General features: G+C 74.1%; 33 protein-coding genes, 1 other RNA gene and 1 pseudogene. 22 read left to right on the forward strand and 13 right to left on the reverse strand.

The annotated features are described in order from the left end of the window. Nucleotides 1-79 precede the first annotated feature (79 nt). The gene (locus tag ACFWW8_RS29625; protein ID WP_386533494.1) at nucleotides 80-889 is read right to left on the reverse strand and encodes an ABC transporter ATP-binding protein; all 810 of its coding nucleotides are present in this window, start codon (nucleotides 887-889) and stop codon (nucleotides 80-82) included. 58 nt (nucleotides 890-947) lie between these two features. Then, nucleotides 948-1,871, reverse strand: coding sequence for an ABC transporter permease (locus ACFWW8_RS29630; RefSeq protein ID WP_386533419.1), 924 nt, complete (start codon nucleotides 1,869-1,871; stop codon nucleotides 948-950). 135 nt (nucleotides 1,872-2,006) lie between these two features. Between ACFWW8_RS29630 and ACFWW8_RS29635 the strand changes: the two genes are divergently transcribed. Continuing rightward, entirely contained in the window at nucleotides 2,007-2,621 is a 615-nt protein-coding gene (locus ACFWW8_RS29635) for a TetR/AcrR family transcriptional regulator (RefSeq protein WP_386533422.1), read from the forward strand. Between the two features lie 136 nt (nucleotides 2,622-2,757). Here ACFWW8_RS29635 and ACFWW8_RS29640 read toward each other — a convergent pair whose 3' ends face one another. The 5 genes from ACFWW8_RS29640 to ACFWW8_RS29660 form a co-directional block, all read right to left on the reverse strand. After that, nucleotides 2,758-5,028 (reverse strand): CDP-glycerol glycerophosphotransferase family protein, encoded by a 2,271-nt coding sequence (locus ACFWW8_RS29640; RefSeq protein ID WP_386533424.1) that lies wholly within the window; start codon nucleotides 5,026-5,028, stop codon nucleotides 2,758-2,760. Between the two features lie 160 nt (nucleotides 5,029-5,188). After that, a complete protein-coding gene (locus tag ACFWW8_RS29645) occupies nucleotides 5,189-6,205 on the reverse strand; it encodes a carbohydrate ABC transporter permease (protein WP_386533427.1) in 1,017 nt (338 codons plus the stop codon). Beyond that, nucleotides 6,202-7,503, reverse strand: a complete 1,302-nt coding sequence (locus ACFWW8_RS29650; protein WP_386533497.1) for a carbohydrate ABC transporter permease — start codon at nucleotides 7,501-7,503, stop codon at nucleotides 6,202-6,204. Before ACFWW8_RS29650 ends, ACFWW8_RS29645 begins: the two co-directional genes overlap by 4 nt. Before the next feature lie 37 nt (nucleotides 7,504-7,540). Beyond that, entirely contained in the window at nucleotides 7,541-8,902 is a 1,362-nt protein-coding gene (locus ACFWW8_RS29655; RefSeq protein ID WP_386533429.1) for an ABC transporter substrate-binding protein, read from the reverse strand. A 97-nt stretch (nucleotides 8,903-8,999) separates the two neighbouring features. Then, a complete protein-coding gene (locus ACFWW8_RS29660; RefSeq protein ID WP_386533432.1) occupies nucleotides 9,000-12,131 on the reverse strand; it encodes an FHA domain-containing protein in 3,132 nt (1,043 codons plus the stop codon). Between the two features lie 444 nt (nucleotides 12,132-12,575). Here ACFWW8_RS29660 and ACFWW8_RS29665 point away from each other — a divergent pair, with 444 nt between their 5' ends. Both ACFWW8_RS29665 and ACFWW8_RS29670 read left to right on the forward strand, forming a co-directional pair. Continuing rightward, nucleotides 12,576-14,339 (forward strand): serine/threonine-protein kinase, encoded by a 1,764-nt coding sequence (locus ACFWW8_RS29665; protein WP_386533435.1) that lies wholly within the window; start codon nucleotides 12,576-12,578, stop codon nucleotides 14,337-14,339. 160 nt (nucleotides 14,340-14,499) lie between these two features. Next, nucleotides 14,500-15,747, forward strand: coding sequence for a serine/threonine-protein kinase (locus tag ACFWW8_RS29670; RefSeq protein WP_386533437.1), 1,248 nt, complete (start codon nucleotides 14,500-14,502; stop codon nucleotides 15,745-15,747). Between the two features lie 48 nt (nucleotides 15,748-15,795). Here ACFWW8_RS29670 and ACFWW8_RS29675 read toward each other — a convergent pair whose 3' ends face one another. Next, the gene (locus tag ACFWW8_RS29675; protein WP_386533440.1) at nucleotides 15,796-16,797 is read right to left on the reverse strand and encodes an isopenicillin N synthase family dioxygenase; all 1,002 of its coding nucleotides are present in this window, start codon (nucleotides 16,795-16,797) and stop codon (nucleotides 15,796-15,798) included. Nucleotides 16,798-17,123: 326 nt separating this feature from the next. On the opposite strand from ACFWW8_RS29675, the gene prfB reads away from it, so the two are divergent. Then, nucleotides 17,124-18,233, forward strand: a complete 1,110-nt coding sequence (gene prfB / locus ACFWW8_RS29680) for a peptide chain release factor 2 (RefSeq protein ID WP_386533443.1) — start codon at nucleotides 17,124-17,126, stop codon at nucleotides 18,231-18,233. Between the two features lie 126 nt (nucleotides 18,234-18,359). Here prfB and ACFWW8_RS29685 read toward each other — a convergent pair whose 3' ends face one another. Further along, nucleotides 18,360-18,557 (reverse strand): hypothetical protein, encoded by a 198-nt coding sequence (locus ACFWW8_RS29685; protein ID WP_383927616.1) that lies wholly within the window; start codon nucleotides 18,555-18,557, stop codon nucleotides 18,360-18,362. A 231-nt stretch (nucleotides 18,558-18,788) separates the two neighbouring features. Between ACFWW8_RS29685 and ftsE the strand changes: the two genes are divergently transcribed. The 5 genes from ftsE (at nucleotide 18,789) to ssrA (ending at nucleotide 22,690) form a co-directional block, all read left to right on the forward strand. Then, nucleotides 18,789-19,478, forward strand: a complete 690-nt coding sequence (gene ftsE, locus ACFWW8_RS29690; RefSeq protein WP_267726349.1) for a cell division ATP-binding protein FtsE — start codon at nucleotides 18,789-18,791, stop codon at nucleotides 19,476-19,478. Nucleotides 19,479-19,487: 9 nt separating this feature from the next. Beyond that, entirely contained in the window at nucleotides 19,488-20,456 is a 969-nt protein-coding gene (gene ftsX / locus ACFWW8_RS29695) for a permease-like cell division protein FtsX (protein WP_386533448.1), read from the forward strand. Between the two features lie 67 nt (nucleotides 20,457-20,523). Further along, nucleotides 20,524-21,714, forward strand: coding sequence for a S41 family peptidase (locus tag ACFWW8_RS29700; RefSeq protein WP_386533451.1), 1,191 nt, complete (start codon nucleotides 20,524-20,526; stop codon nucleotides 21,712-21,714). Between the two features lie 18 nt (nucleotides 21,715-21,732). After that, the gene (smpB, locus tag ACFWW8_RS29705) at nucleotides 21,733-22,218 is read left to right on the forward strand and encodes an SsrA-binding protein SmpB (RefSeq protein WP_386533453.1); all 486 of its coding nucleotides are present in this window, start codon (nucleotides 21,733-21,735) and stop codon (nucleotides 22,216-22,218) included. Between the two features lie 83 nt (nucleotides 22,219-22,301). Further along, nucleotides 22,302-22,690, forward strand: a transfer-messenger RNA (tmRNA) gene (gene ssrA / locus ACFWW8_RS29710). Between the two features lie 97 nt (nucleotides 22,691-22,787). Here the strand turns inward: ssrA and ACFWW8_RS29715 are convergent. The 3 genes and pseudogenes from ACFWW8_RS29715 to ACFWW8_RS29725 all read right to left on the reverse strand — a co-directional run bounded on the left by ACFWW8_RS29715 (nucleotide 22,788) and on the right by ACFWW8_RS29725 (nucleotide 25,750). Next, nucleotides 22,788-23,029 (reverse strand): annotated as a pseudogene (locus ACFWW8_RS29715) (type II toxin-antitoxin system Phd/YefM family antitoxin). A gap of 145 nt (nucleotides 23,030-23,174) precedes the next feature. Then, nucleotides 23,175-24,389, reverse strand: a complete 1,215-nt coding sequence (locus ACFWW8_RS29720) for an SH3 domain-containing protein (RefSeq protein WP_386533456.1) — start codon at nucleotides 24,387-24,389, stop codon at nucleotides 23,175-23,177. A 47-nt stretch (nucleotides 24,390-24,436) separates the two neighbouring features. Beyond that, nucleotides 24,437-25,750 carry an MFS transporter gene (locus tag ACFWW8_RS29725; RefSeq protein WP_386533498.1) on the reverse strand — a complete coding sequence of 438 codons (1,314 nt, stop codon included), beginning with the start codon at nucleotides 25,748-25,750 and terminating at the stop codon, nucleotides 24,437-24,439. Between the two features lie 279 nt (nucleotides 25,751-26,029). Between ACFWW8_RS29725 and ACFWW8_RS29730 the strand changes: the two genes are divergently transcribed. From ACFWW8_RS29730 to ACFWW8_RS29765, 8 genes are all read left to right on the forward strand, one after another. After that, nucleotides 26,030-27,043 (forward strand): LysR family transcriptional regulator, encoded by a 1,014-nt coding sequence (locus ACFWW8_RS29730; protein WP_386533459.1) that lies wholly within the window; start codon nucleotides 26,030-26,032, stop codon nucleotides 27,041-27,043. Between the two features lie 54 nt (nucleotides 27,044-27,097). Then, a complete protein-coding gene (locus tag ACFWW8_RS29735) occupies nucleotides 27,098-28,468 on the forward strand; it encodes a nitrate/nitrite transporter (protein WP_386533462.1) in 1,371 nt (456 codons plus the stop codon). Nucleotides 28,469-28,603: 135 nt separating this feature from the next. Then, nucleotides 28,604-29,764 carry a uroporphyrinogen-III synthase gene (locus ACFWW8_RS29740; protein ID WP_386533465.1) on the forward strand — a complete coding sequence of 387 codons (1,161 nt, stop codon included), beginning with the start codon at nucleotides 28,604-28,606 and terminating at the stop codon, nucleotides 29,762-29,764. A 148-nt stretch (nucleotides 29,765-29,912) separates the two neighbouring features. After that, nucleotides 29,913-30,467 (forward strand): GNAT family N-acetyltransferase, encoded by a 555-nt coding sequence (locus ACFWW8_RS29745; RefSeq protein ID WP_386533468.1) that lies wholly within the window; start codon nucleotides 29,913-29,915, stop codon nucleotides 30,465-30,467. A gap of 115 nt (nucleotides 30,468-30,582) precedes the next feature. Then, a complete protein-coding gene (locus ACFWW8_RS29750; RefSeq protein ID WP_386533471.1) occupies nucleotides 30,583-31,200 on the forward strand; it encodes a CGNR zinc finger domain-containing protein in 618 nt (205 codons plus the stop codon). Nucleotides 31,201-31,303: 103 nt separating this feature from the next. Further along, nucleotides 31,304-33,610: a HelD family protein gene (locus tag ACFWW8_RS29755; protein WP_386533474.1), complete on the forward strand. Its 2,307-nt coding sequence runs from the start codon at nucleotides 31,304-31,306 to the stop codon at nucleotides 33,608-33,610. A gap of 465 nt (nucleotides 33,611-34,075) precedes the next feature. Next, the gene (locus tag ACFWW8_RS29760; RefSeq protein ID WP_386533476.1) at nucleotides 34,076-35,479 is read left to right on the forward strand and encodes an NAD-dependent malic enzyme; all 1,404 of its coding nucleotides are present in this window, start codon (nucleotides 34,076-34,078) and stop codon (nucleotides 35,477-35,479) included. 330 nt (nucleotides 35,480-35,809) lie between these two features. Further along, on the forward strand, nucleotides 35,810-36,091 hold the full coding sequence (locus ACFWW8_RS29765) for an HU family DNA-binding protein (RefSeq protein ID WP_007264399.1): 282 nt from the start codon (nucleotides 35,810-35,812) through the stop codon (nucleotides 36,089-36,091). Nucleotides 36,092-36,337: 246 nt separating this feature from the next. Here the strand turns inward: ACFWW8_RS29765 and murA are convergent, their stop codons facing one another. Then, nucleotides 36,338-37,681 (reverse strand): UDP-N-acetylglucosamine 1-carboxyvinyltransferase, encoded by a 1,344-nt coding sequence (murA, locus tag ACFWW8_RS29770; protein ID WP_386533479.1) that lies wholly within the window; start codon nucleotides 37,679-37,681, stop codon nucleotides 36,338-36,340. Nucleotides 37,682-37,943: 262 nt separating this feature from the next. Between murA and ACFWW8_RS29775 the strand changes: the two genes are divergently transcribed. The 5 genes from ACFWW8_RS29775 to ACFWW8_RS29795 all read left to right on the forward strand — a co-directional run. After that, a complete protein-coding gene (locus ACFWW8_RS29775; RefSeq protein ID WP_386533481.1) occupies nucleotides 37,944-38,504 on the forward strand; it encodes a YqgE/AlgH family protein in 561 nt (186 codons plus the stop codon). Between the two features lie 28 nt (nucleotides 38,505-38,532). Continuing rightward, on the forward strand, nucleotides 38,533-38,817 hold the full coding sequence (locus tag ACFWW8_RS29780) for a DUF3039 domain-containing protein (protein WP_030161320.1): 285 nt from the start codon (nucleotides 38,533-38,535) through the stop codon (nucleotides 38,815-38,817). Between the two features lie 164 nt (nucleotides 38,818-38,981). Next, a complete protein-coding gene (locus ACFWW8_RS29785; protein WP_386533484.1) occupies nucleotides 38,982-40,619 on the forward strand; it encodes a beta-N-acetylhexosaminidase in 1,638 nt (545 codons plus the stop codon). A gap of 237 nt (nucleotides 40,620-40,856) precedes the next feature. Beyond that, nucleotides 40,857-41,774, forward strand: coding sequence for an FAD binding domain-containing protein (locus ACFWW8_RS29790; RefSeq protein ID WP_386533487.1), 918 nt, complete (start codon nucleotides 40,857-40,859; stop codon nucleotides 41,772-41,774). 20 nt (nucleotides 41,775-41,794) lie between these two features. Beyond that, nucleotides 41,795-43,659: hypothetical protein (locus tag ACFWW8_RS29795; RefSeq protein WP_386533489.1), on the forward strand; the 1,865-nt coding region annotated here is incomplete at its 3' end.

Consider the following 43,659-nt stretch of genomic DNA (forward strand, 5'->3'; position numbering starts at 1 on the left):
GGCTCCGCCCCCGGACCCCCGCGCCTCAAACGCCGGCGGGGCTGGGGTGGTGCGCCTCAAACGCCGGCGGGGGTGGGGGTCAGGAGGGGGTGAAGCGTTCGTAGGCGGCGCAGACTTCGGAGGACGGGCCGTCCATGCGCAGGACGCCGGATTCCAGCCAGATCGCGCGGTCGCACGTCTCGCGGACCGTTTTGATGCCGTGGCTGACCAGGAAGACCGTGCCCGCGTGCTCGCGCAGCTCCTCGATGCGGGCCTGGCTGCGGCGCTGGAAGGCCGCGTCGCCGGTGGCCAGGGCCTCGTCGATCATCAGGACGTCGTGGTCCTTGGCGGCGGCGATGGAGAACCGCAGCCGGGCGCCCATGCCCGAGGAGTACGTCCGCATGGGCAGGGAGATGAAGTCGCCCTTCTCGTTGATGCCGGAGAAGTCCACGATCTCCTGGTAGCGCTCCTTGATCTGCTCGCGGGTCATGCCCATGGCGAGCCCGCCGAGGACCACGTTCCGCTCGCCCGTCAGGTCGTTCATCAGCGCGGCGTTCACGCCGAGCAGGGAGGGCTGGCCGTGGGAGTGGATCTCGCCCGCGGCGACCGGCTGGAGGCCGGCGATGGCGGCCAGCAGGGTGGACTTGCCCGAGCCGTTGGAACCGATGAGGCCGATGGCCTCGCCCTTGTACGCGGTGAAGCTGACGCCCCGGACCGCGTGGACCTCGCGCGCGGCGGGGGCCTGCTTGCGGGAGAAGACCCGGCTCAGCGCGGCGGCGGCGCCGCCCTTGCGGCCGCCGCTGCCCTGGACCCGGTAGACCACGTGCACGTCGTGGGCGATGACGGTGGGCACGCGGGTCCCCGGGGCCGCCGGTGCGGGGTCGGGCCGGGTGTGCGTCGAGGTGGCCACGGTCGTCGAGGTCGTCGGGGTCGTCGGGGTCGTCAAGGTCGTCGGGGTTTTCGAGGTGTCAGCCACGTCCGTACTCCTCCTCAGCCTTCCAGAAGTAGATGAATCCGCCGACGCCGGCGAGCAGCGCCCAGCCGATGGCCACCGGCCACACGTGGTGCGGCAGCGAGTGGGAGGAGAAGCTGTCGATGAGCGCGAAGCGCATCAGGTCGATGTAGACGGCCGCCGGGTTGAGCTTCAGTGCCGTCGACACCCAGTGCGGCAGCTGGTCGGTCTTGAGCACCTGGTCGATGGACCACATGACCCCCGAGGAGTACATCCAGGTGCGCAGGACGAACGGCATCAGCTGGCTGACGTCGGGGTTCTTGCTGCCGATGCGGGCCATGACCAGGGCGCAGCCGGCCGCGAAGAGCGCCATCAGCGCGAGGGTCGGGGCGACCAGGAACCAGGAGAGCGCGGGCGTCTGGCCGAAGGCCAGCAGCAGGATGACCAGGGCGCCCATGGTGACGAGCAACTGCTGGAAGAGCTGGACGACGGTGGAGAGGGGCAGGCTGGCGCGCGGGAAGTGCAGGGCGCGGACCAGGCCGCGGTTGCTGTGGACGGCCTTGGTGCCGGCGTTGACGGAGCTGCCGATGAAGTCCCACACGAAGACGCCCGTGATCAGGAACGGCACGTAGTCGGGCACGTGGTGGCTGGCGCGCATGACGACGCCGAAGATGAAGTAGTAGACCGCCGCGTTGAGCAGCGGGGTCACCAGATGCCAGACCTGGCCGAGCTTCGCGGTGCTGTACTGCGCCTGCATGCGGGCGGTCGCGTACGTGGTGACGAAGTGGCGGCGGCCCCACAGCTGCGCGAGGTACCGGGGGAGCGTGGGCCGGGCCCCGCTGAGGGTCAGGCCGTGCTCGGCCGCGAGCCGGGAGAGCTCCGGCGGGATCGGGCGGGCCGCGGCTGCTGCGGCGGTCGAGGGTGCGGTCGCGGTGGTCACAAGGGTCGCTTTCGCCGGGGTCGGGGCGTCGCGCACGATGGAACGGGTCCGTATCGTCGCTACGGCGACAGTAAGACGTCGAGCGTCGGGACGCAACCGTATCGTCGTGACGAAGTGCGCGGCTATGCTCTCTGCATGACCTCCGACCCCGCCGCCACCCCCGCCCGCCGCCGGCCCGCCGGAGCCGCCGTCCTGCGCGAGGACGTGACCGAGGCGATCCGCGAGGCGGTGGTCGGGGAACTCGCCGCCGTCGGATTCGCGCGCATGTCCATCGAGGGCGTCGCCCGGCGGGCCGGCGTCGGCAAGACCGCCGTCTACCGGCGGTGGAAGTCGAAGCTGCACCTCGTGCTCGACCTGGTGGGTGCCTTCGCGGCGGACGGCCTGCCGGTGCCGTCGACCGGTTCCCTGTACGGGGACGTACGGGCCCTGCTGGAGGTCACGACGCACGTGCTGCGGCACCCGGTGGCCTCCGCGGTCATCCCGGACCTGCTGGTCGAGGCGGCGCGGAACCCCGAGATCGCGGACGCGGTGCGGGGAGCGCTGCTGGACGGACAGCGGCGGATGGCCGAGGGAATCGTCTCCGAGGCGGTCGCACGCGGCGAGCTGCCCGAGGGGACCTGCCCGGACCGGACGCTGGACCTGGCCATCGGGCCGCTGTACTGGCGGCAGGTGGTGGTCCGGGACACCGTCCCGAAGGACTACCTGGACGACCTGGCCCGCTCGGTGGTGGCCGGCCTGCGGGCCGCCTGACCCGGGCGGACCGCCGCCGGGGCCCGGGGGAACGGCCCCGGGGCCCGGCCCGCGAACGGCCCCCGGCGCGCGCCCGCGAACGTCCTCGGGCGTCGCCGACCGGGCCCCCGGGCGCCGGCGGGCGCGCCCCCGCGCGTCAGAAGGGCATCCGGCCCGCCGTCAGGTGCGCCAGCGTCGGCTCCGGGACGGCCGAGGGCGCGGCCGGTGCCGGGCGGCGCTCCTCCAGCGGGATGACCGCCGGGACCGGGACGGCCTGCCCGAGGAAGACCCGGCGCACGACGCGCTCCGCCGCGTGGCCGTCGTCGTACGGGCAGAACCGCGCGCGGAACGCCGCCCGCAGCTGCGCCGAGCGCGAGCCCTGCCAGTGCCCGGTGGCGAAGATGTCCACCAGCTCGTCCTCGGTGCGGGCGATCGCCCCGGGCGGACAGGCCCGCAGGTCGAAGTAGGTGCCCCGGGCCGCCTCGTAGGCCTCCCAGTCGTCCGCGTGGATCACGATCGGGCGGTCCAGCGCCGCGTAGTCGAACATCAGGGACGAATAGTCCGTCACCAACGCGTCGGACGCCAGGCAGAGTTCCTCGACCGACGGGTACGCGGAGACGTCGATCAGCCGCGGGTGCGCCTCCGGCGCCCACCCCGAGCCGGCGTACGTCAGGTGCGTGCGGACCAGCAGCGTGAACCGCGGGCCCAGGTCCCGCAGGACCCGCTCGAAGTCCAGGTGGTCGGGCCGGCTGCGCCGGTAGTCACGGTGCGTGGGCGCGTACAGGACGGCCGTCGAGCCCGGCGGGATGCCGAGCCGCTCCCGCAGCTCCAGCACGTCCGCCCGGCTCGCCCGGTGGAAGACGTCGTTGCGCGGGTAGCCGTACTCCAGCGTCGTGTACGAGGACGGCACGGCCCTCTCCCACACCAGCGTCGAGTGCCGGTTCGCCGAGAGCAGGTAGTCCCACTGGTCGGCGCCGCGCAGCAGGCCCGCGAAGTCCGTGGTCGGGGTGGCGGCCGGCCGGTCCTGGAGGTCGAGGCCGACCCGCTTGAGCGGGGTGCCGTGCTGGGTCTGCACCAGGATCTGGCCGGGCCGTTTGACCAGGGCGCGGTCGAAGTTGACGTTCGTCACCAGGTACGTCGCCCGGGCCAGGGCGCTCCAGTACGCCGCCGAGCCGGGCCGCAGCGCCACCGTCTCGCGGGGGAGCGTGGCGGTGTGCGCCGGGTCGCAGATCCATGCCGTGCGCATCCGGGGCGCCAGCTCTCGCAGCTTCGCCTCGACGGCCGCCGGGTTGCAGGCGTAACCGCCGTGCCAGTACGCGGAGAAGACCGCCAGCTCCGGCCGGAGCGGCAGCAATCGCTGCACCCGGTAGTGCAGCCGCAGCGCGCACTCCCGCAGCCCCCGCCCCAGCACGCCCGCTCCGCGCCGGACCGCCGACCCCGCCGAGCGGAGCGCCGACAGCAGCCGGTACGCGCGCCGGGCGCCCAGCCGCATCAGGGAGTGGCGGACCCGGTCGGTCCGCGACAGGGACAGCGGCAGCGCGCCCCCGCCGCCGGGCGCCCGGTAGCGGCGCAGCAGGGCCGAGGCCCGGGCGAAGAACTCGGCGCGGCTCGTGCGCGGGAGGCGGCGCGGGTCGGCGTACACGGCGCAGAAGTGCTCGGCCATCCGCCGGTGCACGGTGGGGCGCCAGCGCTCCAGTTCGGGACGGCCGGCGAGGTAGCCGAAGACGCGGTCGTACTGGTCGAAGATGTCGAGGTGGCGGCGGCTGGAGGTGGTCAGGATCGACCCGGTCCGCCGCTGGCGGTAGTGCACACAGACCCGGTCCAGGACGGCGACGGACTCGGCGGCCAGCAGCGCCGGGTAGGTCCACGGGGTGTCCTCGTAGAAGCCGGGCGGGAAGGACAGGCCCTCGCGCTCCGCGTACTCCCGGCGGTACGCCTTGTTCCACACCACCATCAGCATGCCGAGCAGGGCCGGGCGGTCGGCGAGCCGGAAACTGGCCGGGCCCTCCTCCGACAGCCGGTCCGAGAGCCGGTTGCGGACCAGCTCGCCCGTCCAGAAGGTGCGCGCGTAGTCGTAGACGAGGACGTCGGGGGAGCCGGTGGCCTTCAGCCGGTCGGTGATGGCCTGGAGGGCGCCCGGGGCGAGGGTGTCGTCGCCGTCGAGGAAGATCAGGTAGTCGCCGGTGGCCCGGGCCAGACCCGCGTTGCGGGCCGGGCCCAGCCCCAGGTTGTGCGCCAGGTGCACGGCGGTGACCCGGGGGTCCCGCGCAGCGTACTCGTCGATGATCGAGCCGCAGGCGTCCGGGGAGGCGTCGTCGACCGCGATCAGTTCCAGATCCGGGTACGACTGCGTCAGGACCGAGTCCAGACTCTCCTGGAGGTACGCCTGGACCTTGTACGCGGGCACGATGACGCTGAACCGGGGCACGGCACATCCAGGGGTCGGCGGGCGGGCATATGGCCCAGGAACCCCCGGCGTGGCGATCGGGTTACGCGGCGTGCGGCATTCGGGTTACGGAGCGTCAACTCCGCACGTCGAAGCCGTGATCCAGTGAGCCGCGGCTGGCTCGGGAGGGACGTGCGGGACGTCACTTGACGGCGCCGGCCATCACCCCCGAGACGAACTGCCGCTGGAAGGCGAAGAAGACGACGAGCGGGATCGCCATCGACAGGAAGGCGCCCGGCGCCAGCACGTCGATGTTGTTCCCGAACTGCCGCACCTGCTGCTGGAGCGCGACCGTGACCGGAGGGTTCGCCGAGTCGGCGAAGACGAGCGCGACCAGCATGTCGTTCCACACCCACAGGAACTGGAAGATGCCGAGCGAGGCGATCGCCGGCCCGCCCAGCGGCAGCACCACCCGGGCGAACAGCCGCAGTTCGCCCGCCCCGTCCAGCCGCGCCGCCTCCAGCAGCTCGCGCGGGATCTCCGCGAAGTAGTTCCGCAGGAGGAACACGGCGAACGGCAGCCCGAACGCGGTGTGGAACAGCACCACCCCCGCCGTGGTCTCGAACAGGCCGATCGTGCCGAACAGTTCGGAGACCGGGATCAGCGCCACCTGGACCGGGACGACGAGCAGTCCCACGACGACGAGGAACAGCCAGTCCCGGCCGGGAAACTCCAGCCAGGCGAAGGCGTACCCGGCGAACGCGCCCAGGACGAGCACGAGCAGGGTCGCCGGCACCGCGATCGCGAGGGTGTTCAGCAGGGACCCGGTGATGGTGTCGTTGGCCAGCAGCCGCGCGTAGTTGTCGACCGTGAGCCGGGACGGCGCGGTCAGCACCCCCCACCAGCCGCCCTTGTCCAGGTCGGACGGGGCGAGGAAGGAGGAGATGAGCAGGCCGAGGGTGGGCAGCAGCCAGAACAGCGCGGCCGCGATCAGGAAGAGGCGCAGCACCCCGCCCGCGGCCCGGGCCGCCAGACCGCGCCCGGCCCGTGCGGCGGCCCCGGGGCCCGCGGCGGCAACGGAGCGCGCGGCCGTCCCGGTCCCGGGCGCGGTCAGGGTCCCCGTGCCCGCTCCGGTTCCCGTACCGGCGCCGGTCGCCGGTACGGCGGGGGGCGACCCGGCAGGGGCCGACCGGTCCGGCGTCCGCTCGAATCCGCTCATCGGGACCTTTCCTTCCGCAGCCTGCGGATGTTCACCAGCATGACCGGCAGCACCAGGACGAGCAGCAGGACGGCGATGGCGCTGCCCAGGCCCGGATCGGCGTCCGTGCCGAAGGAGGTGCGGTACAGCTGGAGGGCCAGCACGTTCGCGTCGTCCTGCACCGCCCCGGGAGCGATCACGAAGACCAGGTCGAACACCTTCATGACGTTGATGACGAGCGTGACGAGCACGACCACCAGCACGGGCGCCAGCATCGGCACGGTGACCCGGCGGAACACCTGCCACTCGTTCGCCCCGTCCACCCGGGCCGCCTCCAGCAGCTCCCGGGGCATCGACGCCAGCCCCGCCCCGATCAGCACCATCGCGAAGCCGGCCCACATCCAGACGTACGCCCCGATGACCGCCGGGGTCACCAGCGCCGGGCCCAGCCACTGGACGCCCGCGTAGGCTTCCCGGAAGTTCGAGGCCGGCAGCCTCAGCTGTGCCCCGTCGGCCTTCGCGGACAGGACGAAGACCCCGTCCCCGCGTGCGGTGGCGCTCTCCACGACCTTCCCGTCCTTCACCGCCTCGACGCGCATCCCGGCGAAGCCGGACTCGGTGGGGTCGACCGTGTTCACCGTGCCGCCCCCGCCCCGGGTGAAGTCCTGCCAGACGGTGCCGGTGACCTTCTCCGGGTCGGCGCCGGCCGCCTTGGCGACCGCGGTCCCCGCGGGCAGCGCCTCCGGTGCCACGCCGACCAGCGGAAGCAGCACCGGGACGCCCGCCCGTACGGGGTCGCGGGTCGCGAACGCGCCGCCGCCCGCGTCCACCAGGGGGGAGTCCCGGCCCGGGCGGGCCTTGGGGAACGCCGAGGACTCCGCGAACGTGTCGTGGACCCCGACCCAGACCGCGTTGGCGACGCCCCGGTCGGGGTCGTGGTCGTAGACCAGCCGGAAGATGATGCCCGCCGCCAGCATCGAGATCGCCATCGGCATGAAGACCAGGAGCTTGAACGCCGTTCCCCAGCGCACCCGTTCGGTGAGCACCGCGAAGATCAGCCCCAGCGCCGTGGCCAGGGCCGGTGCCAGCACCACCCACACCGCCGTGTTCTTCAGCGCGGTGCGGATGGTCGGATCGCTCAGTATCTGCCGGTAGTTGTCGCCGCCGACGAAGCCGGAGCCGGGACGGTCGAAGAAGCTGCGGTAGAGGGAGTAGCCGATCGGGTGTACGACGAGCGCGCCGAGCAGCACCAGGGACGGGAGGAGGAACGCCGCCGCGATCAGCCGGCGGCGCCGCGCCTCGGCGGACCTGCCGGTCACGGCGGCCGCAGCCGGCTTGGACTGGGAGGTCACGGGATCAGTTCCCGTACGCCTTGGCCGCGTCCGCCTCCAGTTTCGCCTGGGCTCCCGCCACGTCCGAGGGGTTCGCCAGGAAGTCCTGGAGCGCCTTCCACTCGCCCGCGCCCGGGGTCCCGCCGAAGGCCGCCGGGGCCTGGTCCGACATGTCGAAGCGGAAGTCGTCGCCCGCCGCGATCAGCGCCTTGGCGATGCCCCGCTGGATGTCGTTCGGATAGGCGGCCGGATCCACCGCCTTGTTCGGGGAGACGAACCCGCCCAGGCGGGCCTGGATCTCCGCCGCGTCCGGCGACGCCAGGAACGTCAGCAGGGCCTGCGCGCCCTTCGACGGCTTCAGCGCGACCGCCACGTCACCGCCCGACACCACCGGCGACTTCGCGCCGACCGCCGGGAAGGGGAAGACGAGCGCGTCCGTGCCGACCTTCGCCTCGGTCTGCGCGATGTTCACCGCGACGAAGTCGCCCTCGAAGACCATCGCGGCCGCCGGCCGGTCGCCGCCGGTGAACGTCTGCGTCACCGACTTCGGGAACTCGGTGGCCAGCGCCCCGCTCGCCCCGCCCGCCAGGAAGTCCTTGCGGCCGAAGAGCTCGCCCAGCGTGGTCAGCGCCTGCTTGACGCTGTCGTCCGTCCATTTGATCTGGTGCTTGGCCAGCTGGTCGTACTTCTCCGGACCCGCCTGGGAGAGGTAGACGTTCTCGAACCAGTCGGTCAGCGTCCAGCCGTCCGCACCCGCCACCGAGACCGCCGGGGTGCCCGACGCGGAGAGCGTGTCCGCCGCCGTCAGCAACTCCTTCCAGGTGGTGGGGGGCTTGACGCCCGCCGCCTCGAAGGCCTTCGCGTTGTACCAGATCAGCGACTTGTTCGCGGCCTTGTAGTACACCCCGTACTGGGTGCCCTCGACCGCGCCGAGCGTCTTCCAGCCCGCCGAGTAGTTCGCGTCGAGCTGTGCCTTCGCCTCCGGACCCACCGGCTGCGCCCACTTGTTCTGCACCGCCGAGACCAGCGCCCCGACCTGCGGGAGCAGTGCCACGTCCGGCGGGGCGCCGCCCGCGATCTTCGAGCCGAGGAACGTGACGATCGGATCCTGGGCGGGGACGAAGGTGACGGTGGCCCCGGTCCGCTTCTCGAACTCCTTCAGGACCTTGGTGAAGTTCTCCTGCTCCGCGCCCGTCCAGACCGCGGCGACCTCCAGCTTCTCGCCCGTCAGTTTCGGTAGTTCCACCGTGGGCCCCGGCGCGGTCTCACCTCCCCGGGCCGGCTCCTCCTTGTCCGCGCCGCCCCCGCAGGCGGTCAGCGCGAGCATGCCCGCGGCTGCCGCGGCCGCCCAGCCGAGTGTCGTACGACGCGATCCGTGCCTGCGCATGACGGTGCCCCCGATGCCCGTGGTGTGTCCCGGACCACAAGGTCTACGCCGACCCGCGCGCCCCCGCAATACCGCGTCGCGGGGGCGCCGCAGGGGTTCAGGGGGCCGGGGGGAACAGCACCGGCGTCGCCGAGACCAGGTGGGAGGCTCGGTCCAGGGCGCTGGCCAGCAGCGCGAGGTCGGTCGGCCCGTTGCCCAGCTCGCGCACCGGGCGGCGGGCCGGCGGGTCGCCCATCCGCTCCCACTCCACCGGCACCACAGTCGGCCTCAGGGTCGCGGTGCGCGGGATCCGCCCCGTGACCCGGCCGGCCTGGAACGGGACCGTGCGGCCGTCCGCGTACCGCAGCACGCCGCGGCCGGGGCCCGGCTGGTCCGGGGCGTCGAGCTCCACGCGCAGGGTGGTCAGCCGGGCCAGCCCGGTCTCGGCCGTCCGGTCGGGGCGGGCGGTCGTGGCCACCAGGTGCACCCCGAGGCGGGCGCCCTCGCGGGCCACCGCCTCCAGCGCCCGGACCACCGAGCCGGCGGCGGGCCGGCCCGTGCTGCCCAGCCCCGGCGCGACCAGCGCGTCGAGGTCGTCGACGAGGACCACCAGCCGGGGCAGCGGGCTCGGCCCGGCCGGATCGGTCCGCGGGGCCGCGGCACGCAGCCGCAGGGTCCCGGTGCGCTGGGGGTCGATGTCGCCGCGCTGCTCGCCCGGGGTGGGCTGGCGGGGCGAGACCATCCGGTCGGCGAGCTCGCGCCGGGCGTGCCACTCCGTGAACGGCACCCCGTCCAGCAGCTCGTGCCGTCGCTTCAGCTCGGCGCCCAGGGCCTGCGCGAATTCCCGCATGCGCAGCGGGTCGGAGGCCACCAGGTGAGCGGAGGCGTGCGGGAGCTCGGTACAGGGCAGCAGCCCGTCGCCGCGCTCGCCGCCGGCCCCGTCCAGCAGGACCAGCCCCAGCCGGTCGGGCCGGGCCGCCGCGGACAGCGAGGCGGCCACCGAGCGCAGCAGCTCGGTCCGGCCGCTCCCGGCGGGCCCCTCGATCAGCAGGTGCGGGCCGTCGTGGACGAGTTCGGCGCCGACGGGACCGCGCCGCCCGCTGCCCAGCACGATCTCCGCGAGTCCGCCGGTGCCCTGCCCCTGGTCGGTGGCCTCGGCCCAACGGGCCATCAGGGAGGCCGGGGTGGCCCGTGCCAGCCCCAGTTCGTCCAGCAGCCGCGCGGTGGCGGGCAGGACGGCCGCGGCCGGGCGGTAGGGCTCGGCCGGACCGCCGTCGGCGCGCAGCGGCGCCAGGGCGCGGGCGAACCGCTCGGCCCAGGCGGCGGACACGGCGTCGGCGGTGACGGTGTCGCCGGAGGGGACCGGCCGGCCGCCGGTGACGGCGAAGGTCCGTACGGCCGTGGCGACGTCCCCGCTGAGCAGGGCGACCGCGCCGCAGTCCCGGAAGGCCGGGGCGCTCGCGCAGGCCGCCTCGTACGTCTCGGCGACGGGCGAGGCGGGGGTGGCGGCCGGGGCGTCGGCGAGGGCGAGCACGTGGATGCCGCCGGCCGGGCCGTGCGAGGCGAGCCGCCCGGTGACGTCGCGCAGCGGTCCCGCGCCGGGATCGCCGTCGAGGACGAGCAGGGTGTACGGGCCCCGGTAGACGCGGGCGGCCTGCCGGACCCCCTCGTGATCGGCGGCGGCCCAGTGCGTGCCGAGGGGGCCGTCGTCCAGGCGCCGGGTGAGCTCCCCGGTCCGGGCGGCGGCCTGGTCGCGGTCGTAGGCCAGCAGCAGCCGGCAGTCCTGGCCGTGCGCGGGGCGTACGTGGGGCAGCCAGCCGAGCCAGCCCCAGTCGCGGCGCCGCTCGGCCAGCGGGCGGGCCCGGTCGGTGCAGACGAGCACGATCTCCAGCTGCCCGGGGGCGTGCAGGGCGGCCAGCTGCGCGACCACGCTGCGGGCCACCCCGGCGAGGCGGGCGCGCGGTCCGGCGAGGCCGAGCGAGCCGACGGCCCGCAGGTCGACCCGGCTGCCCGCGCCGAGCCCGAGGTCCAGCACCCCGGGGTGCCCGGGCCCGCGCGACCACAGCCGCTCGGTGGGACCCAAGGCGGCCAGCAGCAGCGCGGCCGGATCGTCGGGGTCGGGGGCGACGGAGACGGGGGGCAGGGCCTCCGGCTCGGCCGGGACCTCGTACGCCTCGTCCCCCCGGACCCACTTGCGGGCCCAGGCGCCCAGGCCCCTGCGGCGGCCCGCGGGGGGCTCCGCGGGTTCGGGCGCGGCCGTCGGCCCGTACCCGGGTTCGGGCGCGGGCGCGTGGGCCGCGGCGACGGGCGTGGCCGGTGCGTGCGGTGCGCCCGACGGGGCGCCGGAGGGGGCGCCGGGCGCGGTGCGGGCCTGGGGGACCGCGGGCGCCCCCGGGCCGGTCGCGCCCGAGCCGGGGCCGCCGGGGGCGTACCCGGGGCCGCCGTACCCGGGACCGCCGGGCCGGGCGGTCCCGGACGCGGGGGTGTCGTCGCCCCGGCCGTCACCCGCGGTGTGGACCGAGCCGGGGCCTGCGGCGTGGCCGGCGCCGTCACCCGGGCCGGTCCCGTCCGGGGTCGCGGCGGGCGCCGGCTTCGGGGCGGTGCGGCCCCGTACCGCGAGGTGGCCCTCCAGGTCGGGGGCGACCGCCAGCGGGGCCGCGCTCCCGGCCGCGAGGCGCAGGGTGGACTCGCCGACCCGCAGCAGCGCGCCCGGGGGCAGGGCCACGGGCGCGGCGCCCACGGGGGAGCCGTCCAGGGTGGTGCCGTTCGTCGAGTTCAGGTCGGCCACCGAGACCCGGCCGTCGCCCGTCACCGTGACCGTGCAGTGCATCCGGGACACGTCCGGGTCGTCCAGCGGGACGTCGGCGTCGGCGGAGCGCCCGACCCGGATCTGCCCGCTGTGCAGGAGGTGCACCCCGCCCGCGTCGGGCCCGGCCACCACGTGCAGCTGGGGCGCGCCGAGGCCGTCCTCCGGCAGCACGTCCGGCACGGGCGCGTTCAGCGCCAGCACCGCCCCGTCCACCAGCGGGGGCTCGCCGAGCACCCGGCGCTGGAGGTCGAGCCGCTCCGCGCCGGCGTAGAGCACGATGGTGCCCCCGGTGTCGGGCCCGCCGACGGTCGCCGCCAAGCCGGAGGCGACGGCGGCCAGGGCCGTGCCCGGGGGCGCGGTGACGAGCACGTCACAGCTCGCGGGGGCGGGCGCGGTCTGGTGGCCGCTGCGCGACCCAAGGACGGTCAGCCGGATCTGCATCGCAGTCAGCGGTCCCTTCTGCGCGGTGCGCGGTGCGTGCGCCCGGCAGGGGAACCGCGGGACATGGCTGCCCGGTCGCCCCCCACCCGGCACGGACGCGTCGTCCGGTCAGGTCTGCCGGAAGGCGGGGCTCCCGTCCCGTGCCGTCCGTACGGGTGCATCCTCGCACCTGCAGCCGACAACACGCCCGGCACCCGGCGACAAGTGATCTTGATCGGCGCCGGGGGCGCCCCGACCCGTCGGGATCCGGACAGCGGGCCCGGGAAAGCGGGGAAAATCGCCCCCGGCATACGCCGCGAACATCACCCTCCGTACATATGTGCGGCAACCAACCTCCGTCGCCCGGCGTCTTCCCCGGGGACACCCCCTAGAGTGGGCCGGAAAACCCATCGATGGACGGCGGCGCGAAAACGCGCCGGCAGACGACAGCAGGGAGCGCGAGACGTGCGGCCAGTCGGCAGCAAGTACCTGCTCGAAGAGCCGCTCGGACGCGGCGCCACGGGCACCGTCTGGCGGGCCCGCCAGAGGGAGGCCGCGGGTGCGGAGGCGGCGGTCGCCGGCCATCCCGGCGAGACCGTGGCCATCAAGGTCCTCAAGGAGGAGCTGGCCCACGATCCCGACATCGTCATGCGCTTCCTGCGCGAGCGCTCGGTCCTGCTGCGCCTGACGCATCCCAACATCGTGCGCACGCGCGACCTCGTCGTCGAGGGTGACCTGCTCGCGCTGGTCATGGACCTCATCGACGGTCCGGACCTGCACAAGTACCTCCGCCAGAACGGGCCCTTCACCCCCGTCGCCGCGAGCCTGCTGACCGCCCAGATCGCGGACGCGCTCGCCGCCAGCCACGCCGACGGGGTGGTCCACCGCGACCTCAAGCCCGCCAACGTGCTGCTCGACGAGCGGGGCGGGCAGATGAAGCCGATGCTGACCGACTTCGGCATCGCCCGCCTCGCGGACTCCCCGGGCCTGACCCGCACGCACGAGTTCGTCGGCACCCCGGCCTACGTGGCCCCCGAGTCCGCCGAGGGCCGTCCGCAGACCTCCGCCGTCGACATCTACGGCGCCGGCATCCTGCTGTACGAGCTGGTCACCGGCCGCCCGCCGTTCGCCGGCGGCACCGCGCTCGAAGTGCTCCACCGCCACCTCAGCGAGGAGCCGCAGCGCCCCTCGACCCTGCCCGAGCCGCTCTGGACCGTCATCCAGCGCTGCCTGAGCAAGGAGCCGAACGAGCGCCCCAGCGCCGAGAGCCTGGCCCGCGGCCTGCGCGTGGTCGCCGCCGGCATCGGCGTGCACTCCGCGCCCTCCGAGGTGGAGGCCGCGCTCGGCGTCGCCGCGCTGCTCGCCCCCGACCCCTCGCCCGCGCCGGTCCCCGCGACCCCGGGCGTCGGCGACGCCACCCAGGTCCTGCCCGGCTCCGCGGGCTCGCCCATGGGCGGCTACGACCCGAACGGCATGACCAGCGTCCTGCCCCCGGTGGGCGCGGCCGACGCGACCTCCGTGCTTCCGAGCACCGGCGCCGCGGGCGCCGCCGACCCGACCTCGGTGATGCCCCCCGTGCAGCGGCCGGACCAGCCGCACCCGTGGGAGTCGCAGATGCGGGCGGTCCGCGACCGCAACGAGCAGACGCAGATGCAGTACCTCGACCCGAGCGAGGACCCGCTGCGCCGGCGCCCGCAGCGGCAGGCACCCCCGCCGCCCCCGCCGCAGCAGCGCCCCCGGCAGCAGCCGCCGCAGGGCGCGCAGCAGCAGCCGTACCGGCAGGGCCCCCCGCCGCAGCAGTACCAGCAGCCGCAGTACCAGCCGCAGCAGCAGTACGCGCCCCCGCCGCCGCAGCACTACCAGCCGCAGCAGCACCAGCCCCAGCCGTACCAGCAGCCGCAGCAGCCGCAGTACCGGCAGCCCCAGGCGCCGCAGCAGCCCCCGCCGCAGCAGCGGCCGCCGCGGGAACCCCGCGAACCGCGGGAGCCCCGCCGCCGCAGCGCCAACCCGGTGCGGATCCCCGGCCTCGGCTGCCTCAAGGGCTGCCTGGTCATGATCCTGCTGTTCTTCGTCGCGGGCTGGCTGGTCTGGGAGCTGACCCCGCTCCAGGAGTGGGTCGGCACCGGCCGCGGCTGGTGGGACCAGCTGTGGACCTGGGGCACCGAGGCCGCCGACTTCATCGGCTCCATCGGTGGATCCCCGGGGTCCGGGAGCTCCGGGGCACCCTGAACCGGGTCGCCCTGATGCCGAGTTCGTGGATTTGTCGACTTCTGGGGAGTGATTTAGCCCCCAGAAGCGAAGGTCGCCGCAAATCGGGCCCCCTACTGGCCTCCAACCCCCACCCGGCCGCGTAGCTTTGGTGCGTACGCCAGCCGCTGAGGGAGCAGTCGTGGCACGGAAGATCGGCAGCCGGTACACCGCGCACCAGATCCTGGGGCGCGGCAGCGCGGGCACGGTGTGGCTGGGCGAGGGGCCGGAAGGCCCCGTCGCCGTCAAACTGCTGCGCGAGGACCTCGCGTCCGACCAGGAGCTGGTCGGACGCTTCGTCCAGGAGCGCAGCGCGCTGCTCGGCCTGGAACACCCGCACGTCGTCTCCGTCCGCGACCTCGTCGTGGACGGCAACGACCTCGCCCTCGTCATGGACCTCGTCCGCGGCACCGACCTGCGCACGCGCCTCGACCGCGAGCGCCGGCTCGCCCCCGAGGCGGCCGTGGCGATCGTCGCGGACGTCGCCGACGCACTGGCCGCGGCCCACGCGGCCGGGGTGGTGCACCGGGACGTCAAGCCCGAGAACGTCCTGCTCGACATGCAGGGCCCGCTTGGGCCCGGCGGAGCCCACCCGGCGCTGCTGACCGACTTCGGCGTCGCCAAGCTGATCGACTCCCCGCGGCGGGCCGCCACGGGCCGGGCCTCGGCCCCGACCCGGATCATCGGCACCCCGGACTACCTGGCCCCCGAGATCGTGGAGGGCCTGCCCCCGCGGGCGGCGGTCGACATATACGCCCTGGCCACCGTCCTGTACGAGCTGCTGGCCGGGTTCACCCCGTTCGGCGGCGGCCACCCCGGCGCGGTGCTGCGCCGGCACGTGACCGAGACGGTCGTCCCGCTGCCCGGGATCCCCGACGAGCTGTGGCAGCTGATGGTGCAGTGCCTGGCCAAGGCCCCGGCGTCGCGGCTGCGCGCGTCGGAGCTCTCGGCCCGGCTCCGTGACCTGCTGCCGATGCTGGCCGGGATGCCGCCGCTGGACGTGGACGAGCCGGACGACGCCGGTCCGGGCGAACCGGAGGCCGAGGAGCCGCCGGCCGACCCCGTGCGGCGCCGCGGCGTGGTCCCGCTGGTGCCGGGCTCGGCGACCGACTCCAACCGGGACACGCACACCTCGATGCGGGTACCGGGTCCGGACGAGCTGGCGGGCGGCGCGCTCGGCACCGCCCGCGTCCCGCGCCCCGCCGGCGGCCACCGCCCCGGCGCGGCCCGGCACCGCGCCGAGGCCGCGCGCAAGCGCCGGCTGGTGCTGTCCGCGTCCGCGCTGGCGCTGACCGCCGTGGTGGGGGTCGGCACGTGGCTCGCGCTCTCCGGGGGCGAGGAGACCCCGCCCCCGCAGGACACCAAGAACTCCGGCACCCGCTCGCCGTAGCCGCCCGGGACCGTCTCCGGCGCGCGCCGGGGCCCGGCGCGCCTCCGGTTACGCCGCCACCAGCTCCGGGTGCCAGCGCCGGGCCACCTCCGGGTGCGCGCGGACCCAGCCCTTGAGCTCGTTGCGGCCGTACTCCGCGTGCAGCGGGTTGTCCGCGTCGTGCGCCACCCCGGGCGCCGCGCGCAGGTAGTCGCCCGGGACCGTCTCCACCACCGCGTCCAGCCGCGGGTTGTAGAAGAACGGCACCGAGTACCGCTCCACCGCGCCCGGGGGGCTGACCACCCGGTGGTCGGTCGCCGTCAGGTACCCCTCGGTCGCGATCTCCAGCAGCTCGCCCAGGTTGACCACGAACGCCCCCGGCAGCGGCGGCACGTCGAGGTAGCGGCCGTCGCGGACCACCTGGAGACCGCCGACGGAGTCCTGGAGCAGCAGGGTGAGGAACCCGTAGTCCTTGTGGGCGCCCACGCCCTGGTCGGTGCCGGACGGCGCCGAGCCGGGGTAGCGGATCAGCTTGGTGTGCAGGTGCGGCCGGTCCGCGAACGCCGCGTCGAAGAAGTCGGCCGGGGCGCCGATCGAGGCCAGCAGCTCCCGGAGCAACCGGTGGGCCACCGCCGCCAGCCGCGCCTGCCACTCCAGTACCGCGGTGCGCAGCTCGGGCAGGGCCGCGGGCCACTGGTTCGGCCCCTCCAGCCACAGGTACGCCGGGTCGTCCGGCCCCAGTACCGGCGCGGGCCGCTCGGCGCCCACGTCCAGCTGGTCCCGCCAGTCCGAGGCTCCGCCGGTCAGCTCGGCGCCTATCCGGGTGTAGCCGCGGAAGTGGGGGGAGCGCAGGTTGCTCACGGCGAGCCGGTCGGCCTCCGGGAGGGCGAAGAAGGCCCTGGTCAGCTCCAGGATCCGGGCGGTCTCGGCACCGGTGATGCCGTGCCCGGTCAGGTGCAGGAACCCGGTGTCCCGGGCGGCCGCGTGCAGTTGCTGCAGGAAGGCGGCCCGCTGGGCCGGATCGTCGGCACGGGAGAGGTCCAGGACGGGGAGGGTGTGCGCGGACGGCATGACGGCTCCGTTTCGGATGTCACGGGGGCCTGTTCCCGGGGGTGGCGGGGCCGCGGAGGGGAGGGGTCGCCGGCAGGGGTGGCGCCGGGACCGCGAGGGGCCGCGTACAGGACCCAAGTCGGATCGGGGTGGATCAGGCTCGGTGCGGGTCCGGCGGCTGACAGCCCGTCGTCGTGACGCGCATGTGGTCCACATGTCGCCGTTTGACGAGGCGCGTGACGAAGAGAACGGTCATAACGTGAGCGTACGCCCGTGCGCCCCGCCACCAGTACGGGTGATTCGGCCTGCCCGGACGGCGGCCTCCGGGGACCGGCTACGCTGGACCCGTGGCAGTCGTCGATGTTTCCGAAGAGCTGAAGTCCCTCTCCTCGACCATGGGGTCGATCGAGGCCGTCCTGGACCTCGACAAGCTGAGGGCAGATATCGCCGTGCTCGAGGAGCAGGCCGCCGCGCCGTCCCTCTGGGACGACCCGGAGGCCGCTCAGAAGATCACGAGCAAGCTTTCGCACCTCCAGGCCGAGGTCCGCAAGACCGAGACCCTGCGCGGGCGCATCGATGACCTCGCGGTCCTCTTCGAGCTCGCCCAGGAGATGGACGACGCGGACACCCTCGCCGAGGCCGAGGCCGAGCTGATCTCCGTCCGCAAGGCGCTGGACGAGATGGAGGTCCGCACCCTCCTCTCCGGCGAGTACGCCGAGCGCGAGGCCCTGGTCAACATCCGCGCCGAGGCCGGCGGCGTCGACGCCTCCGACTTCGCCGAGCGCCTCCAGCGCATGTACCTGCGCTGGGCCGAGCGGCACGGCTACCCGACCGAGATCTACGAGACCTCCTACGCGGAGGAGGCCGGCATCAAGTCGACCACCTTCGTCGTCAAGGCCCCGTACGCCTACGGCACGCTCTCCGTCGAGCAGGGCACCCACCGCCTCGTGCGGATCTCGCCCTTCGACAACCAGGGCCGCCGCCAGACCTCCTTCGCGGGCGTCGAGGTGCTGCCGGTCGTCGAGTCCAGCGACCACGTCGAGATCGACGAGGGCGAGCTGCGCGTCGATGTGTACCGCGCCTCGGGCCCCGGCGGTCAGGGCGTCAACACCACCGACTCGGCCGTGCGCATCACGCACCTCCCGACCGGCATCGTCGTCTCCTGCCAGAACGAGCGCTCGCAGATCCAGAACAAGGCCAGCGCCATGAACGTCCTCCAGGCCAAGCTGCTGGAGCGGCGCCGCCAGGAGGAGAAGGACAAGATGGACGCCCTGAAGGACGGGGGCAGCTCCTGGGGCAACCAGATGCGCTCCTACGTCCTTCACCCGTACCAGATGGTCAAGGACCTGCGGACGGAGTTCGAGGTCGGCAACCCGCAGGCGGTCCTCGACGGCGAGATCGACGGCTTCCTGGAGGCCGGGATCCGCTGGCGCAAGCAGCAGGAGCAGGCCGCCTAGAGCTGTCCGGTCCGGCGGCCCTACGGGCTCCCGGACCGGAGAAGGGCCCGGACACCTGCAGGTGTCCGGGCCCTTCGTCCTGCCGGGATGATCGGTACGCGGCGCGGCAGCGCCGGCGTCCGCCCGCTACGCGGTCTGCTGGACCACGAGGGCCAGCGCCGCCACGAGGACCACCATGAGCGCGATCAGCGTCACGGGGTTCAGGCCGGAGAAGGGGCCCTCCTGCTCCCGCTGGAGGCGCTCCCGGTTCGCCCGGCACACCGGGCAGCGGCCCTGGCTGACGGGTGCGGCGCAGTTCGCGCACACGAGCCGGTCATATGTCATGCGCTCCTCCTCTCGCCCTGGGTTCCGCTGGGTACAACGGCGGTGGGAACCGGTCCGTTCCCCCTACCACTGTGCCAGCTTCACCGGCATTCGGCGCGGCCCCCCGGGCAGTCCCGGTCGGGACCCCTACGGACCCGGGGATAAAACGGGCAACTCCGGAGGCCGGGTCCACACCCCGCGCCCGTTCGCGTATGGTCACGCACACCTACTCCCGGCGACCGTGGTGCATCCGTGATCCGATTCGACAGCGTTTCCAAGTCCTACCCGAAGCAGAACCGCCCCGCACTCAGAGATGTCTCCCTGGACATCGCGAAGGGCGAGTTCGTCTTCCTGGTCGGCTCCTCCGGCTCCGGCAAGTCCACCTTCCTGCGGCTGATCCTGCGCGAGGAGCGGGCGAGCCACGGCCAGGTGCACGTCCTCGGCAAGGACCTCGCCAAGCTCTCCAACTGGAAGGTCCCGCAGATGCGGCGCCAGCTGGGGACCGTCTTCCAGGACTTCCGCCTGCTGCCCAACAAGACGGTGGCCGAGAACGTCGCCTTCGCGCAGGAGGTCATCGGCAAGCCCCGGGGCGAGATCCGCAAGGCGGTCCCGCAGGTGCTGGAGCTGGTGGGCCTCGGCGGCAAGGAGCAGCGGATGCCCGGCGAGCTCTCCGGTGGTGAGCAGCAGCGCGTGGCGATCGCCCGCGCCTTCGTCAACCGACCCGCCCTGCTGATCGCGGACGAGCCCACGGGCAACCTCGACCCGCAGACCTCCGTCGGCATCATGAAGCTGCTGGACCGGATCAACCGGACCGGCACCACCGTGATCATGGCGACGCACGACCAGCAGATCGTCGACCAGATGCGCAAGCGCGTCATCGAACTCGAACAGGGCCGTCTCGTACGCGACCAGTCGCGCGGCGTCTACGGCTACCAGCACTGAAAGGACGCCATGCGCGCCCAGTTCGTCATGTCGGAGATCGGCGTCGGCCTCCGTCGCAATCTCACCATGACCTTCGCGGTCATCATCTCCGTGGCCCTGTCGCTGGCCCTGTTCGGTGGCTCCCTGCTCATGCGCGAGCAGGTCAGCAAGATGAAGGGCTACTGGTACGACAAGGCCAACGTCTCGATCTACCTCTGCAACAAGCAGGACGCGGAGGAAGCCAGTGAGGCGACGACCAAGCCGGACGGCGCGGTCACGCAGGCCGCGGGCGTCGCCACCTGCCGCAAGGGCGCGGTGACGGCCGACCAGAAGAAGCAGATCGAGACCGAGCTCAAGCAGATGGACCTGGTGAAGTCCGTCGCGTACGAGTCGGCCGACGACGCCTACAAGCACTACCAGGAGCAGTACGGGCACACCGCGCTCGCCTCCTCCATCACCCCGGACCAGATGCAGGAGTCGTTCCGGGTCAAGCTCAAGAACCCGGAGAAGTACAAGGTCGTCACCTCCGCCTTCGCCGGGCGGGACGGCATCCACACCGTCGACGACCAGCGCCAGGCCATCGACGTCCTGTTCAAGATCCTCAACTACGTCAACATCGCGGCCCTCGGCATCATGCTGATCATGCTGGTCGTGGCACTGCTGCTGATCGTCAACACGGTGCGCGTCTCCGCGTTCAGCCGGAGGCGGGAAACCGGGATCATGCGGCTGGTGGGCGCCTCCAGCTTCTACATCCAGGTCCCGTTCATCATGGAGGCGGCCGTCGCGGGCCTCATCGGCGCGGTCATCGCCTGCCTGATGCTCGTCTCCGGGCAGTACTTCGTGATCGACCACGGCTTCGAGCTGCGGACCAAGATCCAGATCATCGACTTCATGGGCTGGAGCTCGGTGATCGCAAAGCTCCCGTACGTGCTGTTCATCGGCCTCCTGATGCCCTCGATGGCCGCCTTCCTCGCGTTGCGCAAGTACCTGAAGGTGTGACAAGCGCCCCGCGAGCGGTCCGGTCAACCATCCGTAGCGGCGCGGGGCTTGTCCTAGACTCGGCGCCATGCCGGCTCTGCCCGCCCTCTGTCTCCGGCCCCGCGACCTGCGTCGCGGGGCCGTCCTGACGTTGGCCTTCCTCGCGTCCGTCGGCGCCGCCGCGAGCACCGGCTGCTGGGACCGCGAGGAGCCCGGTGCCCCGGCCGTCCTCGCGGCCGGCGCCACCGCCCCGGAGCCCGCCGCGCCGCCCCGCGCGAGCGGCACCGCCGACCGGGAGGCCGTCGCCCGGGCCGCGGCCGAGGCCGTCGCCGAGGGCAAGTCCGGCAAGAAGGCCGCCCAGGAGGTCGTCAGCCGCAGCGGCGACCGCTGGGGCACCGTCTACGACCGGCGCGAGTACGCGGCCTTCGCCGAGGGCCTCGACGGCCGCTGGACCGGCGTCGGGCTCTGGACGGAACGCCGCCCGGACGGCCTGATCGAGGTCGACAAGGTCCAGCCCGACAGTCCCGCGGCCCGGGCCGGCCTGCGCGCCGGCGACCGGCTGCTGAGCGTCGACGGGCGCGCCGTCACCGGCCTCGCCGCGAACGACGTGACCGCCCTGCTGCGCGGCGAGGAGGGCACCCCCGTCGTCCTCGGCCTCAGCCGCGGCGGCGCCGACCTCACCGAGACCGTCCGCCGCGAACAGCTGCGCACCGAACCGGTGACCGTACGCCGGCTGCCCGGCGGGATCACCGTCATCAAGGTCGCCTCCTTCACCCGCGGTTCCGGCGAGCGGGTGCGGGCCGCCGTCCACGCGGCCCCGGCGGGCGCCGGGGTCATGCTCGACCTGCGCGGCAACCCGGGCGGTCTGGTCGCCGAGGCGGTGACGGCGGCCTCCGCCTTCCTGGACGGCGGGCTGGTGGCCACCTACGACGTGCGGGGCGAGGAGCGCGCCCTGTACGCGGCCCCCGGCGGCGACACGGCCCGGCCACTGGTGGCCCTGGTCGACGGCGGCACGATGAGCGCGGCCGAACTGCTGACGGGCGCCCTCCAGGACCGCGGCCGGGCGGTGGCCGTCGGCAGCCGGACCTTCGGCAAGGGCTCGGTGCAGATGCCGACCGCGCTCCCGGACGGTTCGGTGGCGGAGCTGACGGTGGGCACGTACCGCACCCCGGCGGGCCGCAGCCTCGACGGCGCCGGCATCACCCCGGACCTCACGGCGGGCGACGGGACCGAGGAACGGGCCGCCACGGTATTGGGTGGCCTCGGGGTGGGTCCGTAGTGCGAAAATGACCGCACTATGGCTAAGGAAAAAGGGCGCAAGCTGATCGCCCAGAACAAGAAGGCGCACCACGACTACACGATCCTCGACACCTACGAGTGCGGTCTCGTGCTCACGGGCACCGAGGTCAAGTCCCTGCGCCAGGGCCGGGCCTCGCTGGTCGACGGCTTCGTGACGATGGAGAGCAACGAGGCGTGGCTCTACAACGTCCACGTGCCGGAGTACAGCCAGGGCACCTGGACGAACCACAGCGCCCGGCGCAAGCGCAAGCTCCTCATGCACCGCGAGGAGATCGACAAGCTGGAGCGGAAGGCGCAGGAGTCGGGGCACACGATCGTGCCGCTCGCCCTCTACTTCAAGGACGGCCGGGCCAAGATCGAGATCGCGCTGGCCAAGGGCAAGAAGGAGTACGACAAGCGGCAGACGCTCCGCGAGAAGCAGGACACGCGCGAGACGAACCGGGCGATCTCGGCCGTACGGCGCAAGCAGCGGGGCACGGTTTAATCGCCTGGCACGCGGTGGTCCACTTCGCGTAGGATGGCGTCAGCGCCTCCCGCTCGCGGTGGGGCACGTTGATAAAAAAACATGGGGATGATCGGTTTCGACAGCGGATGTCGATGCAGGGGAAGCGAGCCGAGGAAGCGGCAATGATCTCGCTAACCACATGTCGCAAACAATAATCGCCAACACCAAGAGCGATAACTCCCGCTTCACCCTCGCTGCCTAATAACAGTGAGCTGAAGCCTCTGTGAGGAGCGTCAGCCCGGAAGTGGTCCCGGTCCGGATCCTGGCGTCAACTAGGGATCTAAACCTCTAGCCCCGGTCGCGGGGGTTGGAGGGAAATCAAACAGTGACTGAGCCCGTCGGAGACTCGTCCGTGTGATCTCCGGGGCTGAGAAAAGCGCAGCGGACTGCGCTCGGAGAAGCCCTGCTTCTGCACCGTTGGACGCGGGTTCGATTCCCGCCATCTCCACCACCCCATGTGAAAAGACCCCCTGACCTGCGAGAACTTCGCCAGGTCAGGGGGTTTTCTCGTGCTGCGGGTCAGTAGTCGTAGCGCGCCTTGAGGATCTTCACTTCTTTGGCGTCCGCCCGGTACGTGCGTCGCGGTCGCGGGCGACGGCTTCCATGAGCCGCCGGGCGTTGGCGGGGGAGCGAAGGAGGTAGACGGTTCCTGCCACGCGTCGTAGTCGGCCGCGGACATGAGGACGGCGTCGCCGTTCCCGGAGGTGATGCGCACCGGATCGTGGTCGGTGTTACCGCGCTCGATCAGCGAGAAGAGCGTGGCGCGGGCTTCGCCGGCGCTTACGGACATGGCACCCACCTCACTCCCCGTCGCACGGGCCTGTTCTACGGAACCGGTAGGGGGAATCCCTGAAACTCTTGCCCCCGCGGCACGGACGAAGGCCCCGCAGTCTCGGGGCTGCGGGGCCTTCGTCAGGGGGTGCGGCGGGGGGCTGTCAGCAGACCGGCACCTTGTTGAGGTTCTTCGCGTAGCGGGCGGCGATCCAGCCGCGGCCGTCGGCGAGCTTGTACCAGATCGCGTTTCCGTCGACGGTCTGGCCGTTGACCTTGCACTGGACGGCGACGACGTCGCCGGTCAGGGCCTTGCCCTTCTTCGCGTACCCGGTGCCCGGGCCGGAGTGGATGCCGAGGCCCTTGCCGGGGGAGACGATGCGGGCCTTCGGCTGCGGGGTCTCGTGGTGGCCGCCGCACTTCTTGCAGGTACCGGGCTGGCCGGGCTTCCCGGGCTGGCCGGAGTCGCCCTTCGGCCCCTGGGGGCCCTGGGGTCCCTGCGGGCCGCGGTCGCCCTTCGGGCCCTTCGGGCCCTTCGGTCCCTGGGGGCCCTGCGTCCCGATCGGGCCGCGGTCGCCCCGGTCACCCTTGCCGCCCTTGGTGCCCTTGGGGCCGGCCGGGCCGCGGTCGCCGCGCGGGCCCCGGTCGCCGCGGTCGCCCCGGTCGCCCTTGTCACCCTTGGGGCCGCCGGACGGGCCCTGTTCCCCGCGGGGTCCCTCGGGTCCCCGGGGTCCGGCGGGGCCGGTCGCGCCGGTGTCGCCGCGGTCTCCCCGGTCGCCGCGGTCGCCCTTCTCTCCCCTGTCGCCCTTCTCGCCCTGGGGGCCGGGGCGGCCCGGCTTGCCGTGGTGGCCGGGCTTCCCGTCGTGGCCGGGCCTGCCGTCGTCGCCCTTCGGGCCGGTCACGGGGGTCGAGACGCCGAACAGGGCCGACTCGCCGGTGCCGGTGGCCCATTCGCCGCCGTCCAGCGTCGTGCCCTCGGGGGCGTCCGCGTCCACCCGCAGCGCGACCCCCAGCTGCGTCCGCGCGTCGCGGGGGAAGGCGAAGCCGGCGCGGGTGCCGGCCTCGCAGGTCAGCAGCCGGGCGTCCGACGAGCGGGTGCACGGGGCGGCCGCGCGCTGGCCGTTCCAGTAGAAGCGGGCTTCCGGGAAGGTCGTACGAGCCGGGGCGGTGATGCGGAACGTGCCGCTGGTGACCGGCTCCGCACCGCTGACGGCGGCGATGACGACGCGGCCCGTACGGCCCGGGGCGATCGAGGGCAGGTACGGCTGGGAGAAGCGGAGGCCGGCCGAGTCGGCCAGGGCCGGGACGGCGGGCACCAGACAGGTCGCGGTGACGGCCGCGACGATCAGGGCAGCGGGTACGGAACGGGAAGAAGGCACGGGGAAGTTCCTCCGCAAAGGGAAGGGCGCTGGGGAGACACCCCCAGTTATGTCCGATCCCGGCCGGAAGCGGTGCGTACCACGCGGGAGCGATCACTCGCCCGCCGCATGAATCCGCCGGACGCCGCCGCCGGGAGGGCGAGCGCGGCCGCCGCCGCGGGCAGCAGGTAGGCCGTGGTGGTCCCGAGGTGGTCCACGAGCAGGCCGGCCGAGGCCGAGCCCGCGGCGATGCCCGTGAGGATGGCGGTGACCGCGAGGGTCATGCCCTCGTTGAGGCGGCCCTCGGGGGTACGGGTGTGGACCTCGGACATCGCGGTGACCATCGTCGGGGCCGTGGCCATCCCGGCCAGCAGGAGCGCGGCCGCCAGGGCGGGCAGGGAACCGGCGGCGGCCGCGGCCCAGGGGAGGGCCATCAGGGCGGCCATCGCGGCCAGGCAGAACGGCAGGCCGCGGGGGCGCAGGGTGCCGTAGACCAGGCCGGCCGCGCAGGAGCCCGCCGCCTGGAGGGCCAGGACCGGACCGGAGGCGGCGCCCAGCCCGTGCGCGGCGAGGTGCGCGATCGAGGCGACCTCCATCGAGCCGAAGACCACGCCCGTGGCCAGGAAGACGGGCAGGAGCGGGCCCAGCGCGCGCAGCGGGGACGCGCCGCCCCGCGGCGCGGCGGACACCGGGGGTTCCGTGGCCCGCCGGGAGGTGAACACCAGCATCCCGGCCAGGAGCAAGGCCGCGGCCGTGAGGGTGCCCGCCTCGGGGAAGACGGAGGTGCACAGCACGGCCGCGAGGACCGGGCCGAGCATGAAGCACAGTTCGTCGGCGGCCTGTTCGAAGGACATCGCCGTGTGGTGCGCGGCCGGGGAGCCGCGCAGCAGGTGGGTCCAGCGGGCGCGTGACATGCCGCCGATGTTCGGGGTGGTGGCGGTCGCGGCGTACGCGGCGAAGAGGGTCCAGGCCGGAGCGTCGAGGCGGACGCAGGCGACCAGGGAGAGGGAGCCCAGGACGGCGATCAGAGCCGCGGGGAGCGCGATCCTGGCCTGGCCGTGCCGGTCGACCAGGCGGGCCGTCCAGGGTGCGACCAGGGCCGTGGCGGCCAGGCCGGTGGCGGTGACCGCCCCGGCGAGGGCGTACGAGCCGCGCTGACCGGCGATCATCATGACCGCGCTGACTCCGAACATGCCCATCGGGAGCCGTGCGAGCAGGTTCCCGGCGGTGAAGGCGCGGGTCCCGGGGAGGTCGAACAGCCGGCGGTACGGGCCGTGGGCGCGAGCCCGCCGGACGCGGGCCGGGGCCCGGCCGGAAGCCCGGCCCGGGGCGGCGGGGGCGGCCGGGGCGGCGATGACGAGCGTGGAGCCGGTGACGGTCATCCGCGGCGCACGGGCGCCAGATCCGGCGCCGCCCGCGGCCCGGGCGGACGCGGAGAAGCCGGGGGCCGTGGAACGGACGGGCGCGGAAGGGGCCGGGGCGGTACGGGGGGAGGCGGTACGGGCCGGGGCGGTACGGGCCGAGGCGGTACGGGCGGTCGGGGCGGAGGCGGGGCGGGTGGGCGCGGTGGGCATGGTCACAGCCTCGGGTCCGGTCCCGGCCCTGGTCCAACACCTGTTCAGGACCCATTCACGCCCCTGCGTTGTTAGTCTCCGGGGGTGATGCCCCGCGATGTGGAACCCCGGCTGCTGCGCGGCTTCGTCGCCTGCGCGGAGGAGCTGCACTTCACCCGCGCCGCCGCCCGCCTGTACGTCGCCCAGCAGGCCCTCAGCCGGGACGTCCGGCGGCTCGAACGGGACCTGGGCGCGGCCCTGTTCGTTCGGACCACCCGGCAGGTGGAGCTGACGCCCGACGGGGAGCGGCTGCTGCCGCTGGCCCGCCGCGTGCTGCGCGCGCACGAGGAGCTGGCCGCGGCCTTCGGCGGGGGCGGCGAGCCCCGCGCGCTCCTGGTCGACGTGAACACCGACGGGCCCGGCACCGGCCGCACCGTCCTGGAACGGGCCCGCGAACTCGCCCCGGAATGCGAGCTGATGGCCCGCTTCGAGAGCGGGCTGACCCATGCCGCCGCCGAGATCGCGGCCGGGCGGCTCGACGTCTCGTTCGGGTACGCCGACGGGCTCGGCCCGGCGCTGCGGGCCCGCCTCGAACGGTGCCCCGTACGGTACGAACCGCTCGCCGTGCTGCTGCCCGAGCGCCACGCCCTGGCCGGCCTGGGGGCCGTACCGCTGGACGGGCTGGCCGGGGAGTCCGTGTACGCCGGCGCCGGGAACCCGCGGACCCTGGAGTGGACGGCGCTGGCCCGCGAGCTGTTCGCCGGCCGGGGCATCGAGGTGGCGCCGCCCGCGCCGGTCGCCATGGGCAAGGAGGAGTTCGGGCGGGTCATGGCCAAGACCGGCAATCCGGTGCTGGTCGCGGTGGACTTCCCCGACATGCCCGGCTGCGTGAAGCGGCCGCTGACCGGGCCGGTGCCGCTGTCGCCGCTGTCGATGGTGTGGCGCACGGGCTTTCGCCACCCCGGGCTCGACGCCCTGCGCACCGCGGCCGCCGGTCTGGCCGCCGAGCGGGGGTGGCTGGTACCGCCTCCCGGCAGCTGGACCCCGGGCGGCTCACACCCGGCCCCCGGGGCGGGTGAGAGCAAGGTATCCCCGCGGTCATCGGGCGGGGACCGGGGCTGAAACGCGCCGTTCCTACCGTCGTCACCACGGACGCGACAGCTGTGGAGGCGTGTGATGACCGGTACGACCGCACCGCGCAAGGGGGGCCGCTGGATCGAGCGGTGGGACCCCGAGGACGAGGTCTTCTGGCAGGAGTCGGGGGAGCGGATCGCCCGCCGCAACCTCCTGTACTCGGTACTGTCCGAGCACATCGGCTTCTCCATCTGGTCCCTGTGGTCCGTGATGGTGCTCTTCATGGGCCCCGGGTACGGGATCGACCCCGCGGGGAAGTTCTTCCTCATCGCGACCGCCACCTTCGTCGGGGCCCTGGTGCGGGTGCCGTACACCTTCGCCGTCGCCCGGTTCGGCGGCCGGAACTGGACCGTCGTCAGCGCCCTGCTGCTGCTCGCGCCGACCGCGGCCGCGCTGGTCGTGATGGAGCCGGGGACCTCGTACGGCACGTTCCTGCTGGTGGCGGCCCTGACGGGGGTGGGCGGCGGGAACTTCGCCTCGTCGATGACCAACATCAACGCCTTCTTCCCGCTGCGCAGGAAGGGCTGGGCGCTCGGGCTCAACGCGGGCGGCGGCAACATCGGCGTCCCCGTCGTGCAGCTCGCGGCGCTGCTGGTGATCGCCACCGCCGGTGCCGGGCACCCGAGGCTGCTGCTCGCCGCCTACCTCCCGCTGATCGTTGCGGCGGCCGTGCTGGCCCTGCTGCGGATGGACAACCTGGCGCCGGTGCGCAACGACACCGGCGCGGTGCGGGAGGCGGTGCGCGAGCCCCACACCTGGATCATGGCGTTCCTGTACATCGGCACCTTCGGGTCCTTCATCGGGTACAGCTTCGCCTTCGGGCTGGTCCTGCAGACGCAGTTCGGCCGGACCCCGCTCCAGGCAGCGTCGCTGACCTTCATCGGGCCGCTGCTCGGTTCGCTGATCCGGCCGGTGGGCGGGGCGCTCGCCGACCGCTTCGGCGGGGCCCGGATCACGCTGGTCACCTTCGTGGCCATGGCGGCGGCGACCGGGGTCGTCGTCCTCGCCTCGGTGCGGGAGTCGCTGGCGGTCTTCCTGGTCGGGTTCGTCGCGCTGTTCGTCCTCAGCGGGCTCGGCAACGGCTCGACGTACAAGATGATCCCGGGGATCTTCCAGGCCAAGGCGCTGGCCCGGGGCATGGAGGGCGAGGCCGCGGCGGCGTACGGACGACGGCTGTCGGGGGCTTCCATGGGACTGATCGGCGCGGTCGGGGCGCTCGGCGGGCTCGGCATCAACCTGGTGTTCCGGCAGGCGTTCACCGCCTCCGGGTCCGGGACGGCCGCCTTCGTGACCTTCCTCGGGTTCTACGCCGTGTGCTGCGCGGTGACCTGGGCGGTATACCTTCGCCGGCCGGTCCCGGTGATCGTCGCGGAGCCGGGCGCGGCGGCGAAGCCGCAGCTCACCTCGGTGTAACGCCGGTTAACGGCCGCGAAATACGACGGAACCGAGCCTGACACGCCGTGCGTGCAGGCTCGGTTCCGCGCCCGCGCCCGCTTCCCCCACCGCTTCCCGCGGCGCGATACCGACCCACTGGGCAAGGCAGGTCACATGTACGAGCACAGGCAGCACACCGGTCCGGGCCCCCTCTCGGGCTTCACCGTCGGAGTCACCGCGGCCCGGCGCGCCGACGAGCTGATCGCTCTGCTGCGCCGCCGCGGGGCCGCCGTCCTGCACGCGCCCGCACTGCGGATCGTGCCGCTGGCCGACGACAGCGAGCTGCTCGCCGCCACCAAGGAGCTGATCGCCGCCGCCCCCGACGTGGTGGTCGCCACGACCGCCATCGGGTTCCGCGGCTGGATCGAGGCCGCCGACGGGTGGGGGATCGGCGAGGAGCTGCTGGAACGGCTGCGCCGGAGCGAACTGCTCGCGCGCGGGCCGAAGGTCAAGGGCTCCATCCGGGCCGCCGGGCTCGTGGAGACCTGGTCGCCGGAGTCGGAGTCGCTGGCCGAGGTGCTGGAGCGGCTGCTGGCGGCGGGCGTGGCCGGCCGGCGGATCGCGCTCCAGCTGCACGGCGAGCCGCTGCCCGGCTTCGTGGAGTCGCTGCGGGCGGGCGGCGCGGAGGTGGTCGTCGTCCCGGTGTACCGGTGGATGGAGCCGGAGGACCTCGCGCCGCTGGACCGGCTGCTCGACGCGGTGGCCGGCGGCTCGGTGGACGCGGTCAGCTTCACCTCGGCGCCCGCGGCGGCCTCCCTGCTGTCCCGGGCGGCGGAGCGCGGCGTACGGGAACCCGTGCTCGCGGCGCTGCGGGGCCCGGTGCTCTCCGCGTGCGTCGGGCCGGTCACCGCGCTGCCGCTCCAGGCACACGGGGTGGACACGGTACAGCCGGAACGCTTCCGGCTGGGACCCCTGGTGCAGCTGCTCTGCCAGGAACTGCCGGGACGGGCCCGGGTCCTGCCGGTGGCCGGACACCGGCTGGAGGTGCGCGGGCACGCGGTGCTGCTGGACGCGGAGCTGCGGCCCGTACAGCCGGCCGGGATGGCGCTGCTGCGGGCGCTCGCGCGGCGGCCGGGCTGGGTGGTGTCGCGGGCGGACCTGCTGCGGGCGCTGCCGGGCGCCGGAAGCGACGAGCACGCCGTGGAGACGGCGATGGCCCGTCTCAGGGTGGCGCTGGGGTCGCCGAAGCTGATCCAGACCGTGGTCAAGCGGGGGTACCGGCTGTCGCTGGACGCGGGCGGGGACCTCAAGTACGCGGACCCGCACCGGGAATGACGCCCGACGGCGCTCCGCGGACGCGGCCGGTTCCCGTCGCCCTGGGGTCCGCGCGCTCTGGGGTCCGCGCATCATCGGGTCCGCGCGTCACGGCGTCTGCGCATCCTCGGTCTGGGCAGGGTCCGCGGTCGTCGGCTAGCGTGCCGGGATGATCGTTGACGGAGTCGGGATGAGGCTGCTGGAGCCCGGGGACGCGGCCGGTCTCGCCGACGTGCTGGCCCGCAACCGGGCGTACATGGCCCCCTTCGAGCCGTCCCGGCCCGAGGCCTTCTACACGGAGGCCGGACAGCGGGCCCGCATCGCGGGCGTGCTCGCCGAGCGGGACGCGGGCCGCATCGTCCCGTACGTGTTCGTCGAGACGGCGACCGGCGCGGTCGTCGGTTCGATCAACCTCGGCAACATCGTGCTGGGGCCGCTGCGCAGCGGCGGCGTCGGCTATTGGGTGGACCGCGCGTGGAACGGCCGCGGGCTGGCGACCGCCGGGGTCGAGGAGGTCTGCCGGGCCGCCCGCGACGAGGTGGGCCTGCACCGGGTCGAGGCCGGGACCCTCGTCGACAACGCGGCCTCGCAGCGGGTCCTGGCGAAGGCCGGCTTCGAGCAGTACGGGCTCGCCCCGCGCTACCTCCACATCAACGGCGCCTGGCGCGACCACTGCCTGTTCCAGCGGATCCTGCACGGGGACCCGCCGCCCGCCGGCGGCTGACGGGCGCCCGGGCGGCACGTCCCGGTCCGCACGGGGGGTTCCGCCCCGCCCCGCCCGCGGGCACTCTGGGAGGAGCGACGGCGGCCGGGCTCCGGCGGGCGAGGCGGTGACGGGGATGTGGTTCGACTCCGGGAGGCTCTGCCTCGACCTGGTGGCCACGCGCGCGCCCCACGAGGGGCTCGCCGACGGCGACGACCTGCGGCTGTGGCTCGTCGGGGCCGGGCTGGTGCCCGACCGGACGCCGCTGGCCCGGCTCGGGCCCGACTGGGTCGCCGCCTTCCGGGACCTGCGCGGCGACGTGGAGGCCCTCGTACGGGCGGAGCCGCGCCCGGCCGCCGACCCGCCGGCCGGCACGGCGCACGCCTCCGCCCCGCACGCCCCCGACCCGACCGCCGGTACGGCGCGGGCGCTCGGCCGGGTCAACGCGCTGGCCGCCGGACCACCCCCGGGCCTGTGCGCGGTACGGGACCAGGAGGGACACCTCGTACGGCAGTTGTGCGGGGGCGTCGGATGCGGCGCGCTGCTCGCCGCCGTCGCCCGGGACGCCGTCGAGCTGCTGACCGATCCCGGCGACCTGGCGCTCTTGCGGACCTGCGAGGGGGAGGGCTGCACCCGGGTCTACCTGGACACCTCCCGGGGCCACCGGCGCCGCTGGTGCTCCAGCGAGCTGTGCGGCAACCGCGAGCGCGTCGCCCGGCACCGCCGGCGGGTCCTGGCGGCAGGGCCCCGGTAGGCGGCGTACCGGCCCGCGAGACCGGTTCCGGAACGGGCATGCGGACAGGCCGCGGATTCGCGTACGGTTGACGGTCGCCCATGCACGTCAGAAGGGGGCCTTGGTGGCCGCGCAGAATGCCGCTGTCGACAGCACGGCGGATTCCGTCCGCGATCGGGAGATCGGGGTCGAGCAGACGCATCTCGACCAGGTGTACCGACGCCTTGAAGAGAAGATCCACGAGGCCGAGTTCCTGATGAACGACGCCGCGAAGCGGGGCCAGGTCGGGACGCCCGGCGCCCTCGCCGAGCGCGACGCGCAGGTCTTCCGGGCGGGTATCCACCTCAACCGGCTCAACAACGAGTTCGAGGACTTCCTGTTCGGCCGCATCGACCTCGTCCTCGGCAAGGACGGGGAGCGCGGGCCGGACGGCGCGTTCACCTCCGTCGAGCCGGCGGACGACGCGATCCGCGAGGACCTCACGGCCGACATCGCCGAGACGCTGCACATCGGCCGGATCGGGGTCCTGGACTCCGACTACGCGCCGCTGGTCATCGACTGGCGCGCGCCGGCCGCCGCGCCGTTCTACCGCTCCACGCCCAAGGAGCCCGGCCGCGTCGTGCGCCGGCGCGTCATCCGCTCCAAGGGCCGCAAGGTGCTGGGCGTGGAGGACGACCTGATGCGCCCGGAGGTCACCGCCTCCCTGGACGGCCGGGAGCTGCCCGCCATCGGCGACGGCGCCCTGATGGCCGCCCTCGGGCGGGCCCGCACCCACTCGATGCGGGACATCGTCTCCTCCATCCAGGCCGAGCAGGACCTGGTCATCCGGGCGCCCGCCGCGTCCGTGGCCGAGGTCGCGGGCGGACCGGGCACCGGCAAGACCGCCGTCGCCCTGCACCGCGCCGCCTACCTGCTCTACCAGGACCGGCGCCGCTACTCCGGCGGCATCCTCATCGTCTCCCCGACGCCGCTGCTCGTCGCGTACACCGAGGGCGTCCTGCCCTCCCTCGGCGAGGAGGGCCAGGTCGCCATCCGCGCGCTCGGCTCCCTGGTCGACGGCGCCGAGGCGACCACGTACGACGACCCGGCCACGGCCCGGATCAAGGGCTCCTCCCGGATGCTCAAGGTGCTGCGCAAGGCCGTGCGGGGCGCCCTGGAGCTCGGGAACGCGCCCGACCGGCTGCGCGTGGTGGCCTTCGGGCGCCGCCAGGAGCTGGAGTCCGCCGAGCTCGACCGCATCCGGCAGAACGCGCTCAGCGGCACCGCGCCCGTCAACCTGCTGCGGCCGCGCGCCCGCAAGCTGCTGCTCGACGCGCTGTACGCGAAGTCCGGCGGCTCCGGCCGGCACAGCGACCCGGAGCTGGCCGCCGAGCTGCGCTCCGCCTTCGACGAGGACGTCTCCACCGAGGACGCCTTCATCGGCTTCCTGAACGCCTGGTGGCCCGAGCTGACCCCGCGCGCCGTGCTCGCCTCCATGGCCGACGAGCGCCGGCTCGGCCGCTGGTCGCGCCGGGACCTGTCCCCGCGCGAGGCCCGTCAGCTGGCCCGCTCGCTGCGCCGGCTCGGCCCCGACGGCACGGGCCCCCTGTCGGTGCACGACGTGGCCCTGCTGGACGAGATCCAGCTGCTCCTCGGCGCGCCCGCCCGGCCCAAGCGCCGGCGCGAGATGGACCCGCTGGACCAGCTCAGCGGGCTGGAGGAGCTGATGCCGACCCGCGAGGAGACCCAGTGGGAGCGGGCCGAGCGGCTCGCGGCGGAGCGCACCGAGTACGCGCACGTCATCGTGGACGAGGCCCAGGACCTGACGCCCATGCAGTGGCGGATGGTGGGCCGCCGCGGCCGGATGGGGACCTGGACGGTGGTCGGCGACCCCGCGCAGTCCTCCTGGACGGACCCGGAGGAGGCGGCCGCCGCCCGGGACGAGGCCCTGGGCAGCCGCCCGCGCCGCCGGTTCACCCTCACCGTGAACTACCGCAACCCGGCCGAGGTGGCCGAGGTGGCCTCCCGGGTGCTGCGCCGGGCGATGCCGGGGATGGAGCCGCCGACCGCGGTGCGCTCCACCGGCCTGGAGCCCCGCTTCACGGCCGCCGGGACGGACCTGGGGGCCGCCGTACGGGAGGAGACCCGCCGGCTGCTGGAGCAGGTGGACGGCACCGTGGGCGTGGTCGTGGCCATGGACCGGCGCGCGGAGGCCGCGGGCTGGCTCGCGGACCTCGGCGGCCGGGCCGTCGCGCTGGGCAGCCTGGAGGCCAAGGGGCTGGAGTACGACGCCACGGTGGTGGTCTCCCCGGCGGAGATCGCGGACGAGTCCCCGGCGGGCCTGCGGGTGCTGTACGTGGCGCTGACGCGCGCGACCCAGCAGCTCACGGTGGTCTCCGCGGAACGCGACCGGCCCGACGCGGACGGGGTCCCGGAGCTGCTGCTGCCGTAGCCGCCGGGGGCGTACCGCCGGATGGTCGGCAGCCGGGAGCGTGGTGTCCGAAATCCACCCCCGGGAGGGGGCTCGCTTCCGGCGATCCTTTGTTAGCCTGGAGACGGCACCGACTCGATCCAAGCCCCCGGGCCCAACCTTCGTCGCTTAGAGCGACCACTTGCCGCGAGGCGAGCATGGCGGGTCGGTGTCATAGACGTCAGCAGTAACCCGCAGTACCCGAAGTAGGCGATACCCCAGGTCCGCGCCCTCCACTGAGTGGAGGGCGCGGACCTGTTTTGTATCAATCCACCATTCCGCACGCCCCAACTCTCTCGTATGGTGGAAGTGTCTTTCCGAAATTTGTAGCTGGTTACCTTGTACCGGCAGGTAGGTGGGACGATCGGACAACAGGTCCTGCCACGCCCGCCGTGCGCGGGGCTCTGTGTGTACAGCGAAAACCAGGGACAGAAGAGGAACACGGCCATGGCAACGGCGCCCAGCGTCTCGTATTCGATGACGGTCCGCCTGGAAGTGCCCGCGAGCGGAACCGCGGTCTCCCAGCTCACCACCGCCGTGGAGTCCTCCGGCGGCTCGGTCACCGGCCTCGATGTGACCGCCTCCGGCCATGAGAAGCTCCGGATCGACGTCACCATCGCCGCGACGTCCACCGCGCACGCGGACGAGATCGTCGAGAAGCTGCGCGGCATCGAGGGGGTGAGCCTCGGCAAGGTCTCCGACCGGACCTTCCTGATGCACCTCGGCGGCAAGATCGAGATGGCGTCCAAGCACCCCATCCGCAACCGCGACGACCTCTCGATGATCTACACCCCGGGCGTGGCCCGCGTGTGCATGGCGATCGCCGAGAACCCCGAGGACGCGCGCCGCCTCACCATCAAGCGCAACTCCGTCGCAGTCGTGACGGACGGCTCCGCCGTCCTGGGCCTCGGCAACATCGGCCCGATGGCCGCGCTGCCCGTCATGGAGGGCAAGGCCGCCCTCTTCAAGCGCTTCGCCGGCATCGACGCCTGGCCGATCTGCCTCGACACCCAGGACACCGACGAGATCGTCGCGATCGTCAAGGCGATCGCCCCGGGCTTCGCCGGCATCAACCTGGAGGACATCTCCGCGCCGCGCTGCTTCGAGATCGAGGCACGGCTGCGCGAGGCCCTCGACATCCCCGTCTTCCACGACGACCAGCACGGCACCGCGATCGTGGTGCTCGCCGCGCTCACCAACGCGCTGCGCGTGGTCGGCAAAGCGGTCGGCGACGTCAAGGTCGTCATGTCCGGTGCCGGCGCGGCCGGTACGGCCATCCTGAAGCTGCTGCTCGCGGCGGGTGTGAAGAACGCGGTGAGCGCCGACATCCACGGCGTCGTGCACGCGGGCCGCCCCGACCTCGTCGACGCGGCCGCCGACTCCCCGCTGCGCTGGATCGCCGACAACACCAACCCCGAGGGCTACACGGGCACCTTGAAGGAGGCCGTGGTCGGAGCCGACGTCTTCATCGGCGTCTCGGCCCCGAACGTGCTCTCCGGCGACGACGTGGCCGCCATGGCCGAGGGCGCCATCGTGTTCGCTCTCGCGAACCCGGACCCCGAGGTGGACCCGGCGATCGCCCGTCAGACGGCCGCCGTCGTGGCCACCGGCCGCTCCGACTTCCCGAACCAGATCAACAACGTGCTGGTCTTCCCGGGCGTCTTCCGCGGCCTGCTGGACGCTCAGTCCCGCACCGTGAACACGGACATGATGCTGGCCGCCGCGGCCGCGCTGGCGGACGTCGTCGGCGAGGACGAGCTGAACGCGAACTACATCATCCCGTCGGTCTTCAACGACAAGGTCGCGGGCGCGGTCGCCGGAGCCGTCCGCAAGGCCGCCTCGGGGTCCTGACGGTCCCTGTGAGCACCCTCACGCCCCCCGGTTCCGGCGCGTCGCGGGATGCGGCCCCGGCGGGCCGCCTCTAGGGTTGCGGGGATGCCCGTGTGGTCCGCGGTCCGCATCGACCGAAGGCGGACGGAGCGTCACCGCCGCGTGACTGTGGCGCTTTTCGTGTGACCCCGGCGGGTGCCGGATTGGCTTTCCCGCCGCTGGTGGGGGCAGGATGCGTAACCGGGCGAGAGGGTCTGACGTTCAGACCCGGGTCCGGGGACTGTCCGAGGGCCCTGGCAGCATCGGCTTCGATCTCACGCCTCTAAGGCACGTTGAACACGGGAGTACAACATGAACCGCAGTGAGCTGGTGGCCGCTCTGTCCGAGCGCGCCGAGGTGACCCGCAAGGACGCCGACGCCGTTCTGGCCGCGCTCGCCGAGACCGTCGGCGAGATCGTCGCCAAGGGCGACGAGAAGGTCACCATCCCCGGCTTCCTGACCTTCGAGCGCACCCACCGTGCCGCTCGCACCGCGCGCAACCCGCAGACCGGCGACCCCATCCAGATCCCGGCCGGCTACAGCGTGAAGGTCTCCGCGGGCTCCAAGCTCAAGGAAGCCGCCAAGGGCAAGTAGTTCCGCCCTTGTGCCGAGGGCCGCACCGGCCCCCGGGACGGCAGCGTGACAGCAGGAACGCCGAAGGGCGGCCACCCCGTACGGGGTGGCCGCCCTTCGGCGCGTGCGGGGCCGTCCGCCGCCGCCGCGGGGCGCCACGGCTGCCGCGCGGGCCGTGGGGGCCCCGTACGCGGCCGTACGGGCCACGGAAAGGCCCCCCGGACCCCTTGCGGGGTCCGGGGGGCCTCCAGGCGCCGGTGGTACGGCTCAGACGAGGTCGCCGCCGGGCAGCTCGACCTTCGCGCCGAGCTCCACGAGCTTCTCCATGAAGTTCTCGTAGCCGCGGTTGATCAGGTCGATGCCGTGGACCCGCGAGGTGCCCTCGGCCGCCAGCGCCGCGATCAGGTACGAGAAGCCGCCGCGCAGGTCGGGGATGACCAGGTCGGCGCCCTGCAGCTTGGTGGGGCCGGAGACGACCGCCGAGTGCAGGAAGTTGCGCTGGCCGAAGCGGCAGGCGGAGCCGCCCAGGCACTCGCGGTACAGCTGGATGTGAGCACCCATCTGGTTGAGCGCCGAGGTGAAGCCGAGGCGGGACTCGTAGACCGTCTCGTGGACGATCGAGAGGCCGGAGGCCTGCGTCAGGGCCACGACCAGCGGCTGCTGCCAGTCGGTCTGGAAGCCGGGGTGCACGTCCGTCTCCAGCGCGATGGCCTTGAGCGGGCCGCCGGGGTGCCAGAAGCGGATGCCCTCGTCGTCGATCTCGAACGCCCCGCCGACACGCCGGTAGGTGTTCAGGAACGTCATCATCGAGCGCTGCTGGGCGCCGCGCACGTAGATGTTGCCGCCGGTGGCCAGGGCCGCGGAGGCCCAGGAGGCCGCTTCCAGGCGGTCCGGGAGGGCCTTGTGGTTGTAGCCGCCGAGACGGTCCACACCGGTGATCCGGATGGTCCGGTCGGTGTCGACGGAGATGATGGCGCCCATCTTCTGCAGGACGCAGATGAGGTCCTCGATCTCCGGCTCCACCGCGGCGTTGCTGAGCTCGGTGACGCCCTCGGCCAGTACGGCCGTCAGCAGCACCTGCTCGGTCGAGCCGACCGACGGGTAGGGCAGGCGGATCTTGGTGCCGCGCAGGCGCTGGGGAGCCTCCAGGTACTGGCCGCCCTCGCGCTTCTCGATGGTCGCGCCGAACTGGCGGAGCACGTCGAAGTGGAAGTCGATCGGCCGTCCGCCGATGTCGCAGCCGCCCAGGCCGGGGATGAAGGCGTGGCCGAGGCGGTGCAGCAGGGGGCCGCAGAAGAGGATCGGGATGCGCGACGAGCCCGCGTGGGCGTCGATGTCGGCGACGTTCGCGCTCTCGACGTGGGTCGGGTCGAGCACCAGCTCGCCCGGCTCCTCGCCGGGACGGACCGTCACCCCGTGGAGCTGGAGCAGCCCGCGCACGACGCGCACGTCACGGATGTCGGGAACGTTCCGCAGCCGGCTGGGTCCGCTGCCGAGCAGAGCGGCGACCATGGCCTTGGGCACGAGGTTCTTCGCACCGCGGACACGGATCTCGCCCTCGAGCGGGGTACCGCCGTGGACAAGCAGTACATCGTCACTGATGCCGGTCATGAATCTCGCGTTCCGGGAGGGGTGGGCAGGGGGCCAGTGAGAAGAGTAAGGGTCACCACCCCGTTGTTCGTAGGGCTGACGCGGCCGTAGGACTGTCATGAATTCGGTACAACACCCTCCGTATCCACCCCATGGCGGAGTGTCGCGTTCCGCCCGCACCGGCGCGGCCGGTCCCGCGCCGCCGCCGCGTGCCCTGAGCTGCGCCGGATTCGATCTCGCCGTCCGATGCCCCGGAAGGACGGATGTGCGGGATCATGGCGGCATGACCGAGGTGTCCTCCCTCACAGGCCGGTTGCTCGTGGCCACCCCCGCCCTCGCGGACCCGAACTTCGACCGCGCGGTGGTGCTGCTGCTCGACCACGACGAGCAGGGCTCGCTCGGCGTCGTCCTCAACCGGCCGACCCCGGTGGGCGTCGGCGAGGTCCTGCTGCCCTGGGCGCCCCTGGCCGGCGAACCCGGCGTGGTCTTCCAGGGCGGACCCGTGGGCCTGGACTCGGCGCTGGGCGTGGCGGTCATCCCGGGGGAGGAGGGCCCCCTCGGCTGGCGCCGGGTGCACGGGGCCATCGGCCTGGTCGACCTGGAGGCCCCGCCGGAGCTGCTGGCCGCCGCCCTGGGGGGCCTGCGCATCTTCGCCGGCTACTCCGGATGGGGGCCCGGCCAACTGGAGGTCGAGCTCGGCGAGGGTGCGTGGTACGTGGTGGAGTCCGAGCCCGGCGACGTGGCCTTCCCCGATCCGGAACGCCTCTGGCGGGCGGTGCTGCGCCGCCAGCGCGGCGACCTCGCGATGGTCGCCACCTATCCGGACGACCCGTCGCTGAACTGACCGGGTCGGGGGTCGGTACCCTGGGTCCATGAGCACTCTTGAGCCCGAGCGCGGGACTGGCACGGGGACCCTCGTAGAGCCGACGCCACAGGTGTCCCACGGTGACGGCGACCACGAGCGCTTCGCCCACTACGTCCAGAAGGACAAGATCATGGAGAGCGCGCTCGGGGGCACCCCCGTCGTCGCGCTCTGCGGCAAGGTGTGGGTGCCGGGCCGGGACCCGAAGAAGTACCCGGTCTGCCCCATGTGCAAGGAGATCTACGAGTCCATGGGCCCCGGCGGGGACAAGGACAAGGGCGGCAAGGACAAGTAGGACCGGCCGCTCCGAGCAGGACCCGGGCCCCCGGGGTGCGCAGTCTGCGCACCCCGGGGGCCTTTGCCGTGCCCGCGGAGCGGGTTAGGGTCGGCCGCGTCAGCGCACTGCGGAACGAGCGTTGCACAGTGCGCAACGATTTGGCTGCTGCGAAGGGCTGACGCATGGACCTGATCCCCGCACCCCGGAACGCCGTTCCCCACGAGGGCGGACACCGCTACGCCTTCGGGGCCGACCCGGCCCTCGACGCCGGCCCGGGCACCGCGGACACCGCGCGCTGGCTGCGCCGCGCGCTGGGCGCGGCCACCGGCTGGAGCCTGCCGGACGCCGCGCCGGGGACGCCCGGGGAGCTGCGGCTGCGCATCGACCCCGCGTCGTCCGGCGGGTCCGGCCCGGAGGCGTACCGCATCGACATCGGCCCGGACGGCGCGGAGCTCACCGGCGCGAGCGCGGCCGGGCTGTTCTGGGCCGCCCAGACGCTGCGTCAGCTGCTCGGGCCCGACGCCCACCGCAGGGCGCCACTGCCCGGCCGGACCTGGAGCCTGCCGTACGCGGCCGTCGCCGACGCCCCGCGGTTCGGGTGGCGCGGCATGATGCTCGACGTCGCACGGCACTTCATGCCGAAGGACGGGGTCCTGCGCTACATCGACCTGCTCGCCGCGCACAAGCTGAACGTGCTGCACCTGCACCTGACGGACGACCAGGGGTGGCGCGTCGAGATCAAGCGGTACCCGCGCCTCACCGGCGTCGGCGCGTGGCGGGCGCGCAGCCGGTGGGGGCACCGGGCTTCGCCGCTGTGGAGGGAGACCCCGCACGGGGGCTTCTACACCCAGGACGACATCCGCGAGATCGTCGCGTACGCGGCGGAGCGGCACGTGCGGGTCGTTCCCGAGATCGACGTGCCGGGGCACTCGCAGGCCGCGATCGCCGCCTACCCGGAGCTGGGCAACACCGACGTCGTGGACACGGCCGGGCTGGAGGTGTGGGACGACTGGGGGATCACCGAGAACGTGCTCGCGCCGACCGAGGCCGTGCTGCGGTTCTACGAGGGGGTCTTCGAGGAACTCCTGGACCTCTTCCCGGCGGACGTGTCGCCCTTCGTGCACGTGGGCGGCGACGAGTGCCCGAAGGCTCAGTGGCGGGCCTCGCCCACCGCGCAGGCGAGGATCGCCGAGCTGCGGGTGGGCGGGGAGGACGGCCTGCAGGCCTGGTTCGTCCGGCACTTCGACGGCTGGCTCGCGGAGCGCGGCCGGCGGCTCATCGGCTGGGACGAGATCCTGGAGGGCGGGCTGGCGCCGGGTGCGGCCGTGTCCTCGTGGCGCGGCTACGCGGGCGGCATCGCCGCCGCCGAGGCGGGGCACGACGTGGTGATGTGCCCCGAGCAGCAGGTGTACCTGGACCACCGTCAGGACGGCGGCCCCGACGAACCGGTGCCCATCGGGTACGTGCGGTCGCTGGAGGACGTGTACCGCTTCGAGCCGGTGCCGCCCGAGCTGTCCCCGGAGGCGGCCGCGCACGTCCTGGGCGCCCAGGCCAACGTGTGGACCGAGGTGATGGAGGATCAGGGCCGCGTCGACTACCAGGCGTTCCCCCGCCTCGCCGCCTTCGCCGAGGTGGTGTGGTCGCAGCAGCCGGCCCCGCGGGAGCGGGACTTCGCGGGGTTCGAGGAGCGGTTGGCGACGCACTACCGGCGGCTGGACGCGCTCGGCGTCGGCTACCGGCCGCCGGGCGGTCCGCTGCCCTGGCAGCGCCGGCCCGGCGTGCTCGGACGTCCGATCGAGGGTCAACCCCCGAACGTGTGACGGCGGACGGCGGGGCACGGCGAAACCCTTCGAACCGGAACTCTTCCTCGATTTCGGTGGATACGGGGAAAACCGGGCGATCGTCCGAGGTGGGCGGGGGCGGCCGCCGCCCGGCCGACCCTCGCGCCGGGCGGCCCGGAAGATGTGCCAGAGTTGCCACGTCCCGGCGGTGAGCACGTACCGTACGGCGGACAGGCGTGAGCGCCGGGACCGGGACATCGGGAAGGGGCAGCTGGGTTGACCACGCACGCACCGCACGCATCGCACGCACCGCATTCATCTCAGGAGCCTCAGGGGTCGCAGGCAGCGCAGTCCGTGACGCTGCCGGCCTCGCTCGAGGAGGCGGTCGCGGCTCTCACTGCCATGCCCGCAGCCGTCCCCGTCGCCGGGGGTACCGACCTCATGGCCGCCGTCAACGCCGGGCAGCTGCGGCCCGCCGCCCTCGTCGGGCTGGGCCGGATCAACGAGATCCGTGGCTGGCAGTACCAGGACGGCCACGCGCTGCTCGGCGCCGGCCTCACCCACGCCCGGATGGGGCGGCCGGATTTCGCCGCCCTGATCCCCGCGCTGGCGGCCGCCGCGCGCGCCGCCGGGCCCCCGCAGATCCGCAACGCCGGCACCCTCGGCGGGAACATCGCCACCGCCGCGCCGACCGGTGACGCCCTGCCCGTGCTGGCCGCGCTGGAGGCCGTGCTCGTCATCGTCGGCCCGGGCGGATCGCGCGAGATCCCCGTGTCGTACCTGCTGGCCGGGCGCGAGATGCTCCGGCCCGGCGAGCTCATCGGCTTCGTGCGGGTACCGCTGCTGCACGCCCCCCAGGTGTTCCTGAAGGCCACCGGCCGTACCGGGCCGGGGCGTGCGGTGGCGTCCGTGGGTCTCGTACTGGACCCCGCGCGCCGGGGCGTGCGCTGCGCGATCGGGGCGGTCGCCCCGATGCCGCTGCGGCCGCTGGAGGCCGAGCAGTGGGTGGCCTCGTTGATCGACTGGGACGGGGAGCGGAGCCTGGCCCCCGAGGCGCTGGAGGCCTTCGGCGAGTACGTCGCGGCGGCCTGCGTGCCCGACCAGGGCGAACCGGTGGCTCCCGGAGTTCTGCATCTGCGGCGGACGGTGGCCGTACTGGCACGGAGGGCCCTGGGGAGGGCGCTGACCTCATGAGTGGGAACGGGAACGGGTACGTGAGCGGAGCGACTGGGGACCCGGGCAACGCGGGTTCCGCGGGCCCCGAATGGGGCTGGGAGCCGGTGCCGCACGGCGGCGAGTACGACTCCGACGCGACGGCCTTCGTGAAGCTGCCGCAGGACATGCTGGACGCGCTCGGCACCGGGGAGCCCCTGGCCGCGCCGGGGCACGGGTACGTGCCGCCGCCGATGATCGTGCCGCTCGGCTCGGCCACGACGGACCCCGCCGCCACCGGCACCTGGACGATCCCGGTGCAGTGGCCGGAAGCGGCCGGTTCGGCCCCCTCCGACCCGGCGCCCGGCACCGCCTCCGGCAGGGTGGTCGGCCAGGGGCCGGCCCCGGTCGGGGGGCCCATCCCGGCGTCGATCCCGCTGCCGGCCTCGGTGGCGGCGGCGTTCGCCCCGGCGGAGCAGGGGCAGGGACAGCGACACGGCCAGGGCCAGGGCCAGGCCCAGGATTACGGTCAGGACCACGGCCAGGACCACGGCCAGGACCACGGCCAGGACCAGGAGTACCGGCCGGGGCAGAGCGAGACCGCGGAGTGGCGGTTCCCGGAGGCGGCGCAGGCGGCTCAGGCCGCGGGCACCGTCCCGGACGCGGCCACGGGGCAGTGGGTCCTGCCCGAACTGTCCGAACAGGGCGATGTGTCCGGGCAGTACGACCTCAGCGGCGTGTCCGGGCAGTACGACCTGAGCGGCGTATCCGGCCAGTACGCGTCGGGCGAGGTGTCCGGCCAGTACGACCTGGGCGGCGCGACCGGCCCGTACGCACCGGGCGGCTCACCGGACCCGTACGCACCGGGTGGGGCGCCGGACCCGTACGCGTCCGGCGAGGTGTCCGGGCAGTACGACCTGGGCGGCGCGACCGGCCCGTACGCACCGGGCGACGCCGCCGGCCGGACCGGGGACTTCCGGCAGGGCGGGCTGGACGCCGACTGGAGCCAGGCCCCGGCGACGCTCCCGGGCGGCGCCAGCGCCCCGTGGGCGAACCACCCCGACTTCGAGGGCGCCCGCGGTTACGCCGCGCCGCAGCCCTCCGGTGACACCGGCACGGGCGTCCTGCCGGGCACCGACGCCGCCGTGGCGGCCGCCGCGGCCGGACGGGTCGCGGGCGGTCCCGGCGTGGGCACCCCGCGCCGCGGCCCCCGCGTGCTGGGCGGGCCCGGCGTGGGAACCCCGCTGCCCGACGGCGTACCGGCGTCCGAGGGCGAGCCGGCGTCCGAGGGCGAGCCGGCGCACCCGGCCCCGCACGACATCGACGCCGCCCACGGCCCGGCGGCGACGCCGCAGCCGGAGGAGCGGCCGGCCCCGGGCGGGCTGGACCTCTTCGGCGGCGTGCGTGCCGAACCCGAGCCGGCGGAGCCGGCCGCCGGTTCGGCGCGGACCGCCCGGGACAGGGACACCGACGGGCACGGCTTCGCCGCCTTCGGCCACGCGCCGGAGCAGCGGCACGCGCCGGAGCAGCGGCACGCGCCGGAGCCGGGCCGCTCGCCGGAGCAGGGCGACGGGCAGGGGGCCGGCCCGGTTCCCGAGCCCGGTACCGGCCTGCCGGCCGGAGCCGCCGCCGAGGCGGCGCACACCGACCCCGAGCACGGCGCGGGCTCCGACCCCGACGCGGGGGCGGCGCACGACCCGAACCGGGACGCCGCCCGCGACCCGGCCCGCGACGCGGAGTTCGACGCTGCCCGGGACGCCGAGTACCACCCGGCCCCGGACGCCGGCCGGGAGCCGGGCCCCGCGGACGGTCCCGGCGGCGACGGCGACGGCGGTCCCCCGGCGGAGCCCGCCGACACGGACGGCCGCGGCTTCGCCGCGGCGGGCCCGGCCCCCGCGGACACCGGGGCCGCGCCCGTGCCGGACGG

Source organism: Streptomyces sp. NPDC058701, from assembly GCF_042715295.1.
Classification (GTDB): Bacteria; Actinomycetota; Actinomycetes; order Streptomycetales; family Streptomycetaceae; genus Streptomyces.

What these genes read in the sequence shown, in the direction of transcription:
- ACFWW8_RS29785 (WP_386533484.1), top strand. Translation starts at nt 38,982, where the DNA reads ATGGACCTGATCCCCGCACCCCGGAACGCCGTTCCCCACGAGGGCGGA.
- ACFWW8_RS29745 (WP_386533468.1), top strand. Translation starts at nt 29,913, where the DNA reads ATGATCGTTGACGGAGTCGGGATGAGGCTGCTGGAGCCCGGGGACGCG.
- ACFWW8_RS29765 (WP_007264399.1), top strand. Translation starts at nt 35,810, where the DNA reads ATGAACCGCAGTGAGCTGGTGGCCGCTCTGTCCGAGCGCGCCGAGGTG.
- ACFWW8_RS29660 (WP_386533432.1), bottom strand. Translation starts at nt 12,131, where the DNA reads ATGCAGATCCGGCTGACCGTCCTTGGGTCGCGCAGCGGCCACCAGACC.
- ACFWW8_RS29750 (WP_386533471.1), top strand. Translation starts at nt 30,583, where the DNA reads ATGTGGTTCGACTCCGGGAGGCTCTGCCTCGACCTGGTGGCCACGCGC.
- ACFWW8_RS29675 (WP_386533440.1), bottom strand. Translation starts at nt 16,797, where the DNA reads ATGCCGTCCGCGCACACCCTCCCCGTCCTGGACCTCTCCCGTGCCGAC.
- ftsX (WP_386533448.1), top strand. Translation starts at nt 19,488, where the DNA reads ATGCGCGCCCAGTTCGTCATGTCGGAGATCGGCGTCGGCCTCCGTCGC.
- ACFWW8_RS29645 (WP_386533427.1), bottom strand. Translation starts at nt 6,205, where the DNA reads ATGAGCGGATTCGAGCGGACGCCGGACCGGTCGGCCCCTGCCGGGTCG.
- ACFWW8_RS29740 (WP_386533465.1), top strand. Translation starts at nt 28,604, where the DNA reads ATGTACGAGCACAGGCAGCACACCGGTCCGGGCCCCCTCTCGGGCTTC.
- ACFWW8_RS29635 (WP_386533422.1), top strand. Translation starts at nt 2,007, where the DNA reads ATGACCTCCGACCCCGCCGCCACCCCCGCCCGCCGCCGGCCCGCCGGA.
- ACFWW8_RS29730 (WP_386533459.1), top strand. Translation starts at nt 26,030, where the DNA reads ATGCCCCGCGATGTGGAACCCCGGCTGCTGCGCGGCTTCGTCGCCTGC.
- ACFWW8_RS29725 (WP_386533498.1), bottom strand. Translation starts at nt 25,750, where the DNA reads ATGACCGTCACCGGCTCCACGCTCGTCATCGCCGCCCCGGCCGCCCCC.
- ACFWW8_RS29775 (WP_386533481.1), top strand. Translation starts at nt 37,944, where the DNA reads ATGACCGAGGTGTCCTCCCTCACAGGCCGGTTGCTCGTGGCCACCCCC.
- ACFWW8_RS29780 (WP_030161320.1), top strand. Translation starts at nt 38,533, where the DNA reads ATGAGCACTCTTGAGCCCGAGCGCGGGACTGGCACGGGGACCCTCGTA.
- ACFWW8_RS29685 (WP_383927616.1), bottom strand. Translation starts at nt 18,557, where the DNA reads ATGACATATGACCGGCTCGTGTGCGCGAACTGCGCCGCACCCGTCAGC.
- ACFWW8_RS29760 (WP_386533476.1), top strand. Translation starts at nt 34,076, where the DNA reads ATGGCAACGGCGCCCAGCGTCTCGTATTCGATGACGGTCCGCCTGGAA.
- ACFWW8_RS29655 (WP_386533429.1), bottom strand. Translation starts at nt 8,902, where the DNA reads ATGCGCAGGCACGGATCGCGTCGTACGACACTCGGCTGGGCGGCCGCG.
- ACFWW8_RS29735 (WP_386533462.1), top strand. Translation starts at nt 27,098, where the DNA reads ATGACCGGTACGACCGCACCGCGCAAGGGGGGCCGCTGGATCGAGCGG.
- ACFWW8_RS29700 (WP_386533451.1), top strand. Translation starts at nt 20,524, where the DNA reads ATGCCGGCTCTGCCCGCCCTCTGTCTCCGGCCCCGCGACCTGCGTCGC.
- murA (WP_386533479.1), bottom strand. Translation starts at nt 37,681, where the DNA reads ATGACCGGCATCAGTGACGATGTACTGCTTGTCCACGGCGGTACCCCG.
- smpB (WP_386533453.1), top strand. Translation starts at nt 21,733, where the DNA reads ATGGCTAAGGAAAAAGGGCGCAAGCTGATCGCCCAGAACAAGAAGGCG.